At 49.1% G+C, this 57,318-nt stretch carries 63 protein-coding genes, 6 tRNA genes and 1 other RNA gene (1 of these 70 only partly in view); 69 read left to right on the forward strand and 1 reads right to left on the reverse strand.

The window, feature by feature from the left end; translation table 11 throughout:
- Positions 1 to 90 precede the first annotated feature (90 nt).
- The 43 genes from tyrS to DW949_RS03745 all read left to right on the forward strand — a co-directional run bounded on the left by tyrS (position 91) and on the right by DW949_RS03745 (position 31,117).
- Positions 91 to 1,347 carry a tyrosine--tRNA ligase gene (gene tyrS, locus DW949_RS03535; protein ID WP_118021906.1) on the forward strand — a complete coding sequence of 419 codons (1,257 nt, stop codon included), beginning with the start codon at positions 91 to 93 and terminating at the stop codon, positions 1,345 to 1,347.
- Between the two features lie 246 nt (positions 1,348 to 1,593).
- Positions 1,594 to 5,346: a DNA-directed RNA polymerase subunit beta gene (gene rpoB / locus DW949_RS03540; RefSeq protein ID WP_118021907.1), complete on the forward strand. Its 3,753-nt coding sequence runs from the start codon at positions 1,594 to 1,596 to the stop codon at positions 5,344 to 5,346.
- A gap of 29 nt (positions 5,347 to 5,375) precedes the next feature.
- Positions 5,376 to 9,623 (forward strand): DNA-directed RNA polymerase subunit beta', encoded by a 4,248-nt coding sequence (rpoC, locus tag DW949_RS03545; protein WP_118021908.1) that lies wholly within the window; start codon positions 5,376 to 5,378, stop codon positions 9,621 to 9,623.
- Between the two features lie 243 nt (positions 9,624 to 9,866).
- On the forward strand, positions 9,867 to 10,112 hold the full coding sequence (locus DW949_RS03550; RefSeq protein ID WP_118021909.1) for a ribosomal L7Ae/L30e/S12e/Gadd45 family protein: 246 nt from the start codon (positions 9,867 to 9,869) through the stop codon (positions 10,110 to 10,112).
- 80 nt (positions 10,113 to 10,192) lie between these two features.
- Positions 10,193 to 10,564, forward strand: a complete 372-nt coding sequence (rpsL, locus tag DW949_RS03555; protein ID WP_118021910.1) for a 30S ribosomal protein S12 — start codon at positions 10,193 to 10,195, stop codon at positions 10,562 to 10,564.
- A gap of 55 nt (positions 10,565 to 10,619) precedes the next feature.
- A complete protein-coding gene (gene rpsG, locus DW949_RS03560; RefSeq protein WP_059075692.1) occupies positions 10,620 to 11,090 on the forward strand; it encodes a 30S ribosomal protein S7 in 471 nt (156 codons plus the stop codon).
- Between the two features lie 33 nt (positions 11,091 to 11,123).
- Entirely contained in the window at positions 11,124 to 13,196 is a 2,073-nt protein-coding gene (gene fusA / locus DW949_RS03565; RefSeq protein WP_118021911.1) for an elongation factor G, read from the forward strand.
- 31 nt (positions 13,197 to 13,227) lie between these two features.
- Complete coding sequence (tuf, locus tag DW949_RS03570) at positions 13,228 to 14,421, forward strand: elongation factor Tu (protein WP_113855078.1); 1,194 nt, start codon at positions 13,228 to 13,230, stop codon at positions 14,419 to 14,421.
- Positions 14,422 to 14,729: 308 nt separating this feature from the next.
- Positions 14,730 to 15,041, forward strand: a complete 312-nt coding sequence (gene rpsJ / locus DW949_RS03575; protein WP_059076088.1) for a 30S ribosomal protein S10 — start codon at positions 14,730 to 14,732, stop codon at positions 15,039 to 15,041.
- Between the two features lie 14 nt (positions 15,042 to 15,055).
- Positions 15,056 to 15,694, forward strand: a complete 639-nt coding sequence (gene rplC, locus DW949_RS03580; protein WP_118021912.1) for a 50S ribosomal protein L3 — start codon at positions 15,056 to 15,058, stop codon at positions 15,692 to 15,694.
- Between the two features lie 32 nt (positions 15,695 to 15,726).
- On the forward strand, positions 15,727 to 16,350 hold the full coding sequence (rplD, locus tag DW949_RS03585) for a 50S ribosomal protein L4 (RefSeq protein ID WP_118021913.1): 624 nt from the start codon (positions 15,727 to 15,729) through the stop codon (positions 16,348 to 16,350).
- Positions 16,350 to 16,631 (forward strand): 50S ribosomal protein L23, encoded by a 282-nt coding sequence (rplW, locus tag DW949_RS03590; RefSeq protein ID WP_118021914.1) that lies wholly within the window; start codon positions 16,350 to 16,352, stop codon positions 16,629 to 16,631. The genes rplD and rplW overlap by 1 nt, the downstream gene beginning before the upstream one ends.
- 30 nt (positions 16,632 to 16,661) lie before the next feature.
- Complete coding sequence (gene rplB / locus DW949_RS03595; RefSeq protein ID WP_059076092.1) at positions 16,662 to 17,489, forward strand: 50S ribosomal protein L2; 828 nt, start codon at positions 16,662 to 16,664, stop codon at positions 17,487 to 17,489.
- Between the two features lie 22 nt (positions 17,490 to 17,511).
- Positions 17,512 to 17,787 (forward strand): 30S ribosomal protein S19, encoded by a 276-nt coding sequence (rpsS, locus tag DW949_RS03600; RefSeq protein ID WP_059076093.1) that lies wholly within the window; start codon positions 17,512 to 17,514, stop codon positions 17,785 to 17,787.
- Positions 17,788 to 17,801: 14 nt separating this feature from the next.
- On the forward strand, positions 17,802 to 18,137 hold the full coding sequence (rplV, locus tag DW949_RS03605; protein ID WP_059076094.1) for a 50S ribosomal protein L22: 336 nt from the start codon (positions 17,802 to 17,804) through the stop codon (positions 18,135 to 18,137).
- Between the two features lie 13 nt (positions 18,138 to 18,150).
- Positions 18,151 to 18,822: a 30S ribosomal protein S3 gene (gene rpsC / locus DW949_RS03610; RefSeq protein WP_059076095.1), complete on the forward strand. Its 672-nt coding sequence runs from the start codon at positions 18,151 to 18,153 to the stop codon at positions 18,820 to 18,822.
- A complete protein-coding gene (rplP, locus tag DW949_RS03615; RefSeq protein WP_118021915.1) occupies positions 18,822 to 19,247 on the forward strand; it encodes a 50S ribosomal protein L16 in 426 nt (141 codons plus the stop codon). Before rpsC ends, rplP begins: the two co-directional genes overlap by 1 nt.
- Position 19,248: 1 nt before the next feature.
- The gene (gene rpmC, locus DW949_RS03620) at positions 19,249 to 19,449 is read left to right on the forward strand and encodes a 50S ribosomal protein L29 (RefSeq protein WP_014015743.1); all 201 of its coding nucleotides are present in this window, start codon (positions 19,249 to 19,251) and stop codon (positions 19,447 to 19,449) included.
- Between the two features lie 42 nt (positions 19,450 to 19,491).
- A complete protein-coding gene (gene rpsQ / locus DW949_RS03625; RefSeq protein WP_059076097.1) occupies positions 19,492 to 19,746 on the forward strand; it encodes a 30S ribosomal protein S17 in 255 nt (84 codons plus the stop codon).
- Between the two features lie 25 nt (positions 19,747 to 19,771).
- Positions 19,772 to 20,140 (forward strand): 50S ribosomal protein L14, encoded by a 369-nt coding sequence (rplN, locus tag DW949_RS03630; protein WP_059076098.1) that lies wholly within the window; start codon positions 19,772 to 19,774, stop codon positions 20,138 to 20,140.
- A gap of 25 nt (positions 20,141 to 20,165) precedes the next feature.
- Positions 20,166 to 20,474, forward strand: a complete 309-nt coding sequence (gene rplX / locus DW949_RS03635) for a 50S ribosomal protein L24 (protein ID WP_172793335.1) — start codon at positions 20,166 to 20,168, stop codon at positions 20,472 to 20,474.
- A gap of 29 nt (positions 20,475 to 20,503) precedes the next feature.
- Positions 20,504 to 21,043 carry a 50S ribosomal protein L5 gene (gene rplE / locus DW949_RS03640; RefSeq protein WP_118021916.1) on the forward strand — a complete coding sequence of 180 codons (540 nt, stop codon included), beginning with the start codon at positions 20,504 to 20,506 and terminating at the stop codon, positions 21,041 to 21,043.
- An 18-nt stretch (positions 21,044 to 21,061) separates the two neighbouring features.
- Complete coding sequence (gene rpsN, locus DW949_RS03645) at positions 21,062 to 21,331, forward strand: 30S ribosomal protein S14 (protein ID WP_059076101.1); 270 nt, start codon at positions 21,062 to 21,064, stop codon at positions 21,329 to 21,331.
- Positions 21,332 to 21,359: 28 nt separating this feature from the next.
- A complete protein-coding gene (gene rpsH / locus DW949_RS03650) occupies positions 21,360 to 21,752 on the forward strand; it encodes a 30S ribosomal protein S8 (RefSeq protein ID WP_059076102.1) in 393 nt (130 codons plus the stop codon).
- 20 nt (positions 21,753 to 21,772) lie between these two features.
- Positions 21,773 to 22,315, forward strand: coding sequence for a 50S ribosomal protein L6 (gene rplF / locus DW949_RS03655; protein ID WP_118021917.1), 543 nt, complete (start codon positions 21,773 to 21,775; stop codon positions 22,313 to 22,315).
- 34 nt (positions 22,316 to 22,349) lie between these two features.
- The gene (rplR, locus tag DW949_RS03660; RefSeq protein WP_059076104.1) at positions 22,350 to 22,712 is read left to right on the forward strand and encodes a 50S ribosomal protein L18; all 363 of its coding nucleotides are present in this window, start codon (positions 22,350 to 22,352) and stop codon (positions 22,710 to 22,712) included.
- 18 nt (positions 22,713 to 22,730) lie between these two features.
- On the forward strand, positions 22,731 to 23,231 hold the full coding sequence (gene rpsE, locus DW949_RS03665) for a 30S ribosomal protein S5 (protein WP_059076105.1): 501 nt from the start codon (positions 22,731 to 22,733) through the stop codon (positions 23,229 to 23,231).
- 17 nt (positions 23,232 to 23,248) lie between these two features.
- A complete protein-coding gene (gene rpmD / locus DW949_RS03670; protein ID WP_059076106.1) occupies positions 23,249 to 23,428 on the forward strand; it encodes a 50S ribosomal protein L30 in 180 nt (59 codons plus the stop codon).
- A 21-nt stretch (positions 23,429 to 23,449) separates the two neighbouring features.
- Positions 23,450 to 23,914 carry a 50S ribosomal protein L15 gene (rplO, locus tag DW949_RS03675; protein ID WP_118021918.1) on the forward strand — a complete coding sequence of 155 codons (465 nt, stop codon included), beginning with the start codon at positions 23,450 to 23,452 and terminating at the stop codon, positions 23,912 to 23,914.
- A 12-nt stretch (positions 23,915 to 23,926) separates the two neighbouring features.
- Positions 23,927 to 25,189, forward strand: coding sequence for a preprotein translocase subunit SecY (gene secY, locus DW949_RS03680; protein WP_118021919.1), 1,263 nt, complete (start codon positions 23,927 to 23,929; stop codon positions 25,187 to 25,189).
- A 13-nt stretch (positions 25,190 to 25,202) separates the two neighbouring features.
- On the forward strand, positions 25,203 to 25,853 hold the full coding sequence (locus DW949_RS03685; protein WP_118021920.1) for an adenylate kinase: 651 nt from the start codon (positions 25,203 to 25,205) through the stop codon (positions 25,851 to 25,853).
- Between the two features lie 2 nt (positions 25,854 to 25,855).
- Complete coding sequence (gene map / locus DW949_RS03690; protein ID WP_118021921.1) at positions 25,856 to 26,611, forward strand: type I methionyl aminopeptidase; 756 nt, start codon at positions 25,856 to 25,858, stop codon at positions 26,609 to 26,611.
- A complete protein-coding gene (locus DW949_RS03695; RefSeq protein WP_118021922.1) occupies positions 26,604 to 26,894 on the forward strand; it encodes a KOW domain-containing RNA-binding protein in 291 nt (96 codons plus the stop codon). The genes map and DW949_RS03695 overlap by 8 nt, the downstream gene beginning before the upstream one ends.
- Positions 26,887 to 27,105: a translation initiation factor IF-1 gene (gene infA / locus DW949_RS03700; RefSeq protein WP_118021923.1), complete on the forward strand. Its 219-nt coding sequence runs from the start codon at positions 26,887 to 26,889 to the stop codon at positions 27,103 to 27,105. The genes DW949_RS03695 and infA overlap by 8 nt, the downstream gene beginning before the upstream one ends.
- Before the next feature lie 24 nt (positions 27,106 to 27,129).
- Positions 27,130 to 27,243, forward strand: coding sequence for a 50S ribosomal protein L36 (gene rpmJ / locus DW949_RS03705; protein WP_007391661.1), 114 nt, complete (start codon positions 27,130 to 27,132; stop codon positions 27,241 to 27,243).
- A 22-nt stretch (positions 27,244 to 27,265) separates the two neighbouring features.
- Entirely contained in the window at positions 27,266 to 27,634 is a 369-nt protein-coding gene (gene rpsM / locus DW949_RS03710; protein WP_118021924.1) for a 30S ribosomal protein S13, read from the forward strand.
- Positions 27,635 to 27,658: 24 nt separating this feature from the next.
- A complete protein-coding gene (gene rpsK / locus DW949_RS03715; protein ID WP_059076114.1) occupies positions 27,659 to 28,051 on the forward strand; it encodes a 30S ribosomal protein S11 in 393 nt (130 codons plus the stop codon).
- A 54-nt stretch (positions 28,052 to 28,105) separates the two neighbouring features.
- Complete coding sequence (locus DW949_RS03720) at positions 28,106 to 29,086, forward strand: DNA-directed RNA polymerase subunit alpha (protein ID WP_118021925.1); 981 nt, start codon at positions 28,106 to 28,108, stop codon at positions 29,084 to 29,086.
- A gap of 17 nt (positions 29,087 to 29,103) precedes the next feature.
- Positions 29,104 to 29,442: a 50S ribosomal protein L17 gene (rplQ, locus tag DW949_RS03725; protein WP_059076116.1), complete on the forward strand. Its 339-nt coding sequence runs from the start codon at positions 29,104 to 29,106 to the stop codon at positions 29,440 to 29,442.
- Between the two features lie 98 nt (positions 29,443 to 29,540).
- Entirely contained in the window at positions 29,541 to 29,987 is a 447-nt protein-coding gene (locus DW949_RS03730) for a DUF3783 domain-containing protein (protein ID WP_199595733.1), read from the forward strand.
- Between the two features lie 17 nt (positions 29,988 to 30,004).
- Positions 30,005 to 30,508, forward strand: a complete 504-nt coding sequence (locus DW949_RS03735; protein ID WP_118021926.1) for an 8-oxo-dGTP diphosphatase — start codon at positions 30,005 to 30,007, stop codon at positions 30,506 to 30,508.
- Between the two features lie 80 nt (positions 30,509 to 30,588).
- Positions 30,589 to 30,891 (forward strand): MTH1187 family thiamine-binding protein, encoded by a 303-nt coding sequence (locus DW949_RS03740; RefSeq protein WP_118021927.1) that lies wholly within the window; start codon positions 30,589 to 30,591, stop codon positions 30,889 to 30,891.
- A 135-nt stretch (positions 30,892 to 31,026) separates the two neighbouring features.
- Positions 31,027 to 31,117, forward strand: a tRNA-Ser gene (locus DW949_RS03745).
- Between the two features lie 260 nt (positions 31,118 to 31,377).
- Here DW949_RS03745 and DW949_RS03750 read toward each other — a convergent pair.
- Positions 31,378 to 33,114: an IS1634 family transposase gene (locus DW949_RS03750; protein ID WP_118021928.1), complete on the reverse strand. Its 1,737-nt coding sequence runs from the start codon at positions 33,112 to 33,114 to the stop codon at positions 31,378 to 31,380.
- Between the two features lie 385 nt (positions 33,115 to 33,499).
- Here DW949_RS03750 and ssrS point away from each other — a divergent pair.
- The 26 genes from ssrS to plsY form a co-directional block, all read left to right on the forward strand.
- A non-coding RNA gene (gene ssrS / locus DW949_RS03760) (6S RNA) lies at positions 33,500 to 33,678 on the forward strand.
- 79 nt (positions 33,679 to 33,757) lie between these two features.
- Positions 33,758 to 35,080: a replication-associated recombination protein A gene (locus DW949_RS03765; RefSeq protein WP_118021929.1), complete on the forward strand. Its 1,323-nt coding sequence runs from the start codon at positions 33,758 to 33,760 to the stop codon at positions 35,078 to 35,080.
- A 35-nt stretch (positions 35,081 to 35,115) separates the two neighbouring features.
- Positions 35,116 to 37,686, forward strand: coding sequence for a DNA translocase FtsK (locus DW949_RS03770; RefSeq protein WP_118021930.1), 2,571 nt, complete (start codon positions 35,116 to 35,118; stop codon positions 37,684 to 37,686).
- A 73-nt stretch (positions 37,687 to 37,759) separates the two neighbouring features.
- The gene (locus DW949_RS03775; RefSeq protein ID WP_118021931.1) at positions 37,760 to 38,155 is read left to right on the forward strand and encodes a RodZ family helix-turn-helix domain-containing protein; all 396 of its coding nucleotides are present in this window, start codon (positions 37,760 to 37,762) and stop codon (positions 38,153 to 38,155) included.
- A gap of 12 nt (positions 38,156 to 38,167) precedes the next feature.
- The gene (locus DW949_RS03780) at positions 38,168 to 40,075 is read left to right on the forward strand and encodes a YgiQ family radical SAM protein (protein ID WP_118021932.1); all 1,908 of its coding nucleotides are present in this window, start codon (positions 38,168 to 38,170) and stop codon (positions 40,073 to 40,075) included.
- Positions 40,076 to 40,079: 4 nt separating this feature from the next.
- Positions 40,080 to 41,126, forward strand: coding sequence for an ABC transporter substrate-binding protein (locus DW949_RS03785; RefSeq protein ID WP_118022029.1), 1,047 nt, complete (start codon positions 40,080 to 40,082; stop codon positions 41,124 to 41,126).
- Between the two features lie 5 nt (positions 41,127 to 41,131).
- Positions 41,132 to 42,466 (forward strand): 30S ribosomal protein S12 methylthiotransferase RimO, encoded by a 1,335-nt coding sequence (rimO, locus tag DW949_RS03790; RefSeq protein ID WP_118021933.1) that lies wholly within the window; start codon positions 41,132 to 41,134, stop codon positions 42,464 to 42,466.
- A 12-nt stretch (positions 42,467 to 42,478) separates the two neighbouring features.
- The gene (locus tag DW949_RS03795) at positions 42,479 to 43,738 is read left to right on the forward strand and encodes a competence/damage-inducible protein A (protein WP_118021934.1); all 1,260 of its coding nucleotides are present in this window, start codon (positions 42,479 to 42,481) and stop codon (positions 43,736 to 43,738) included.
- A gap of 3 nt (positions 43,739 to 43,741) precedes the next feature.
- The gene (recA, locus tag DW949_RS03800) at positions 43,742 to 44,821 is read left to right on the forward strand and encodes a recombinase RecA (protein ID WP_118021935.1); all 1,080 of its coding nucleotides are present in this window, start codon (positions 43,742 to 43,744) and stop codon (positions 44,819 to 44,821) included.
- A gap of 2 nt (positions 44,822 to 44,823) precedes the next feature.
- Complete coding sequence (locus DW949_RS03805) at positions 44,824 to 45,243, forward strand: regulatory protein RecX (protein ID WP_118021936.1); 420 nt, start codon at positions 44,824 to 44,826, stop codon at positions 45,241 to 45,243.
- A gap of 231 nt (positions 45,244 to 45,474) precedes the next feature.
- On the forward strand, positions 45,475 to 47,010 hold the full coding sequence (gene rny, locus DW949_RS03810; protein ID WP_118021937.1) for a ribonuclease Y: 1,536 nt from the start codon (positions 45,475 to 45,477) through the stop codon (positions 47,008 to 47,010).
- Between the two features lie 163 nt (positions 47,011 to 47,173).
- A tRNA-Asp gene (locus DW949_RS03815) sits at positions 47,174 to 47,250 on the forward strand.
- Positions 47,251 to 47,255: 5 nt separating this feature from the next.
- A tRNA-Phe gene (locus DW949_RS03820) sits at positions 47,256 to 47,331 on the forward strand.
- A gap of 7 nt (positions 47,332 to 47,338) precedes the next feature.
- A tRNA-Gly gene (locus tag DW949_RS03825) sits at positions 47,339 to 47,413 on the forward strand.
- A gap of 6 nt (positions 47,414 to 47,419) precedes the next feature.
- Positions 47,420 to 47,493, forward strand: a tRNA-Cys gene (locus DW949_RS03830).
- Positions 47,494 to 47,522: 29 nt separating this feature from the next.
- Positions 47,523 to 47,611 (forward strand) — tRNA-Leu (locus tag DW949_RS03835).
- A gap of 135 nt (positions 47,612 to 47,746) precedes the next feature.
- Positions 47,747 to 48,472, forward strand: coding sequence for a ScpA family protein (locus DW949_RS03840; protein WP_118022030.1), 726 nt, complete (start codon positions 47,747 to 47,749; stop codon positions 48,470 to 48,472).
- Positions 48,426 to 49,067, forward strand: coding sequence for an SMC-Scp complex subunit ScpB (scpB, locus tag DW949_RS03845; RefSeq protein ID WP_118021938.1), 642 nt, complete (start codon positions 48,426 to 48,428; stop codon positions 49,065 to 49,067). Before DW949_RS03840 ends, scpB begins: the two co-directional genes overlap by 47 nt.
- Positions 49,036 to 49,755, forward strand: a complete 720-nt coding sequence (locus tag DW949_RS03850; protein WP_118021939.1) for a pseudouridine synthase — start codon at positions 49,036 to 49,038, stop codon at positions 49,753 to 49,755. The genes scpB and DW949_RS03850 overlap by 32 nt, the downstream gene beginning before the upstream one ends.
- 13 nt (positions 49,756 to 49,768) lie before the next feature.
- A complete protein-coding gene (locus tag DW949_RS03855; protein ID WP_118021940.1) occupies positions 49,769 to 51,013 on the forward strand; it encodes an NAD(P)/FAD-dependent oxidoreductase in 1,245 nt (414 codons plus the stop codon).
- Positions 51,010 to 51,678, forward strand: coding sequence for a (d)CMP kinase (gene cmk / locus DW949_RS03860; RefSeq protein ID WP_118021941.1), 669 nt, complete (start codon positions 51,010 to 51,012; stop codon positions 51,676 to 51,678). The genes DW949_RS03855 and cmk overlap by 4 nt, the downstream gene beginning before the upstream one ends.
- 12 nt (positions 51,679 to 51,690) lie before the next feature.
- The gene (locus DW949_RS03865) at positions 51,691 to 52,320 is read left to right on the forward strand and encodes a 1-acyl-sn-glycerol-3-phosphate acyltransferase (RefSeq protein WP_118021942.1); all 630 of its coding nucleotides are present in this window, start codon (positions 51,691 to 51,693) and stop codon (positions 52,318 to 52,320) included.
- Positions 52,317 to 54,302, forward strand: a complete 1,986-nt coding sequence (locus DW949_RS03870) for a bifunctional 4-hydroxy-3-methylbut-2-enyl diphosphate reductase/30S ribosomal protein S1 (RefSeq protein ID WP_118021943.1) — start codon at positions 52,317 to 52,319, stop codon at positions 54,300 to 54,302. The genes DW949_RS03865 and DW949_RS03870 overlap by 4 nt, the downstream gene beginning before the upstream one ends.
- Before the next feature lie 92 nt (positions 54,303 to 54,394).
- Positions 54,395 to 55,720 (forward strand): DUF512 domain-containing protein, encoded by a 1,326-nt coding sequence (locus DW949_RS03875; RefSeq protein ID WP_118021944.1) that lies wholly within the window; start codon positions 54,395 to 54,397, stop codon positions 55,718 to 55,720.
- 4 nt (positions 55,721 to 55,724) lie between these two features.
- Positions 55,725 to 57,056, forward strand: coding sequence for a ribosome biogenesis GTPase Der (gene der, locus DW949_RS03880; protein ID WP_118021945.1), 1,332 nt, complete (start codon positions 55,725 to 55,727; stop codon positions 57,054 to 57,056).
- On the forward strand, positions 57,053 to 57,318 hold the 5' portion of the coding sequence (plsY, locus tag DW949_RS03885) for a glycerol-3-phosphate 1-O-acyltransferase PlsY (protein ID WP_118021946.1). It continues 352 nt past the right edge of the window; only the first 266 of its 618 coding nucleotides appear in the window; its start codon is at positions 57,053 to 57,055; its stop codon lies beyond the right edge, outside the window. Before der ends, plsY begins: the two co-directional genes overlap by 4 nt.

The raw sequence follows: 57,318 nt of genomic DNA on the forward strand, positions 1-57,318 counted from the left end.
TTTTCTATTCGATTTGGTTTGACGGACCGGGCCGTGTAGTCTATAATGAATAATTAGAACACAATCCTACGAAGATAAGGAGCCGATTCCATGAATATTATTGACGAACTGACTTGGCGTGGAGCCATCAATCAGATGACAGAAGAAGAAAATCTCCGCAAATTGACTGACGAAAAGAAAATTTCTCTGTATTGCGGCGTCGATCCTACTGGTGACAGTCTTCATATAGGACATCTTATTCCCTTTATGATGCTGAAACGGTTTGCCCTCCAGGGCCATCATCCGTATATCGTCATCGGCGGCGGTACCGGTGCTATCGGCGATCCCAGCGGCCGTAAGACGGAACGCAAGCTGCAGACGATGGAAAAAATCCATGATAATGCCGAAAAATTGAAAGCCCAGTTTACGCATCTTTTTGGCGATGATGAAAACATTACGTTCGTTAATAACTTTGACTGGCTGTCCAAAATCAGCCTTCTTGATTTTCTACGTGATTATGGTAAGCTATTCCCAATTAATGTCATGCTCGCAAAAGAAGTCGTAGCCAGCCGTCTGGAAGCAGGTATTTCGTTTACGGAATTTACCTATCAGATTCTCCAGGCTGTCGATTATGAACATCTGTACAGCAAATATGACGTACAGCTCCAGGTTGGCGGTGCGGATCAGTGGGGCAATATTACGGGCGGTATCGATATGATCCGCAAGATGCATGGCGGCAATACACCGGTATATGCACTGACGATTCCGCTCATGCTCAAATCGGATGGCACAAAGTTCGGCAAGACCGCAGGCGGAGCTATCTGGCTTGATCCGGAAAAGACATCGCCCTTTGAATTCTATCAGTTCTGGCTTAATCAGGACGATGCCGATGTCGTCAAGTACCTCAAATACTTTACATTCCTCGGCAAGGAAGAAATCGATGCTCTGGCGGAAGCCGTGGAAAAGGAACCGGAAAAACGTCTGGCCCAGCGCCGTCTGGCAGAAGAAGTTACCCGGTTCGTACATAGTGAACAGGCTCTCAAAGAAGCCCAGAACATCACAGAAGCCCTGTATCACGGCAGCATTGCAGACCTTACGGAACATGAACTGGAACAGGCCTTCGGCAAGATGCCGACTGTCGATGTGACGAACGAAGAAAAAGATGTTGTCAACTGGCTGGTTGATTCGACGATTTATTCGTCCAAACGGCAGGCCCGTGAAGATATCACCAATGGTGCTGTTACAATCAACGGCGTCAAAGTGACCAGCCTTGATGAAATCGTACGGCCTCACAAAAATTCGAACGGCAAGTATGTCATTGTCCGCAAAGGCAAGAAAAAATACACGCTGGCAAAAATCAGCAAATAAACAGGATGAAAAAAATAAAAATTACATATTGACGGAAGTGACTCCATGTGCTATAATAACTCATTGCAAAATGTTCAATTTGCGAGTATGCTATTTGTGAGATACATGGAGGAACTGCTTCCGGTTAACAAAAATTAAGCAAGGTTCAGTCTATTCTTGATATGGAGCCTTGCTTTTTTGTCGCTTTTCGCAAGTTTCACACACTTTCATTGGTGGTTTAGTTTTTATAAGGGGTGAAGTAACAGCATGTTCAAACCTGTACAAGTTGGGAAAAGGACCCGCTATACGTATGCGAAAATCAACGAAGTCTTGAAGATGCCCCATTTGCTGGATTTACAGATTAAATCCTACGAATGGTTCTTAGAAAAGGGACTCAAAGACATATTCAGGGATATTTCGCCGATTGAAGACGCTGCGGGGAATTTATCCTTATCTTTTGAAGATTTTAAATTAGGGGAACCGAAGTACGATATCCGTGAATGCAAGGAACGGGATACGACATATGCCGCACCGCTCCGCGTCCAGATCCGTCTCGTCAACCATGTGACCGGCGAAATCAAGGACCAGGAAGTATTCATGGGCGACTTCCCGCTGATTACTGATACAGGTACGTTTATTATTAACGGCGCAGAACGTGTTATTGTCAGCCAGCTTGTCCGCTCACCAGGTGTGTACTATGGCCGTGAAATCGACCCCATGGGCATCCGTCTGTACAATTCGACGGTCATCCCGAACCGCGGTGCCTGGATTGAACTGGAAACCGATGCCAATGATATCGTCTATGCCCGTATTGACCGTAACCGTAAGATTCCCGTGACGGTACTTATCCGCGCTCTTGGCTGGTCCACTAACGCCGATATCCTCGATCTTTTCTATGATGATAAACGCCTCAAAGCTACGTTTGAAAAGGATACGACAGAATCTCAGGATGAAGCTCTTGTAGAAATCTACAAGAAACTCCGTCCCGGTGAACCGCCGACAGTAGAAAGTGCCCGCAATCTTTTCGAAGGGTTGTTCTTTGACTCCCGCCGCTATGATATGGCCCGCGTAGGCCGCTATAAAGCCGGTAAGAAACTGGGCTGGGAACGCCGACTTTTTGGCCAGACACTCCACGAACCGATTGTCAATCCGGAAACAGGGGAAATCATTGTCGATGCCCATACGACTATTGGTTCACAGGAAGTTGAAAAAATCCGTGAAAGTGGCGTTTTCCACCGCGAAATTGCGGAAGATGCCCCGGCTGGCGATGGCGGCGGCCTCGTCGAAGCCTTTGTTGAAAAACAGGATGGTTCCGTATATAAGATTATCTGCAACAATAGCAATCTCCCGTATGAACATCGTACGATTACCAGAGAAGATATTATCGCCAATATCGATTATCTCCTCAATCTGATGGATGGGTTCGGCACTGTCGATGATATCGACCATCTGGGCAACCGCCGTCTGCGCTGCGTCGGAGAATTGCTGCAGAACCAGTTCCGTATCGGCCTTACCCGTATGGAACGGGTAGTCCGTGAACGCATGACTATCCAGGATTCGGAACAGATTACGCCGCAAGTATTGATTAATATCCGGCCTGTCGTAGCCGCTATTAAAGAATTCTTTGGTTCCAGCCAGCTGTCCCAGTTCATGGACCAGACGAATCCTCTGGCTGAACTGACACATAAACGCCGTCTGAGCGCCCTTGGCCCTGGCGGTTTGTCCCGTGAACGCGCAGGCTTTGAAGTCCGCGACGTTCATCATTCCCATTACGGCCGTATGTGCCCGGTAGAAACACCAGAAGGTCCGAACATCGGTCTGATTTCCTCACTGGCCTGCTTCGGCAAGGTTAATGAATTTGGTTTCATCGAAGCACCATACCGCCGTGTAGATAAAGAAACACATGTCGTTACCGACGATGTACACTATATTACAGCTGATGAAGAAGAACAGTATATCATTGCACAGGCTAATGAACCGCTGACGGAAGACGGTCATTTCGTACACGAACGTGTTGCCTGCCGTCATGGTGAAGATACTCGTGAATTCCGTGCCGAACGGGTCGATTTCATGGACGTATCGCCTAAGGAAGTTGTATCCGTTGGTACGTCTATGATTCCGTTCCTGGAAAACGATGATGCGAACCGTGCCCTCATGGGTGCCAACATGCAGCGTCAGGCTGTACCGCTCCTCCGTACCCAGGCACCGCTCGTCGGGACGGGGATGGAATATAAAGCCGCCTGCGACTCCGGCGTCTGCATCCTGGCCAAACATGCCGGTGTCATCAAACGGGTTACGGGTGATGAAATCATCGTCAGCACCGACAGCGGTACGGAAGACAAATATCGTCTGATCAAGTTCGTCCGTTCCAACCAGAGTACATGTATCAACCAGCGCCCCCTCGTCTATAAAGGCGAACACGTAGAAGAAGGCCAGGTACTGGCTGATGGCATGGCTACGGATGGCGGCGAACTGGCTCTTGGTTACAATATCCTCGTTGCGTATATGCCCTGGGAAGGCTATAACTACGAAGATGCGGTTCTTCTGAGCGAAGATCTGCCAAAGAACGATTTATATACATCTATCCACATTGAAGAATACGAATGCGATGCCCGCGATACCAAACTGGGTTCCGAAGAAATTACCCGTGAAATACCGAATGTCAGTGAAGACAGCACGAAGAATCTTGATGAAGACGGTATCATCATGGTCGGTGCCGATGTATTCCCGGGAGACGTCCTGGTAGGTAAGGTCACGCCGAAAGGTGAAACCGAACTGACACCGGAAGAACGGCTCCTGCGCGCTATTTTCGGCGACAAGGAACGGGAAGTCCGCGATACGTCGCTGCGTGTACCTCATGGCGAATCTGGTAAGATTGTGGATGTACGGATTTTCTCCCGTGAAAATAACGATGAACTGCCGCCAGGCGTCAACCGCCTCGTCCGCGTATACATTGCCCAGAAACGTAAGATCCATGAAGGGGACAAGATGTCCGGCCGTCACGGCAATAAAGGTGTCGTTTCCCGCGTCATGCGTCAGGAAGATATGCCTTTCCTGCCAGATGGCACACCGGTACAGATCGTACTGAATCCGTTAGGCGTACCGTCCCGAATGAATATCGGACAGGTATTGGAAACTCATCTGGGCTGGGCTATGCATGAACTGGGACTGCAGATTAAAGCCATGGATCCGACACTGGAAGGCAAACTGCGTGCTGCCGGCTATGATTATGATAAATACGGCATGCCGAAACCGGATAAAGCCGGTATCCACATTGCTACGCCGGTATTTGATGGTGCTCATGCAGAAGACGTGTTTGAAGCCCTGAAATTGACCGGTCTTCCTGAAGATGGGAAATCCGTCCTCTATGATGGACGTACAGGGGAACCGATGGACCGCCGCGTTACCGTCGGTTACACATACTTCCTCAAACTGCATCACCTCGTCGATGATAAGATCCATGCCCGTTCGACCGGCCCGTACTCTCTGGTTACCCAGCAGCCTCTTGGTGGTAAAGCACAGTTCGGTGGCCAGCGTTTCGGGGAAATGGAAGTCTGGGCTCTTGAAGCCTATGGTGCTGCCTATACCTTGCAGGAAATGCTGACCGTCAAGTCTGACGATGTCGTTGGCCGTGTCAAGGCTTATGAAAAGATTGTCAAAGGCGAAAACATTCCGGAACCGGGTGTTCCCGAATCATTCAAAGTACTGCTGAAAGAATTGCAGGCTATTGGTCTGGATGTCCAGATCCTCAATGAAGACGGAGATGAAGTCGTCATCAAGGAACTGGATGATGAAGACGATGTCGAACCGGAACAGAATGATGATCTGCGCCGCGTCATGGAAGGGGAACATGAAGGAGAAAATAATGCTCCGACGGAAGCTCCTGCCGATGATGCAGCCGATACCAGCGATGATGAATATGTCAATGCCGGTGAAGAAGATGACATCATGAGTGGCATGACGTATGAAACCGTCCCGGGAGAAGATAGCACGGATGATGAAACTAATGAAGATGAATAATTGTCACTATAGAGAAGGGAGCGGTATTTGTGCTGGATGTGAATGAATTTGATTCAATGCGGATTGGTCTGGCATCACCGGAAAAAATCCTGGAATGGTCTCATGGCGAAGTCAAAAAGCCGGAAACAATCAATTACCGTACGCTGAAACCGGAACGGGACGGCCTGTTTTGCGAACGCATCTTTGGGCCGACCAAGGACTGGGAATGCCATTGCGGCAAATATAAACGTATTCGTTATAAAGGTGTCGTCTGCGACCGTTGCGGCGTTGAAGTAACCCGCGCCAAAGTCCGTCGCGAACGGATGGGTCATATCAAATTGGCTACGCCGGTTTCTCATATTTGGTATTTTAAAGGTATTCCGAGCCGGATGGGCCTGATTCTCGATATCTCGCCCCGTTCTCTGGAAAAAGTACTGTATTTCGCTTCCTTTATCGTTCTCGACCCGGGCGATACGCCGCTGGTCAAGAAACAACTGCTGACTGAAACGGAATATCGCCAGTATCTGGATATGTATGGCGATAAATTCCGCGTTGGCATGGGAGCTGCTGCTGTCAAAGAACTCCTTCAGGAACTGGATCTGGATCAGCTCGATAAGGATTTGCGGGAAGAATTGCGCGATTCGTCCGGTCAGCGCCGTGTCCGTGCTATCCGCCGTCTGGAAGTCGTAGAAGCATTCCGCCATTCCGGAAATAAACCGGAATGGATGATTATGGATGTCATCCCGGTCATTCCGCCGGAACTGCGCCCGATGGTACAGCTCGATGGCGGCCGGTTTGCTACATCGGACCTGAACGATCTTTACCGCCGTGTCATCAACCGTAATAACCGTCTGAGCCGTCTGTTGGAACTGGGGGCGCCGGATATTATCGTCCGTAATGAAAAGCGTATGCTCCAGGAAGCCGTCGATGCGCTTATCGACAATGGCCGCCGCGGCCGTCCTGTTACCGGCCCGGGCAATCGTCCTCTCAAATCTCTTTCGGATATGCTGAAAGGGAAACAGGGCCGTTTCCGTCAGAACCTCCTCGGTAAACGTGTTGACTATTCCGGCCGTTCCGTTATTGTTGTCGGACCGGAACTGAAAATGCATCAGTGCGGTTTGCCGAAGGAAATGGCACTGGAACTGTTCAAGCCTTTCGTCATGAAGAAACTCGTGGAAAAAGGCATTGCTACCAATATCAAAAATGCCAAGAAGAAAGTCGAACGGGTCAGCAACGAAGTATGGGATGTCCTCGAAGATGTCATCAAGGAACATCCGGTTCTCCTCAACCGCGCCCCGACGCTTCATCGTCTGGGTATCCAGGCTTTTGAACCGATTCTCTGGGAAGGACGGGCTATCAAACTGCATCCGCTGGTCTGCACGGCATTCAATGCTGACTTCGATGGGGACCAGATGGCCTGCCACCTGCCCCTTTCTGTGGAAGCCCAGTCGGAAGCCCGTACGCTCATGTTATCGGCACACAACATCCTGGCTCCGAAAGATGGCAAGCCTGTTGCCGTTCCGACACAGGACATGGTTCTTGGTGCTTACTATCTGACTCTGGTCAAACCGGCTGCCAAAGGCGAAGGCAAAATTTTCTCCAATTATGATGAAGTCATGCTGGCTTATGATGCCAAGGCCATTGATATCGAAGCACTCATCAAAGTCCGGATTCCGGGCCATGGCCTGATTGAAACGACGGCTGGTAAACTGTTATACAACTATCAGATTTATGAACCACTGCGTTTGTTCCATACGGACAAAGTCATGGTATTCACCAATCCGGAAGATACGGTATTTGCGTATGAAAATGGCCTCATCGATACGACACATTTTGTCAAGATCAAGGATAGTGAAGGCCGTATCCTGGATTACGGTTTTTCCGCCCTTAAAGAAAAATTTGGCGTCGATCTCCTGAAAACCCGGCCGCTTCCGGCGCGTAAAGTGGATAAAGAAGCTGTTGCGGAATTCAAGAAAGATAAAGAATACGTCGATGTCAACTGCCTCGGCGTTCTCATGAACAAAAAGCAGATAGGCAAACTCGTCGATGCCTGCTTCCATCTCGTAGGTAACACGAAGACAGCCGAACTGCTGGATAACATCAAGGCAATCGGATATCATTATGCACGTCAGGCCGGCATGTCTATCGCTATTTCGGATATTCAGATCCCGGCTGAAAAATGGGATATCCTTGATGCCGCTGACAAGCAGGTACAGAATGTATCCAAGATGTACCTACGCGGTCTTATTACGGAAGACGAACGGTATCGCAAGACCTGCTCCATCTGGGAAAAGGCAACCGACGACGTTACGGAAGTCATGATGGATAACATGGACCCGTTCAATTCTATCTTCATGATGGCTGACTCCGGTGCCCGTGGTAATAAACAGCAGATCCGTCAGGTCGCCGGTATGCGTGGCCTGATGGCTGACCCGTCCGGACGTATCATCGACTTGCCTATTAAGGCGAACTTCCGTGAAGGCTTGTCCGTATTGGATTACTTCACATCATCCCATGGCGCCCGTAAAGGTCTGGCCGATACGGCATTGCGTACAGCTGACTCGGGTTATCTGACCCGTCGTCTTGTCGATGTTTCCCAGGATGTCATCGTCCGTGAAGAAGACTGCGATGTCTTTGGTATCGATCTGGTGCGTGAACGGGCCCGTCTGGCTGGTTCCACCCGTCAGGCTGTCGCCCTCATGGCAGATAAGATTATCGGCCGTGTACTGGCTGCTGATATCATCGATGCTGGTACCGGAGAAGTCATTCTGCCGGAAGGACACGTCCTCACCACAGACGATATGGATGAACTCGTTGCTCATAAAGTACCTAAGTTATCTCTCCATGGCAGCCAGCTCGACATCAATGATGATATGAATCACACCAATGTCATTGAAAATGTCTATCTTGGTGCGCCGGAAGAAAGCATCCGTGCTTCCCTGCGCCAGGCTATGATTGAAAATATGCTCGGCAAATCTGTCGAAGAAGCCGTCATCGACTCCTGTGGCACAGAAATATGCCCGGCTGGCACTCCGCTCACAGAAGATGCAATCGACCGCATCCTGAGCAGTGATGTCACGGAAGTAAAAGTACGTAACAACGATATCCGTGGCGTCTATGTCACAGCCATCGTAGAAGGTAATGGCATTATCGAACCGCTGGAAGACCGGATTGAAGGCCGTACGGCAGCGGAAACACTGATCAACAAAGATACAGGCGAAGTCATCGTGCCGCTTAACGAAGAAATCATGGCAGACCAGGCGAAGGAAATTGCCAAGTATTATGATAAAGTCAAGATCCGCAGCGTCCTGACCTGCCGCAGCCGCTATGGCGTATGCGCTAAATGCTACGGACGCGACCTGGGTACCGGCGGCAAGGTCAACGTCGGCGAATCGGTTGGTACTATCGCAGCCCAATCCATCGGTGAACCGGGCACGCAGCTGACTATGCGTACATTCCATACTGGTGGCGTTGCTTCTGCTGGTGATATCACACAAGGTCTGCCCCGTGTCGAAGAATTGTTTGAAGCCCGTAAGCCGAAAGGCAATGCTATTATTACGGAAATCGACGGCACCGTTTCCATTACGGAAAAAGAAGATCATCATGATATCAACATCGTTCATGTCCTTTCCAAAGATGGGGAAGAACGGAGCTACACGATTCCCTTCGGTTCCCACCTGGTTGTTCATGAAGGAGATGTCATCGAAAAGGGCAGCCGTATTACGTCCGGGTCCATCAATCCTCACGATATCCTGCGTATCCAGGGAGTAGAAGCAACCCAGCGGTACCTCGTATATGAAGTACAGAAAGTTTATAAGTCCCAGGGCGTTGGCATCAACGATAAACACATCGAAGTCATCGTGCGCCAGATGCTGCGCAAGATTAAGATTGAAGATGCTGGCGATGCCGATGTATTGCCGGGCGATTATATCGACGTCAATGTCTTTGAAGACATGAACAAGCGCATCGAAGCAAATGGTGGCAAACCGGCTATGGGCAAGCCTATGCTGCTGGGCATTACCAAAGCAGCTCTGGCTACGGATTCTTTCCTGTCGGCCGCTTCTTTCCAGGAAACGACACGCGTCCTTACCGATGCAGCCATCAAAGGTAAGATCGATCCGCTTCTCGGCCTCAAGGAAAATGTCATCATTGGCAAGTTGATCCCTGCCGGTACAGGCATGAGCCGGTACCGCAAGGTAAAAGTTGTCAAGACGGTTCCTACTGTGGAATACGAAGATGAAGATGGCAATCCCATTGACATCCAGCCAGAAGATACCACACCGGAAGCCGGACATTAAGATCATATAAAAAAACATCACATGAAGAATAATCAACGTCTTCATGTGATGTTTTTTTTACCCCGTTTTACGCAAGCTATATATACCAGATGGCATAATTATTGAACCACACGGCACTGTGTAATAATAGATGGCTTATTTTACGAAAAATACATTGACATCGAAATAGGGGAATGATAAAATATCTAAGTGTCGCAATGCAAGTCGTGCGACCAAATTGTATGTCTTAAGGAGTGATGTTTCGTGAGCTTGGAATCGCTCGGTACAGCCAGAAAGACGGTTGGTGCCAAACAGACGCTGAAAGCAATGAAACGAAACGAAGTCACACAGCTGTATGTTGCCAATGACTGTGACGAACAGGTGGCAGCACCATTGCTTACGCTGGCTGCTGAGATGGGTATTGCCGCAGACCGCAATTATACGATGGCGGAACTGGGGCTTGCCTGCCGGATAAAAGTCGGGGCTGCGGCTGTTGGACTGCTCAGCTGATTCTGGTAACATCATCCTGAAGCTTATGCTTCATTGATGATTACATTATAAATCTAATTGTTTGGAGAGGAGGTGCCCACATGCCAACAATCAACCAATTGGTTCGTAAAGGTCGTCAGGTCGCTATCACAAAATCGACAGCACCGGCTTTGAAAAACTGCCCGCAGAAACGTGGTGTCTGCACCCGTGTATACACGGCTACACCGAAAAAACCTAACTCGGCTCTGCGTAAAGTTGCCCGTGTCCGCCTGACGAACGCTATCGAAGTAACTGCGTACATTCCTGGCATTGGTCACAATTTACAGGAACATAGTGTTGTTTTAATCAGAGGCGGTCGTGTCAAAGACCTTCCTGGTGTACGTTATCACATCGTCCGCGGTGCTCTGGATACAGCTGGTGTATCCGACCGTAAACAGTCCCGTTCCAAATACGGTGCTAAAAAAGGCAAATAAGATTTGCTGACTCAGATGAAAAGATAACCTGCATGATATAAAGGAGGAATTAGACATGCCAAGAAAAGGCCCAGTGCCGAAGCGCGATGTGCTGCCGGATCCGGTGTACCATTCCAAATTGGTAACGCGCTTCATCAACAAAGTAATGCTGGACGGCAAAAAAGGTGTCGCTGAATCCATCGTTTATGATGCATTCGACATCATCCGTTCCAAAATGAATAAAGAACCGTTGGAAGTTTTTGAACAGGCTCTCAACAATGTTATGCCTGTCCTGGAAGTACGTGCCCGCCGTGTTGGTGGTGCCAACTACCAGGTACCTGTCGAAGTACGTGCTGACCGCCGCCTGTCCCTCGGTATCCGCTGGACAGTTGGTTACGCCCGCAAACGTGGCGAACGTACGATGAAAGAAAAACTGGCTGCTGAACTGATGGATGCATTCAACAATACCGGTGCTGCTGTCAAGAAGAAGGAAGATACGCACAAGATGGCCGAAGCCAACAAAGCTTTCGCTCATTATCGCTGGTAATTTAGACTATTTACATGAGGAGTGGAAAAAATCGTGGGTAGAGAATTTCCTTTGGAAAAAACGAGAAATATTGGTATCATGGCTCACATTGATGCCGGTAAAACCACGACAACAGAACGTATCCTTTTCTACACCGGCCGTGTTCACAAAATCGGCGAAGTCCACGATGGCGCTGCTACCATGGACTGGATGGCCCAGGAACAGGAACGTGGTATCACCATCACGTCTGCTGCTACGACGGCCCATTGGAAAGGATATCGTATCAACATCATCGATACTCCGGGGCACGTTGACTTCACTGTGGAAGTTGAACGTTCTCTGCGTGTACTTGACGGTTCTGTTGCTGTTTTCTCTGCTAAAGGCGGCGTAGAACCGCAGTCTGAAACGGTTTGGCGTCAGGCAGAACATTATCATGTTCCCCGTATCGCATTCGTCAATAAGATGGATACGACCGGTGCTGACTTCCTTAACGTTGTTCAGATGATGAAAGATCGTCTCCAGGCCAACGCAGTTGCCGTTCAGCTCCCTATCGGTGCTGAAACAACGTTCCGCGGTATCATCGATCTCATTACCATGAAAGCTGAAGTATATGATGATGCTCTTGGTAAAGAAATTGAAGTCGTCGATATTCCTGAAGATGAATTAGACGAAGCAAAAAAATATCATGATATCATGGTTGAAGCTGTATGCGATACCGATGAAGATCTCATGATGAAATATCTCGAAGGTGAAGAAATCACCATCGATGAACTCAAAGCGGCTATCCGAAAAGCTGTCTGCACGAACAAACTGTTCCCGGTACTTTGCGGATCTGCTTACAAAAATAAGGGTATCCAGATGTTGCTCGACGCTGTCGTAGACTACATGCCGAGCCCGCTCGATATCCCGCCTGTAAAAGGTACAAATCCGGATACGGAAGAAGAAGAAACTCGTGAAGCCTCTGACGACGCTCCGTTCTCGGCTCTGGCATTCAAAATCATGGCCGACCCGTTCGTCGGGAAACTGGCATTCTTCCGTGTATATTCCGGTACTCTCGAAGCAGGTACTTATGTATACAACTCCACGAAGGGCAAAAAAGAACGTGTAGGCCGTATCCTGCGTATGCACGCTAACCATCGTGAAGAAGTATCCATCGCTTATACTGGTGATATCGGCGGTATCGTTGGTCTGAAAGATACGACGACCGGTGATACACTGTGCGATGAAAAACATCCGATTATCCTCGAAAAGATGGAATTCCCTGATCCGGTTATCTCCGTTGCCGTTGAACCGAAGACGAAAGCTGACCAGGAAAAAATGGGTATCGCCCTTGCCCGTCTGGCTGAAGAAGATCCTACCTTCAAGGTCAAAACTGACGCTGAAACAGGCCAGACTATTATTTCTGGTATGGGCGAATTGCATCTGGACATCATTGTTGACCGTATGTCACGCGAATTCAAAGTTGCCTGCAATGTAGGTAAACCGCAGGTTGCTTATCGTGAAACAATCCGCAAAGATGTCAAAGCACGTGGCTTCTTCAAACGTCAGTCCGGTGGCCGTGGTCAGTATGGCGATTGCTGGCTGGAACTGATTCCGCAGGAACAGGGCAAAGGCTACGAATTTGAAAACAAAGTCGTTGGCGGTGCCATTCCTAAAGAATATATCGGTTCTGTCGAAGCTGGTGTCAGAGAAGCAATGGAAACAGGCGTTCTTGCCGGCTTCCCGATGGTAGATATCAAAGTCGTTGTATATGACGGCTCGTATCATGAAGTTGACTCCTCGGAAATGGCCTTCAAGATTGCTGGTTCCATGGGTTTCAAAGATGGTGCTAAAAAGGCTGATCCGGTTCTCCTTGAACCGTATACAAAAGTCGAAGTCGTCGTTCCTGAAGAATACATGGGCGATGTCATCGGCGACCTCAACTCCCGCCGCGGTCGTGTAGAAGGCATGGAAATGCGCTCTGGCGCAGAACATATCAATGCTTTTGTTCCGCTGGCAGAAATGTTTGGCTACGCAACGGATCTGCGTTCCAAGACGCAGGGCCGTGGTGTTTATACGATGACCTTTGACCACTACGAAGAAGTTCCTAAGAACGTAGCGGAAAAAGTTATCAGCGAAAGAGGCTAAAAATTCTAAATACGCATTGGAGGAAATGCAAATGGCTAAAGAACATTACGAAAGAACCAAACCGCATGTTAACATTGGTACCATTGGTCACGTTGACCACGGCAAAACTACGCTGACGGCTGCTATTACGAAGGTCCTTTCCGAAACGGAAGGCTGCAAAGCTCAGTTTGAAGCATATGCTGATATCGATAAGGCTCCGGAAGAACGTGAACGTGGTATTACGATCAACACGGCACACGTCGAATATGAAACTCCGACCCGTCACTATGCACACGTTGACTGCCCGGGGCATGCTGACTATGTCAAGAACATGATCACCGGTGCTGCCCAGATGGACGGCGCTATCCTCGTCGTATCCGCTGCTGACGGCCCGATGCCCCAGACCCGTGAACACATCCTCCTGGCCCGCCAGGTTGGTGTACCGGCTATCGTTGTATACCTCAACAAAGCTGACCAGGTCGATGATCCGGAACTGATTGAACTCGTAGAAATGGAAGTCCGCGATCTTCTCACTTCCTACGATTTCCCTGGCGACGATGTACCTATCGTAGTTGGTTCCGCCCTCAAAGCGCTGGAAGGCGATCCTGAAGCCGTACAGTCCATCAAAGACCTCATGAAAGCCGTTGACGAATACATCCCGACTCCGGACCGTCCGACAGACAAACCGTTCCTGATGCCGGTTGAAGACGTATTCACCATCACCGGCCGTGGCACCGTTGCAACGGGCCGTGTTGAACGTGGCACGATTAAAGTCGGCGACCCCGTAGAAATCGTTGGTCTGGCAGATCAGCCGAAAGATACGGTAGTAACAGGCGTAGAAATGTTCCGTAAGATCCTGGATCTGGCAGAAGCCGGCGATAACATCGGCGCACTGCTCCGTGGTATCGACCGTAAAGAAGTAGAACGTGGCCAGGTACTGGCAAAACCGGGAACGATTCATCCGCACACGAAATTCAAAGCACAGGTATATGTCCTGACGAAAGAAGAAGGCGGCCGTCATACCCCGTTCTTCAACGGCTATCGTCCGCAGTTCTACTTCCGTACAACGGACGTAACGGGCGTAATCCAGCTGCCGGAAGGCACAGAAATGTGCATGCCTGGCGATAACGTCAAAATGGACGTTGAACTGATCACACCGATCGCTATTGAAGCAGGTCTGCGCTTCGCTATCCGCGAAGGCGGCCGTACAGTAGGCGCCGGCGTTGTTTCCGAAATCGAAGGCTAATCCCTTTATATAGGAAGAAACGTAAAAAACATCTGCAGCAAATGCTGCAGATGTTTTTTTATGAATAAAGGAAATAACATCTATGCAGAATCGGTCAGAAAGCGCATAAAACGGGGCTAAAACGCAGGAAAAATCCTTGCATCGCTGCCCGAATTGTAGTATGATAAGTAAGTACGCGACAACAGGGTATCTCTGTCTATCTATGTTGCGACGCGTCGAAAACAATGAAATAGGATGTTGCCCGCACGGCGGGGAAACTCCTATGGAGCAGTCTATTCGACGAAATGGACGTTAGGAGGAATTACGTAATGGCAAAACAGGAAAGAATCAGAATTCGCCTCAAAGCGTATGATCACAAGATCCTGGATCAGAGCGCGGCGAAAATCGTCGATACGGCGAAACGGACAGGTGCAATGGTATCCGGCCCGATTCCGCTGCCGACGGAAAAGAACATCTTCACGATTCTGCGTTCCCCACATGTTAACAAAGACTCTCGTGAACAGTTCGAACTGCGTACGCACAAACGCTTGATCGATATTCTCGAAGCATCGAACAAAACCGTTGATGCACTCATGAGACTCGATCTCCCGGCTGGCGTAGACATTGAAATCAAATTATAGGAGGAGGTGCGATTATGTCTAAAGCTATTTTGGGTAAAAAACTGGGAATGACTCAGATCTTCACTGAAGAAGGCGCAGTCGTCCCTGTTACAGTCGTTGAAGCATCCCCGAACGTAGTTGTCCGTGTAAAGACTGTTGACACAGACGGATACAACTCCATTCAGATCGGCTATGGCGACATCAAAGAAAAACATCTGACGAAACCTGTAAAGGGTCAGTTCGACAAAGCAGGCGTTACACCTGTTAAGTATCTTCGCGAATTACGTCTCGATGATACGCCGGAATATACGGTAGGCCAAACTCTGGCAGCTGATATTTTCGCAAGCGGCGATCTCGTCGACGTAATTGGCACCAGTAAAGGTAAAGGTTTTGCTGGTACGATTGAACGTCACGGTTTCCACCGCGGACCTATGGGTCACGGCTCCAAATCTCACCGTGAACCGGGCTCCCTCGGACCTATGACCAGTGGTGGCGGCGGTAAAGTCGTCAAAGGTAAAAAACTTCCTGGACAATATGGTGGCAATCAGGCTACTGTTCTTCGTCTCTCTGTCGTAAAAGTCGATATGGACAAGAACCTGATCCTGATCAAAGGTGGTATCCCGGGTGCCAAGGGCAGCCTTGTCATGATTCGTGACACCGTAAAACCCCGCTAATAGTTGTCATACAGGAAGGAGGATAAAATAGAATGCCAAAAGTAAGCACGTATAATATTACCGGCGCACAGACCGGTGAAATCGAATTGAACGATAGCGTATTTGGCGTTGAAGTGAACGAAGCTGTCATGAGACAGGCTGTACTTCGTCAGCTCGCCAATGAACGTCAGGGCACACATGCTACCAAAACCCGTGGTCTCGTACGCGGCGGCGGCAGAAAACCCTGGAAACAAAAAGGAACCGGCCGGGCCCGTGTAGGCAGCACCCGCAGCCCATTGTGGGTTGGTGGCGGTACGGTATGGGGTCCCCATCCGCGTTCGTATGAACAGAAGATGCCCCGCAAAGCCCGCCGTCTTGCTGTAAAATCCGCGTTAAGCGATAAAGTCAACACAAATGAATTGTTTGTACTTGACGAAATCAATCTGGCCGCTGCTAAAACTAAAGAAGTAGCACAGATTATCAATAATTTCAAATTTACGGGCGAAAAAGTCCTCTTCGTCACGGATAATGACGAAGTCGTAACACGCTGCGCACGCAACATCGAAGGTGTAAAAGCCGTTTCCACGACGGGCATCAACATTTTCGACCTGCTCCACTACACGAAGCTGTTCGTAACGAAGAGCGCTGTAGCTAAGATTGAGGAGGTGCTCGGATAATGGATATGCATGATCTCTTGTTAAAACCGGTCATCACCGAAAAAACAACGATGATGATGTCTGATGGCAAATATACATTTAAGGTACCGCTCCATGCCAATAAGATTGAAATCCGCAAAGCCGTAGAAAAAGTTTTTAATGTTAAAGTTAAAAGCGTTACGACACTGCGCACGATGGGCAAAATGAAACGCATGGGCAAATATATTGGTAAACGCCCGGATTACAAAAAAGCCATCGTAACCCTTCAGGAAGGCGAAACAATCGAATTCTTTGAAGCATAAGCAATATTGACATAAGGAGGAGGCACCAAAATGGCCATTAAATCTTTTAAACCGTATTCCGCCGGCCGCCGTTTCATGACTGTCTCGACATTCGATGAAATTACCGCGTCCAAACCGGAAAAATCCTTGCTGGTCAAAGTAACGAGCAAGGGCGGTCGTAATAATCAGGGCAGAATGACAGTCCGCCATCAGGGCGGCGGTCATAAACGCCGTTATCGTTTGATTGATTTCAAACGTATCAAAGACAATATCCCGGCAAAAGTAGCAACGATCGAATACGATCCGAACCGCTCTGCTAATATCGCCCTTCTGTTTTATGCAGATGGCGAAAAGAAGTATATTCTGGCTCCGAACGGCCTGAAAGTCGGCGATGTCGTCGTTTCCGGTCCGGAATCGGATATCAAAACTGGGAATGCACTGCCTCTCGGCAAGATTCCTCTTGGTACTCTCGTACACAACGTTGAACTGAAAATCGGCAAAGGCGGCCAGATGGTCCGTTCCGCTGGTTCTTCTGCGCAGATCATCGCTAAAGAAGGAAACTATGCACTGCTTCGTCTTCCTTCCGGTGAATTACGTCAGGTTCATGTAAACTGCCGTGCAACGGTTGGCATCGTCAGCAATCCGGATTATGAAAACCTTACAATCGGTAAAGCCGGCCGTTCCCGCTGGATGGGTATCCGCCCGGGCAACCGTGGTGTTGTCATGAATCCGTGCGATCATCCTCATGGCGGTGGTGAAGGTAAGTCTCCTGTTGGTCGTAAACGTCCGGTTACTCCGTGGGGTAAACCTGCATACGGCGTGAAGACCCGCGAAGCAAAGAAGGCTTCCAATAAGTTTATTGTGAAGAGACGTAAATAGGTCCAGGAAAGGAGATATATAAGTGTCCAGATCCGTAAAAAAAGGCCCGTTTGTTGCTGCTCATCTCGTAAAAAAGATTGACGCCATGAACGAAGCCAATGAAAAAAAAGTAGTCAAAACCTGGTCTCGTGCATCTACCATTCTGCCTAGCTTTGTAGGCCATACGATTGCTGTTCACGACGGCCGCAAACACGTTCCTGTTTATATCACTGAAGATATGGTTGGCCATAAACTGGGCGAATTCGCTCCGACACGTACATTCAAAGGTCATGCTAAATCTGAAAAAGTAACAGGCTAAGGGAGGTACTAACCATGGAAGCAAGAGCAATTGCTAAACATATCCGCATAGCCCCCCGTAAGATCAGAATCGTAGCTGACCTCGTACGGGGCAAAAACGTGAGCGAAGCTTTCGCAATCCTCAAATTTACTCCGAAAGTAGGTTCCCGGGTTGTAGAAAAAGTTCTTCGTTCGGCTGTTGCCAATGCGGAACACAATAATGATATGAACGCAGATTCTTTGTATGTTTCTGAAATCTTCGTTGACCAGGACTCCACGATGAAACGTATTCATCCCCGTAGCCGTGGACAGGCTTTCAAGATCCTGAAACATTCCAGTCATGTGACTGTTGTAGTAAAAGAAAGAGCTTAAGGAGGGAAACGTAGTGGGTCAAAAAGTTAACGCCCATGGATTTCGCGTCGGTGTTTCAAAACCTTGGGATGCAAAATGGTATGCTGAAAAAGATTATGCTGCACTTCTGAACGAAGACGTCAAAATCCGTGATTTCTTAAAGAAACAGTTATTTATTGCAGGCGTTTCTCGTATTGAAATCGAACGTTCTGCCAAACGTATCAAATTAATCATTCATACAGCTAAACCGGGCATGGTCATCGGCCGTGGTGGTGCTGGTATTGAAGATATCAAAAAAGCTCTGAAAGCTTTTACTGATAAAAATGTCGATGTTAACATTGCTGAAATCAAACAGGCTGAAATGGACGCAACTCTCGTTGCTGAAAACGTTGCCAGCCAGCTCGAACGCCGTATTGGTTTCCGTCGTGCTATGAAACAGTGCGTAGGCCGTACGATGCGTATGGGCGCCAAAGGTATCAAAATCATGTGCTCTGGCCGTCTTGGCGGTGCCGAAATCGCCCGTAGCGAAAGTGTCCGCGATGGTTCCATCCCTCTGCATACACTTCGCGCTGATATCGATTATGGCTTTGCAGCAGCGCACACAACTTATGGCTGCATCGGCGTAAAATGCTGGATCTACAAAGGAGAAATCCTGCCGGAAGTAAAAAAAGCTCCGCAGAAAAAACGTGAAGGGAGTGAAGCCTGATGTTAATTCCAAAACGTGTCAAACATCGTAAACAGTTCCGCGGCCGTTTAAAAGGTAAGGCTCAGCGTGGCAATAAAGTAGCTCATGGCGATTTCGGTCTTGTAGCTTTGGAACCTGCCTGGATTACCAACCGTCAGATCGAAGCTTCCCGTATTGCTATGACCCGTTACATCAAACGTGGCGGTAAAGTATGGATTAAAATTTTCCCGGACAAACCGATTACAGCTAAACCGGCTGAAACCCGTATGGGTTCTGGTAAAGGTTCGCCGGAATACTGGGTAGCCGTTGTAAAACCGGGCCGTGTACTCTTCGAAATGGGTGGCGTTAGTGAAGAAGTCGCTCGCGAAGCTATGCGTCTTGCCGGTCATAAGCTGCCGATTAAAACTAAATTTGTTGTTAAAGGTCAGGAATTAGGTGGTGAATAAAATGAAGGTTAAAGAAATCCGTGCTCTTAGCGCTGCCGAAATGGATGAAAAGGTGGTTAGCCTGAAAGAAGAATTGTTTAACCTCCGTTTTCAACATGCGACCGGCCAATTAGAAAATCCCATGCGCATCCGTGAAGTAAAGAAAACTATCGCTCGCATCAAAACGGTACAGCGCGAAGCAGAATTGAAAGCACAGGCGTAAGTCACACAGGATTGGAAAATCTAAAAGGAGGTCACAGCTCAGATGGAAAGAAATGAACGCAAAATCCGCGTAGGCAAAGTAGTCAGCAACAAAATGGATAAGACTGTAGTTGTTGCAGTAGAATATAAAGAACAGCATGAACTCTACAAAAAGCCGCTCGTCAGCACTGTAAAGTTCAAAGCTCATGACGAAAATAACGAATGCGGCGTCGGTGATATCGTACGCATCGAAGAAACCCGCCCCCTGTCCAAGCAGAAACATTGGCGAGTAGTCACCATCGTTGAAAAAGCGAAGTAAGATCGATTAATTAGGAGGTCAAGCCATGATTCAGCAAGAAACTGTGTTGAATGTTGCCGATAACACGGGTGCGAAGAAAGTACTCTGCATCCAGGTCATGGGTGGTTCGTACAGAAAATATGGTAACATCGGTGATATTATCACCTGCACTGTTAAAGATGCAACACCCGGCGGCGTTGTCAAGAAAGGCGACGTTGTAAAAGCTGTTATCGTTCGTTCTAAAAAAGGATTGCGCCGTGCTGATGGTTCCTACATCCGTTTCGATGAAAATGCAGCCGTCGTAATCAATAATGATAAGAGCCCGAAAGGCACTCGTATTTTTGGGCCCGTTGCCAGAGAACTGCGTGAAAAAGATTTCATGAAGATCATCTCCCTGGCTCCGGAAGTATTATAAGGAGGAGGTGTTCTCAATGGGTAAAATGCATATCAAAACCGGTGACAGCGTTATCGTCATCGCCGGCAAAGAAAAAGGCAAAAAAGGCAAAGTCATCGCTTGCTATCCGAAAAAGGACCGCGTAGTCGTTGAAGGCCTTAATAAAGTAAAACGTCACACAAAACCGACACAGAACAATCCTCAAGGCGGCATTATCGAAAAAGAAGCAGCACTGCATGTTTCTAACGTAATGCTCGTAGATCCTGAAAGCGGCAAGCCGACTCGTGTAAAAATGGTACAGCAGGCTGATGGTACAAAAGTACGCACGGCTGTCAAGAGCGGCAAAGCTATCTAACTTAACGTAGAGAAGGGAGGGCCTTGAGAGTGTCCAGATTAAAAGATTTTTACCTTTCGGATGTAGTGAAAGGGTTACAGGAAAAATACAATTATAAAAACGTCATGCAGATTCCAAAGGTGACTAAGGTCGTCATCAACATGGCTGTTGGTGAAGCCGTTACGAATTCCAAAGCCTTGGATGCTGCTGTAAACGATATGACAATCATTTCTGGCCAGAAACCGTTGATTACGAAGGCCAAGAAATCTATCGCAGCTTTTAAAATCCGTGAAGGCATGAACCTCGGCTGCAAAGTTACACTTCGCGGCGAACGGATGTATGAATTCCTCGATAAACTGATGAACCTGACGCTGCCCCGCGTCCGTGACTTCCACGGCGTAAGCGCTACGGGTTTTGATGGCCGTGGCAACTATACTCTGGGTCTGAAGGAACAGCTCATTTTCCCGGAAATCGAATATGATAAAGTCGATAAAGCCCGCGGCATGGACATCACCATCGTTACGACAGCGGAAACGGACGAAGAAGGCCGTTATATGCTGAAACTGATGGGCATGCCTTTTGAAAAGTAATAGAGGAGGATAACATACATGGCAAAGAAATCTATGCTTGAACGTGAAAAGAAACGTGAAAAAATGGTTGCCAAATACGCTAAGCTCCGTGCTGAACTCAAAGCAAAAGGCGACTATGAAGCACTTTCCCAGTTACCTGCCAATGCTTCTCCGGTTCGTCTGCACAACCGTTGCAAGGTAACCGGCCGTCCTCACGGTTATATGCGTAAATTCGGCATCAGCCGTATCACATTCCGTGACCTGGCTTACAAAGGTCAGATTCCTGGCGTCAAAAAAGCCAGCTGGTAACTCATTATATGGAGGGAGGTTTTAGATTATGGTAATGTCCGATCCGATTGCGGATATGCTCACCAGAATCCGTAATGCCAATTCGGCATATCACGAAAAAGTTGAAATGCCCGCTTCCACGATGAAGGCCGCAGTGCTGAACATCCTGAAAGAAGAAGGCTTCGTAAAGAACTATGAAACCGTTGACGAAGGCAAGACGCTGAAAGTCACATTGAAATATGGTTCTAATAAAGAAAAAGTAATTACCGGCATCAAGAGAATTTCTAAACCGGGCCTGCGCGTTTATGCTAGCAAAGAAGAATTACCGCGCGTTCTCGGTGGTTTGGGAATCGCAGTAATTTCCACGTCCCAGGGTGTTATGACTGATAAAAAAGCTCGTAAACTTGGTCTGGGCGGCGAAGTTATCGCTTACGTCTGGTAAATCGTTTTGGAGGTGTCAATATGTCCCGAGTAGGTAGAATGCCTATTGATATCCCGGCAGGCGTAACAGCAACCCTCGATGGCCAGGTGATTACCGTTAAAGGCCCGAAAGGCGAACTTACCCGTACGCTTCACCCGGATATGAAAGTAACAGTACAAGACAATGTTATTACTGTCGAACGTCCGAATGACGAAAAAAATAACCGCGCCCTGCACGGCCTTACCCGTGCTCTCATTGCCAATATGGTAAAAGGCGTAACGGAAGGCTTTAAAAAAGAACTGGAAATCGTTGGTGTTGGTTACAGAGCACAGATGAAAGGCAAGAAACTTGCCCTGACTCTCGGCTTCTCCCATCCCCTCGAACTCGATGCCCCGGAAGGTATTACGATTGAATGCCCGAGTGCTACGCAGATTGTAATTTCCGGTATCAATAACGAACACGTCGGCGAATTTGCTGCCAAGATCCGTGGCTATCGTCTGCCTGAACCGTATAAAGGAAAAGGTATCCGCTATGTTGGTGAACATGTCCGCCGCAAAGCTGGTAAAGCTGGTACGAAGAAATAATAACGTCATTTATATATAGAAAGGAGTGAATTCCTTGAAAAAGAGTAAGAATGCGATTCGCGTAAAACGTCACTGGCGCTTACGTAAGAACATCAACGGCACGGCTGAACGTCCGCGTTTGAACGTTTTCCGCAGCCTTTCCAATATTTATGCACAGGTCATTGATGATGTCAACGGTGTAACCCTGGTTTCCGCCAGCACGCTGGACAAGGAAATCAAAGCTCAGGATGTCAAAGGCGGTAATGCTGAAGCAGCTAAACTGGTTGGCAAACTTGTTGCTGAACGAGCTATCGAAAAAGGCATCACGACAGTAGTATTTGACCGTGGCGGTTATATTTATCATGGCCGTGTAGCAGCACTGGCTGCAGCAGCTCGTGAAGCTGGCTTGAAATTCTAGTCAAGGAGGAAATAACACATGGCAAAAGTTGACCATGCAGGTCTCGAATTACAGGAAAATGTCGTTTTCATCAACCGTGTTGCCAAAGTAGTAAAAGGCGGCCGTCGTTTTTCCTTCAGTGCCCTCGTTGTTGTCGGTGACGGCAATGGCCGTGTAGGTGCAGGCTTAGGTAAAGCTGGCGAAGTTCCTGAAGCTATCCGCAAAGGTGTTGAAGACGCCAAAAAGCATATCATCTCCGTTCCTTTGAAAAACGGTTCTATTCCTCACCAGATCACAGGTATCTTTGGTGCTGGCAAAGTTCTTTTGAAACCGGCTGCTGAAGGTACTGGCGTTATCGCCGGCGGCCCGGTCCGTTCCGTATTGGAACTGGCTGGTGTACGTAACATTCTGACGAAATCCCTGGGTTCTTCCAACCCGAACAACATGGTTCAGGCTACGCTTACTGGCCTTTCCCAGTTGAAAGACGTCAGCAAAGTTGCTGAACTCCGCGGCAAAACAGTAGAAGAAATTTACGGCTGATAAGGAGGATATACGTAATGTCTCAAGTAAAAGTTACCCTTGTAAAGAGCGTTGCCAGCCGTCCTGCCGATCAGCGCGCAACGGTTGTCGCTCTGGGTCTCCACAAGACGAATTCCAGTGTTATCAAAGAAGCTACTCCGCAGATCAAAGGAATGCTTCATAAAGTTGAACACTTAGTTAAAGTAGAAGAAATCTAATATAAAAGGAGGTGCGCTTCATTGAAACTTCATGAAATGAAAATTGTTCCCGGCTCCAAGAAAAAACATTTCCGCGTAGGCCGCGGTACGGGTTCCGGTAACGGAACGACAGCCGGCAGAGGTAATAAAGGTCAGAATTCCCGTAGTGGCGGTGGTACACGTCCTGGCTTCGAAGGTGGCCAGATGCCGCTGTATCGTCTGCTCCCGAAACGTGGATTTAAAAATATCTGGGCTAAAAACTATGCAGAAGTAAACGTTTCTACGCTCAATCGTTTTGAAGATGGTGCTACCGTAGATCCGGTTGCTCTCGTAGAAGCCGGTATCGTCAAGAATGTACGCGATGGTATCCGTATCCTCGGCAATGGCGAATTGGAAAAGAAGCTCACTGTCGTAGCTCAGGGCTTTACAAAATCTGCTAAAGCGAAGATTGAAGCAGCAGGCGGCAAGGCGGTTGTACCGGGTGAAGAACCGGTAGCAGAACAGTAGGGGTGATTTGTGGTGTTAGAAAACATCCAAAATGTACTGAATGTTCCCGAATTCCGGAAGCGCGCAGTCTTCACTCTGATCATGTTCATCATCTTCCGCCTTGGTGTACATATCCCTGTTCCCGGTGTGGATGCATCGGTCATTGAAAATCTGTTTTCCAGTGGTAACCTGTTCGGGCTCCTCGATTTATTCTCTGGTGGTGCCCTGAGCAAGTTTTCCGTACTGGCAATGAGCATCACACCGTACATCAATGCATCTATCATCATGCAGCTTCTTACGTCAGTGGTACCGACCTTTGAGCAATGGGCAAAGGACAATCAGGATGGCCGTGATAAAATCCAGAAAGTAACTCGCTGGGGCACGGTTGTCCTCGGTTTCATCCAGGCTTTTGCCATGAGTTATGCTTTAAAGGTCAACAATGCGCTGATAGATAACAGCTGGGCCATGGTTCTCATGGTTTCCATCATCTTGACTGCCGGAACGTGCTTCCTCATGTGGCTTGGCGATCAGATTACGGCCGGTGGTATTGGCAATGGGATCTCTCTTATCATCTTTGCCGGTATCGTTGCCCGCTTCCCTGATGGAGTGATGACGATTTACAAATACGTACAGGCCGGTACGATTAATATTTTCCAGGCTCTGCTCTTTGCCATCATTGCACTTCTGATGATTGTTGTTGTCATCGAAGTAACGCAGGGGCAGCGTCGCGTATCTGTCCAGTATGCCAAACGTGTTGTTGGCCGTAAGATGTATGGCGGTCACACAACACATATTCCTTTGAAAGTGAATCAGGCAGGCGTTATTCCGATCATCTTTGCTTCTTCTGTATTGATGTTCCCTATTACGATTGCCCAGTTCGTGCAGAATGATACGGTACAGTGGATTGCCAGCTTCTTTGCCTGGGGTACACTGACCAATACTATCATGTATGCACTGCTGATCATGTTCTTCACATATTTCTACACTGCCATTACGCTGAATATTCCCCAGCTCACGGAAAATATGCAGAAATACGGCGGCTTTATCCCGGGCATCCGTCCTGGTCAGCCGACGGCACTGTATATCGACCGCATCATGACGAGAATTACTCTCGCCGGTGCGTTCTTCCTGGCTTTTGTGGCTATCCTGCCTAACTTTATCGGCTGGGTAACGGGTATCCAGGGGGTATACTTTGGCGGTACGGCACTTCTTATCGTCGTCGGTGTTGCTATCGATACGATGAAGCAGGCTGAATCCTTAGTTCTCAACAGACAGTACCAGGGGTTCATGAAATAAGGAGGTAGTTTGAATGTATATTCTGTTAATGGGCCCTCCCGGGGCCGGCAAAGGCACACAGGCCGAACGCCTGATTGACAAGTATGGTATTCCTCAGATCTCCACGGGCGACATGTTCCGTGCAGCTGTAAAGGAACAGACTCCTCTCGGCTTGGAAGCAAAGAAGTACATGGATAACGGACAGCTCGTTCCCGATGCTGTTACAGTAGGCATCGTCAAAGAACGTCTTGCCAAGGATGACTGCAAGAAAGGCTTTATTCTCGACGGATTCCCCCGTACAACCAGTCAGGCTGTCTCCCTCGATGCGATTCTCCGCGATCTGGGAATCAAGCTTGATGGTGTCATTAATATTGCCGTTCCCGATGAAGAACTCATCAAACGGACGACGGGCCGTCAGATCTGCCGTAAATGTGGTGCAACCTATCATATTGTATTCGAACCTTCCAAAGTGAAGAATGTTTGCGATAAATGTGGTGGCGAATTATATCAGCGCGATGACGACAAAGTCGAAACAGTTAAAAAACGCCTCAGCGTCTATGCTGCCCAGACGAAACCGCTCATCGATTACTATAAAAATTCCAATCTCTACATCGAAGTAGATGGAAAACAGAGCATGGAAGATGTATTCCGCGATATTGTAGCCAGCCTTGAAAAGAGTAAATAAGAATGATTATATTAAAATCGAAAAGGGAAATTGAGTATATTCGTGAAGCAGGCCGGATTACCGCCGATGCGCTGGAATTGATGCGAGAACTGGCAAAACCGGGTGTGACTACGGGTGAACTTGACCAGCGCTGTGAAGAATACATTCGCAGTCAGGGGGCCTTCCCGAGCTGCAAAGGCTATTATGGATTCCCGGCTACTATCTGTGCCAGCGTGAATGAAGAAGTCGTTCATGGGATTCCCGGCCACCGCAAGCTTAAAGATGGCGACATAATCAGTATCGATTTGGTAGTAAACAAAAACGGGTATCATGGTGACTCGACGGTTACATTACCTATTGGCCATGTGGACCCGAAAACACTTCAGCTCTTGAAGGTGACAAAAGAATGCCTGTATAAAGGCATCGAACAGGCTGTAGCTGGCAACCATCTCGGTGATATTGGTCACGCCGTTCAGGCCTACGCTGAATCCTTTGGATACGGCGTCGTCCGGGACTATGTCGGACATGGTATCGGATCGGATATGCATGAAGATCCGGAAGTGCCAAATTATGGTCTGGCCGGGCACGGAGAACTGCTCGAACCGGGTATGGTACTGGCTATTGAACCGATGATCTGTATGGGTACAGAAAAGACGCACCAGCTCAAGAATGGCTGGACCGTCGTAACCCGTGACAGCAAACCGGCAGCTCATTTTGAACACACCGTTGCTATCACGGAAAATGGCCCCGATATTCTTACACTTCCGTCACATGGATAAGCCGCTGATTCCTGCCGGTACGGTTGTACTCAGCCTTGCCGGAAAAGATAAGGGCGCTGTGTATGTAGTCACGGGCAGTCTTACTGCTCCCTACGTATGGATTGCAGACGGTCGTAAGTATCATGTGGAGAAGCCGAAGAAAAAGAATTACCGGCATCTTCAGGTTTTAGGAACGAGCGTATCCGGTATGGACGCTGGTTCCGTACGAATCAGCAACGAATGGATACGGTCCGTCCTGAAACGGGCCGGTGTTGAATCTACCAGGGAGGTAACACATGTCTAAGCAAAATGTCATTGAAGTGGAAGGCGTTGTAGTAGAAGCGCTGCCAAATGCCATGTTCAAGGTTAAATTGGAAAATGATCACATCGTGCTGGCCCATGTTTCCGGCAAAATGCGGATGAATTTCATCCGTATCCTGCCAGGCGACCGGGTTACGATGGAACTGACACCGTATGATCTGAATCGTGGCCGTATTACGTATCGCTTCAAATAGGCTTGATTACGCAGGAGGTTAATTATGAAAGTAAAACCGTCGGTTAAGAAAATTTGCGAAAAATGCAAAATCATTAAACGCAAAGGCCGTGTTATGGTTATTTGCGAAAATCCGAAACATAAACAGAAACAAGGTTAATATTCAGGAGGTGAATGAATAGATGGCACGTATAGCCGGTGTAGATTTACCACGTGACAAACGTGTTGAAATTGGTTTAACATATATTTATGGTATTGGCCTGTCTTCCTCTCAGGAAATCCTCGCCAAAACCGGTGTCAATCCCGATACCCGCGTTCGCGATTTGACAGAAGATGAAGTGCAGAAAATCCGTGAAGTCATCGGTTCTGATTACAAAGTAGAAGGTGACCTTCGCCGTGAAACTGCTCTGAACGTAAAACGACTGATTGAAGTCAATTCCTATCGCGGCAAACGTCATCGTGCAGGTCTGCCTGTTCGTGGTCAGCGTACGAAAACCAATGCCCGTACACGTAAAGGCCCGCGCAAAGCAATCGCAGGCAAGAAAAAATAATTTTAGGTAAGGAGGGAAACGATTTTGGCTAAGAATAATGTAAGAAGCAATAAGAAAAAAGAAAAGAAACACGTAGAATCGGGTGCAGCTCATATCCGTTCTACTTTCAATAATACGATTGTCACCATCAGCGATCCTAAGGGTAATGCACTCAGCTGGGCAAGCGCTGGTGAAATGGGTTTCCGTGGTTCCCGCAAGAGCACCCCGTTTGCTGCTCAGATGGCTGCTGAAACTGCTGCCAAAGCTGCTATGGAACACGGCCTTCGCTCTGTTGAAGTATTTGTTAAAGGACCTGGTTCCGGCCGTGAAGCCGCTATCCGTGCTCTGCAGGCTGCTGGCCTGGAAGTCAATTCCATCAAAGACGTAACACCGATTCCTCATAATGGCTGCCGTCCGCCTAAACGTAGACGCGTATAATTGTCCGCGCTTTTGACCAAGTTGTTTTGATTCTGATATAGGAGGATTTTCCTAATGATAGATGACAGCAAGTTCAAGATTGAAATCGCAGAAAAAAGCGATGACGGCAAATACGGAAAATTCGTATGCGAACCTCTGGACAGAGGTTACGGAATCACATTGGGTAATAGTTTGCGGCGCATTCTTCTGGCCTCTTTGGATGGCGTTGCCATCACGTCTATCAAGATTGACGGCGTGCTGCATGAATTTTCGACCATCCCCGGTGTCCGAGAAGATGTAACGGACATCATCCTGAATCTGAAACAGGTTTGCATGAAGTTCACAAATGATGATATCGACGAAGCCGATATCACCATCGATGTTAATGGCGAATGCGAATTTACCGCAAAAGATCTTGACGTAAATACAGACGTAGAAATTTTGAACCCGGAACTTCATATTGCTACTCTCGATACAGATGCCCATATCCACATGCAGTGCCATATTGAACGAGGCAAAGGGTATGTACCGTCTACGAAAAACAAAAAGGATACGGATATGATCGGGGTCATTCCTATTGACTCTATCTTCTCTCCTGTCGTTCGTACGAATTATGAAGTAGGCAATGTCCGGGTTGGCAATGAAATGGATTATGATTCGCTGACTCTTGAGGTGACAACGAATGGCAGCATCACGGCAGAAAATGCCGTAGCCAAAGCTGCATCCATTATGATCAGCTACCTGAATTATTTCCAGGATATCGCAACTGATGATAAAGTTAATGAATCCATGGCCAAGTTTACTGATACAGAAAATTCAGAAGAAGTAGTAGAAGAAGGTCCTGAATTGGATAAAGTTAAAATCGATGTTCTTGACCTCTCCGTACGCGCTTCCAACTGCCTCAAACGGGCCAATATTTATACGCTGGCCGATCTGACGGAACGGACAGAAGACGATCTTGCCAAAATCCGTAACCTGGGCAAGAAGTCTGTCGATGAAATCATCGAAAAGTTGCGTAAAGAAGGTTACGATTTAAAATCAAGTGACGAAGAATAGTTTTAGGAGGATGAACGATGGCTTATAGAAAGTTAGGACGCGACAGCTCTGCGCGTAAAGCATTATTGCGCAGCATTGTTACCTCTTTGTTCCAGCATGAACGCATTGAAACCACGGAAGCAAAGGCAAAAGAACTCCGCAAGATGGCTGAAAAAATGCTTACCCTTGCCAAACGGGGTGACCTTCATGCACGCCGCCAGGTACTCGCTTATCTGATGGACGAAGATGTAGTTAAAAAGCTGTTTGATGAAATTGCACCGAAATATAAAGATCGCCAGGGCGGCTATACCCGCATCATTAAGAAAGGCCCGCGCCAGGGTGATGCAGCTCCGATCGTTATCATCGAATTAGTTTAATCTCAACGGAAAAATCCCCAATGGGATAAACGAATGGGATGCACGGCCGCTGTGGTTTGTTCCACAGCGGCTTTTTTGATAAGAAAGGGGAGAATACGATGGCATTTAAAATGATTCTGGCTGTAAATTTTACTCCGGACCGGTTAAAACAACTCAAACTTCTGGGAATGTTGACTAAATCACAGGTAAAAGCTGTAACGGAAGAGGAAAAAGAGGAGACGGTCGGCAAAGTCCTTGGCCTTACGGAAGAAGAAGTAGCTGAAATTGCTGCGATGAAAGGCGATGCACAAGAACAGACCGTGGAACATACGCCGGAAGAAGACGGCGAATTACCTCCTGTAACCAAAGAAGCCATTGTTCTCTGCGGGTTTACGAACCAGACTGTCAATCTTCTTCTGGATGCTATCCGCCGGGGCAGATTGAAGAATATCCCTCTCAAAGCTATGGTTACGCCAACGAATATTTCCTGGACAATTAATACGATTTTGCAGGAATTAAATAAAGAACACGAATATTTCAAGAATATGAAGAAAAAGGGAAAATAAGGAGGCTGGTTCAGACTATGCGTCCTACTACCTTATGCTTCCCTGTCAACGCAAGGGGACAGATCCTCCTGGGTCGGAAAAAACGGGGATTTGGTGTTTCTAAATGGAATGGATTCGGAGGAAAAATAGAAAAGGGAGAAACATTCCGGACCTGTGCCATACGGGAGCTTTATGAGGAGTGTCATCTGACAGCAGACGAAGCAGCATTGCAACTGGTGGCCTATCTGGATTTCCGCTTTCCTGCTGAGCCTGCGTATGATCATATTGGGTATGTTTACCTTCTTCACGACTGGAAGGGCACCGTAACGGCTTCTGAAGAAATGGAACCGCGCTGGTTTTCTCTCTCTTCGCTTCCTTATGGTGAAATGTGGAAAGCGGACGTTATCTGGATTCCTATGATTCTTTCGGGCCGGACGATTTCCGGTACCATTATATTTGGCGATGACAACGACAGTATTGCCCATACCGCCTTTTCCGATGCGCCTGACCTGATAGAACAAACTATTTCATACCCATTCTAAGCAGTGTATACAGACTGGACAAGTGTGCCGAATCGTTTATAATGAAGACAGAATCATTATTTTATGAGGAGGGTTTTATTATGAATACACTTGTAGCTGTCTGCATTGCTCCCAGTGGTACTGGTGACGAATATGCGCCTTATGTGGCAGAAGTCGTTAAAATTATCCGTAATTCGGGCCTGAAGTGCCATACGTACTCTATGTTTACGGAAATCGAAGGAGAATGGGATGATGTCATGGCCGTCGTCAAAAAGGCGACCCAGTATTTTACTGATAAGGGAATCCGTACCTCTGTTGTGTTGAAAGCCGATATCCGTCCCGGATATACGAATATGATGGATGGGAAGATAGAACGACTGAATAAAGCCATAGAAGGAAAATAGGCAGAATACATCAATGCCGTGAATACTGTCCTGGCAGGAGCGGAGCCGTTTCAATAGGATCCGCCTGCTCTTGTCAGGAAATATCCCTTGACAGATAATACAAAAACGTGTATACTAATCTAGTCAGTTGCATATGGAGTGATACTCAAGAGGCTGAAGAGGACGGTTTGCTAAATCGTTAGAGGTCGTAAGGCCTGCGAGAGTTCGAATCTCTCTCACTCCGCCAGATTACTGGACAGAGAGCACCTAGGAAAATTTCCTGGGTGCTCTTTTTTTGATAACTCCTGTACAAGTGGAATGATTTGATGGAAAAGGCATATACATTGGAGTTGGATTTACATGAAATTTGTTTAAATAACTGTGACATTTCTGTGTTCTTGTATTATACTCCCATCTTTGACACTTAAAAAATAGTAAAAGGCTTGAAACCCTAGTAAATACGGGCTTCGAGCCTTTTTTATTTGGTGTAAATTTTGAGTACTTTTTTTACGGTTTACTGGCCTTTATAATTTTTTTCATTTGAGACGCACTTAAGACTTCGTAATCTGTTCGGAAACCAAATGCTTCATGTAAGGCATCGGTTACATCCGTTCGTGTATAGGTGGGGATATAATCTCCCGTAGGGGTTTCTAAAAAGTTTAAGTTCCGGATTCCTGTGATTAATTCCTTTGTAGTAAAAGCATAGTGCGTTTTCTTTTCCAGATATCGATATATCATCAAAGAAAGAAAACAAATAAGGAAATGAGCCCGGATACGGTCTTCCCGGGATAAATAAACGGGACGGGCCTTAAATTCTGTTTTCATGATTCGGAAGGATTCCTCGATTTCCCATCGTCTCTGGTTCAGCCGGATGATATCCTGCGGTGCATCATCCAGACTGGTACAGACAGCATAGAATCCATCAAATTTTGTTTCCTGTTCAATCCGTTCCTGATCCAAGGTATAGACTTCTTTTTCTGCCACTTCCCCATCAGGGGTGATTCGTGTCTTCTTTATGAACCGTTTAAAGTCATTGGCATGATACTTCTTTAAGGAGGATACATGAGTCTCCATGGCTTGGCAGGCACGCTGTATCTGTTGATTCCGGATATGCTGCTGGTAATGCTTGTATTTTAAGGAAAAGGTTACGATGAGATGCTGTTCTAAATCATCTTCGTTTATCCATCGTTCTTTAAAAAAGGTCTGGGACCGATAGGGATTATCTTCCGGGTCGGCAGCATCACAGGCATTGATATCATCCAGATTGTATTCGTTCCGGTCAGAAGATCCGCAAAGATGCCAGCCTTTGGGGTTCAGAGCCCATTGACGCAGATGTCCCTTTAATTTTTTCAGGGATTGTGTCGTCAGGAACGCCCTTCCACCTTTCGTGTTGAACTGACGGTTAGATAGAGACGACAATCCACTGTCGGTACAAACAACGAACTGGGAGGGAGAAAAATCACGCAGGATTTTTTCTTCCAGCGGCTGCAGTGTAACCTGTTCATTGGTATTCCCGCTATGGATACAGAACGCCAGTGGAATCCCATCCCCATCCAGAAACAATCCCATCTCTACAATCGGATTGGGACGATGCTCTTTAGAAGGGCCATATTGGCGAAATCCGTCTTCCTGTTCAATCTCAAAAAAGAAATTTGTACAATCATAATACAAGATACGGTTATTGTGGTTTCCCAACTCCGTGCCAGTCCGATATAACTGGGCCTGTATAAAGTCGGATTCCTGTGCCAGAATCCCCAGGGCCCGATAGATTTGGTGGAGCTGGAAGTCCGGTGGTTCGAGGAGCATCTGGGAAAACTGGAATGTACTGACTTTGGAAGACGGATAGAGAACACGGGAATAGATAAGGCGGGAAAGAATGGCGTCCAGATTAAACTGAAATTTATGTCGTCTGGCAATGGATTCACATAGCTGAGGAAACCGGAGCTGATGATACAGTTGTTGTAAAAAGAGATATCCCCCGCACATCAGACGGCGACGATCTTTGGGTAATGATTTGGATTGTTTGAATCGAAGAATAACATCGCGGCTTGCTGCTTTTTCCTGTTCATTCAATGATTGGATATATTCTTTTGCCCAGGCAATGGGATCCGGGTGTAATTTCTTTAATTCGTCATAGGTTCCGAGTTTTTCGACCACTTTGGAAGAATGTTTGCCATTGACATAGGTAGAGCGGATAACATATAACGACTGGGCATGTTTGGATTTAGAGATTTTAAGACGCACAGCATCCACCTCCTATCCATATTATAACACATTACTCAAACATTACTCAAGAAAAAGATGGAAAAATTGACAAAAAAATAAGCCATTTTACTGGCTTCGCAGCGTTTTTCTTTTATTGCAAGTGTCAAACTCCCGAGTATACCGTATCTGCCGGGATGATTTGGGAAATATCGAGTCCCAGCGTACGGTCGATATCAAAAAAGAAATATTTTTTTCTCATGACAGAATCCTTTCTATAGAAGAAAAATCAAGTATTATTATACGGAGAAACAGGCGGATATTCAATTGTCAATCTGCAAAATATCCCTGTTTCAGAGGAATATACAGTAAATTATATGTCAAGTCTTGATTTTTTCTATGTATTTGATTATACTAAATGCAAGAGAAAACCCTACTGTGTTCGTAAAATGATCTCGTGTTTTGAACCAACATCTTTTACATTGGGAGTCCGGGCTCTATGGCTGCCAGGCAATGCCTTCACTGGACTGTCGAACTCCATAGGAGGACACCCACCTGCTCAGGCAGGCTCAAAACTTGGTTTATAAACGGCATGGTGGGGCTTCTTTTTCTGTATAATTCATTGCGAAGATTTAGTGCCGCTAAGTTATCTTGGCGGCTTTCTATTTACAGCAGGTGAGAACAAATGAACGGAGACGATTTATTTTCGTTGGCAGCAGAAGAACAGCAGCCTCTTCTGGCCCCTCTTGCCGTACGCATGCGGCCGGAAACGCTGGATGAAATCTGCGGGCAGGATGTCCTGATCGGCCCGGGCAGTTTTCTCCGGGTCATGATCGAAAAGGATACGCTGCCCAGTCTTCTCTTTTATGGACCTTCCGGCGTTGGAAAGACGACGCTGGCCCACGTGATAGCCCATGCGACGCACAGCCGGTTTGTCAAAGTCAATGCCGTGACGGCCGGAACAGCGGAACTGCGCAAGGTCATACAGGAAGCCAGGGATGCCATACAGATGTATCAGAAGCGGACCATCCTTTTTATTGACGAAATACACCGCTTCAATAAAAGCCAGCAGGACGTACTTTTACCATATGTAGAAGACGGCACGGTCATTCTTATCGGGGCTACGACAGAAAACCCGTATTTTGAAGTGAACCGGCCGCTTTTGTCACGTCTGCGTGTCCTTACATTTTCGCCCCTGGGACGGGAGGATATTGCAAAGGTGCTGCAGCGGGCCCTGACAGACACGGAAAAAGGGCTGGGACGCCTGCACATACAGGCTGATACAGAACTATTACAGCTCCTGGCCGACGGGGCGGATTGTGATGCCCGTGCCGGACTGAACCTGCTGGAACAGGCCTGCATGCTCGTACCGGAAGGTGGCAGACTGACAAAAGAAACGGTAGAAAAAGTAATGGGCCATACACTGTACACGTATGATAAACAGGGAGATGCCCACTATGATACAGTCTCCGCCTTTATCAAGAGCATGCGCGGTTCTGATCCCGATGCGGCCCTTCATTATCTGGCCCGTATGATAGAAGCAGGGGAGCAGCCCTCTTTCATTGCCCGGCGGCTGGTCATCTGTGCAGCAGAAGATGTGGGACTGGCAGATCCTCAGGCACTGGTAGTGGCCAACGCGGCGGCACAGGCTGTACAGCTTGTCGGCTGGCCGGAAGGGCGGATTATTTTATCGGAAGCTGTCATTTACGTGTCCTGCGCACCCAAGAGCAATAGTGCCTGCATGGCTATCGATCATGCCCTGCAGGATGTCCGTCATGGCGGCTGTGGAGATATCCCGGCCTGGCTCCGCGATGCCCATTATCAGGGCGCTTCCGCTCTGGGACATGGGAAGGGATATAAGTATCCCCACGATTATCCCGGCGGCTGGGTACAGCAGCAGTATCTGCCAGATCCGCTCAGAGACCGGCAGTACTATGAAGCAACGGATCATGGAAAAGAGAACGCCATGGCGGAAGAATGGCACAAACGCTGCGGTAATGGAAAATAAATCAGAATGTATATGTGGTTTGGAAGGTGAAAGGGTTGGCACAAGGGAAAACAAAACGTACGACGAAATCCCGGCCCCGCAAGGCTTCGGGAAAGGGCGTGCGCCGTACAACGAAGAAAAAAAATACAGAACCATCGCTGCTGAAATATGAGATTTTCGGCATTGTCCTTTTGTGCTGCGGTATTTTCACGACGGTGGGTATTATCGGGATTGATACAGGCAGTGCCGGCCACAGTATTGATGGTATCCTGTCCTATATATTCGGCATGGGCCGGATCGTTTTTACTCTCTCTATGGTCGTCCTGGGCCTAAAATATATTATTTTGCGCAAGGCTTGGCCCCTCACGAAGAACTGGCTGGCAGGCGGCGTGCTCTTTGTGCTGTTTCTGGGTCTTATTCATCTTTTGTTTATACCCCAGGGTGCAGAGTTCATGCCGGCTATGTTGCGTGTCGGAGGCGGTGCCGCCGGCGCTGTCGTGGCCTCCCTGCTGCGCTCCTTTCTCGGCGAGTTTGGCGCCGTTCTGGTCGTTGTGGCCTTAGGAATCGTAACGCTGCTCGTATGGAAAAAATGGTCTATTTCCCGGCCCGTGGCACTGGTTTCGGATAAGGCGTCGGAAGAAGTATCCCGCGTATCCGATAAGGCCGTAGAGGGCCTGCAGGAAGCATCCCGTTCCATGCAGCAGTGGCACGAACATCATCATATCTTTGACCTTGAAAAAGAGGAACAGGAAGAAAAGACAGAATCGGCAGAAGCTTCAGATACGGTGGCTGCCGACAGGGAAGGTGCGGCAGAGACAGAACCGCTGCGGGCAGAAGACCAGCGTGACGGAGACAGCCTGCCCCATGGCCAGCGTGTCGATTTTACGCCTGAAGAAAGAGCGACGCTGACGGAAGAGGAAGAATTCATACCGGGGCTGCCGCAGGAGCTCAATATATCTCCTGTTTCGGCGGCACCGGCCGTACTCCCGCCGGAAGGGACACCGGCTGATGATAGTGATGCAGAACCGGAAGATACATCAGTACAGCAGGATGAACGGCAAAAAGTATGCCAGCCTGTCCGGGATGTCCTGCAGGAAGAACTGGCCGACCTGAAGCCGGTTGAAATCGATGCCCAGTCTACTGCCGTCGATGTGGCACCCCGGGGCCATTCGGCAGTTCCTGCAGCCAAAGGAGAAAATACGTATCGCCTTCCGTCGATAAGCCTGCTCAGACCGGGGAAGCCCCTGGCTGAAGGGCTGAGTGAAGAAGCCCGCCAGAATGCCGTCATTCTGCAGGAAACGCTGAAAAGTTTCAATATTGAAGCTAAAGTGACGAATGCCAGTCAGGGCCCCTCGGTCACCCGTTATGAACTGGAACCGGCAGCGGGGGTACGCGTGAGCCGGATTGTCGGTCTGGCCGATGATATCGCCTTAAATCTGGCGGCGACACAGGTCTTTATTGAAGCACCGATTCCCGGAAAGGCTGCCGTGGGCATTGAAGTACCGAATAAAACACGTACAGGGGTCAACCTGCGCGATGTCCTCGATACAAATGAATTTAAGAATGCCGCTAGCGGCGTACCCGTAAGTCTGGGCAAAGATATTGCCGGGAATCCGGTCATTGCCGATCTGACCAAGATGCCCCACCTCCTCGTCGCCGGTACGACCGGGTCCGGCAAGAGTGTCTGTATTAACACGTTCATTGCCAGTATCCTGTTTAAGCAGCGTCCGGAAGATGTCAAACTCGTGTTGATCGACCCGAAGGTCGTCGAACTGTCTGTATACAATGGCATTCCCCATCTGATGACACCGGTCGTCACGGACCCCAAAAAAGCAGCCAATGCACTGCGCTGGGCTGTCCGGGAAATGGATGACCGCTATAAGCGGTTTTCCCAGGGCTTTGCCCGCGATATCAAGAGTTTCAATGAAAAATATCCCGATGAAGCCATGCCGTATGTGGTCATCATCATCGATGAAATGGCAGACCTCATGATGGCGGCCTCCAGTGACGTGGAAGATTCCATCTGCCGTCTGGCGCAGAAAGCCCGGGCCTGTGGCATGCATCTGGTCCTGGCTACCCAGCGTCCTTCCGTCGATGTCATCACCGGCCTCATCAAGGCCAATATTCCGAGCCGCATCGCGTTCCGCGTCTCCAGCCAGACCGATTCCCGTACTATCCTGGATATGGGCGGCGCTGAAAAACTGATTGGCAACGGCGATATGTTTTACTTCCCGACGGGTGCCCCAAAACCAATCCGGGTGCAGGGAGCATTCATTTCGGATGCAGAAATCGAACAGCTGGTCACGTTCATAAAAAATCAGAACACGGCAGAACCGAAGTACGATGAATCGATCCAGCAGTCCTCCGGTGAAAGCAGCGGGGACACGGCCGGATTTTTTGAAGATGAACTGATGCCCCAGGCCATCGATATGGTCCTTGAGACGGGACAGGCATCTTCTTCCATGCTGCAGCGCCGGTTCCGTGTCGGATTTACCCGGGCGGCCCGCATGATCGATACTATGGAAGCCATGGGAATAGTCGGTCCCAATGAAGGAAATAAGAAGCCCCGGGAAATCATCATGTCACCGGCGGAAGTACAGGAAAAATTCTTCCATAAGGATACGTGATATCATTTTTTCCGGGAATAGTATATAATTAACTATGTATGCGCAGGCATGCTCAGTATAAGGGGGCGGTTCTTTGTCTTCTATCGGCAGAGTGTTACAGCAGGAAAGGGAACAGCAGGGACGTACACTGAAAGAAGTGTCCGATGCTGTCAATATAAAGGAAGCCTATCTCGATGCCCTGGAAAAGGAAAATTTTGATGTCATCCCCGGTGCCGTCTTCGTCAAAGGGTTCATCCGGACCTATGCAGAGTATCTGGGACTGGACGGCGCAGAACTGGTTACAGCCTATAAAAAGGATGTCGTGGCGAGAAAACCGAAACCGGAAGTGCGCCCTGTGGCAGAGAACCCGGAACGGGCAGGAAGGGAAGAACGGCAGAAAGAACGGAACCGGCAGAGCAAATGGCAGGGTATTACCATTTTGTCGGGGATTATTTTGTTTCTGCTGCTCATTATCTGGTTACTTTTATAAAAGAGGAAACATATGAACGAGGAATTTCTGGTGACCAGCCGGGCCGATATGGAACGGCGCGGCTGGGACCAATTGGATTTTGTATATATCAATGGCGATGCCTATGTAGATCATCCCGGCTTTGCGGCGGCTGTAATCGGCAGGGTGCTGGAGAGCCGCGGCTACCGCGTGGGGATTATCTCCCAGCCGGACTGGCATAGCGCGGAACCATTCAAAGCCCTGGGACGGCCCCGTCTGGGGGTTTTGATTACAGCAGGCAATCTCGATTCCATGCTCAATGAAAAAACAGCGGCTAAAAAGTTCCGCAGCACCGATAACTATTCGCCGGGAGGCATAGCGGGGAAACGGCCGGAACGGGCCACCATCGTATATGCCAACCGGATGCGCGAGGCCTATAAGGATGTCCCCATCATCATCGGGGGCATTGAGGCCAGTCTGCGCCGTTTTGCTCATTATGATTACTGGTCCGACAAAGTACGTCATTCCATACTTCTGGACAGCAAGGCAGATATCCTGAGTTATGGTATGGGTGAACATTCTGTTGTGGAAATTGCCGATGCCCTGGCAGAGGGGAAGACCGTAGCAGAAATGTATCACATCCGCGGCATCTGCTATGTGACCAGCCGGCCGCCTATATCGGAAAAAACCGTACTTTGCCCGTCCTATGAAGAAGTGAAGGAAGACAAAAAAGCATTTGCCAGAGCCTTTAAAATACAGTATGAGGAGCAGGACCCTTTCTATGGCCGGACGATCATACAGCCATCGGAAAACCGTTATGTCGTCCAGACTCCGCCGGCTCTGCCCCTTACGACGGAAGAAATGGATGCCGTCTATGAACTGCCTTTTACACGGCGGTGGCATCCCGATTACGATGCCTGCGGCGGCGTACCGGCCCTGCATGAAGTGCAATTCAGTCTGACCAGCCACAGGGGCTGTTTCGGGCACTGCCATTTTTGCGCTATTACCAGTCATCAGGGGCCGATCGTCCAGAACCGCAGTCATGAATCCCTGATCCGGGAAGCCGTGCATATGACCCATCTTCCCGGGTTTAAAGGGTATATCCATGATGTGGGCGGACCGACGGCGAATTTCCGTCATCCGGCCTGTCAGAAACAGCTGACAGCCGGCGTGTGCCGGGACCGTCACTGCATCGGCAGTGAAACCTGTCCCAATCTGGATACGTCCCATGACGATTATCTGAAATTATTGCAGGAAATCCGCCGTGTACCCGGCGTCAAAAAAGTATTTGTCCGTTCCGGACTGCGCTATGATTATCTTCTGGCAGATCATAATAAAAAATTTGTAGAAGAATTGTGCCGGTATCACGTCAGCGGCCAGCTGAAAGTGGCACCGGAACACGTCGTAAAACACGTAACGGACCTGATGGGAAAGGCTGATGTACATGCCTTTCTGACTTTTAAAAACTGGTTTGACGAAGCCAATCGCAAACTGGGAAAGAAACAGTATCTCGTACCGTACTTTATGTCCAGTCACCCGGGCTGTACTCTTGCCGATGCCATCACCCTGGCAGAGTTTTTGCGGGATATGCATATGCAGCCCGAACAGGTACAGGATTTCATCCCCACTCCGGGGAGCCTCTCGACGGCCATGTATTACACGGGCATGAATCCGCTGACCGGTGAAAAAGTCTACGTGGCCCGGCGCCCGGAAGAAAAACAGATGCAGCGTGCTCTTATGCAGTACAAAAATCCTGCTAATTATGATATTGTCTACAAGGCGTTGTGCGTTGCGGGAAGGCGGGATCTGATCGGCTACGGCAGCCATTGTCTGATTCCTCCCCACCGGCCGGGAAAAGCGCGGATGGAAAAGGCTCCGGGAATGACAGGGAAACGCCGGCCCGGAAAGTCAGGCCAAAAGGGCAGAACGCCGCAAAAACGGCAGCGTCATGGATTCAGGTGATTTCATGAAAAAATATTTACCGACACTGGCTATCGTACTGTTTGTACTGGCTGTGCTGGGATTCAGCAATATATTACTGGAAAAGCAGCAGGAAGAAAAAGCGCAGGAAGCGTACCGGGCAGAACGGCACTTAGTCGTATATTCCGACATGCCTGCCGATGTAAACAGTGCCCTGGCCAGGACCTTTTATAAAGATACGGGTCTGCGGGTGCAGATTGAAACGCGGACAGATGACGAACTGCAGGCACTGGCTGACGATGTGGCGTCTGATGCCGGGCCGGATATGGTCATTGCGTCTGAACCAGTATTGAAAGATCTGCAACAGGCCTCTGTATTCGTCCCCTACGCGTCACTGGCTACGGAAAGCGTTCCCTATGCATTTAAAGACGCTGACGGATATTGGACGGGCGCCTGGTATGATCCCATGGTTTTCGTCGTGAGCCGGGCGTATTATGAACGCCGTGGCAATGAACTGGAAACATGGAATGATCTGCTGACCGATCCGGAAATGGTTCTGGCTTTTCCTGATCTGGCAGCGACGGATATGGCAGGCGACTTCCTCTGTTCCTATGTAGAGGTTGCCGGGACAGCCGAAGCCAGCCGGTACTTCAAGGCTCTGCAGCCCCATATTGCATCATATGCCAAGACGATGTCGCCCATCGTGCGCCGCGTCGCGGCCGGTGAAGCCGATATGGGCGTTGCCAGTGCCATGACGGTCCGGCAGTTTTTGCGGGACAAAGCACCGGTTGTCATGCTGTATCCCCAGGACGGGACATCATACTGGCTCTACGGCCGGGGCACGACGAAATGGTGTACCGATTGGGAACTGGCCCCGGTCTTTGCTGACTGGTTGTTGTCGCGGAGCGCTCTTACGCTCCTGCATCAGAATACGCTGTTCCTGACGACAGCCAGTGACGTGCTGCCGAAAGAATTAGATGGACGCAACCGGTATCCTGTGCTTTTCCCAGTCCGCAAACTGTATACGGATCAGGGCAGGAAAAATGTACAGGATTGGTGGATTAAAACTATTCGATTTGGAAAGGAACCATAAGATACATGGAAAAAATTGGGTTTGTCAGTCTGGGCTGTTCAAAAAATCTCATCGATACAGAAGTGATGCTGGGCATTCTGCGGGACCGTCATATGGAAATCACCGATGATCTGGAAGAAGCGGATATCATCATCGTCAATACCTGTACGTTTATTGAAAAAGCAAAACAGGAATCCATCGATACGATTCTTCAGGCGGCCCGGTATAAAACAGAAGGCCGGTGCCGGATACTGATCGTGACAGGATGTCTGAGCCAGCAGTATAAAGAAGAACTGATGAAGGAAATGCCGGAAATCGATGCTCTGCTGGGTACGGGTTCATGGGACCGGATCTGGGATGCCATCGATACCGTAAAGAAAGGCAGAAAAGCCTGTTTCATGGATAATGTCAGCCATTTGTACAATCAAAATACGAGCCGACTGCGTACGACGCCGTCGTACAGTGCCTACGTCAAAATCGGGGAAGGCTGCAATAACGGTTGTTCCTTCTGCATTATCCCCCATGTCCGGGGCCGGTTATACAGCCGCCCTGTCGATTCCGTCGTGGCAGAAGTACAGCAGCTGGCTTCTGAAGGCGTAAAAGAAATCAATCTCATTGCACAGGATACGACCAGCTATGGTGTCGATCTGGCCGGCCATTCCCTGCTGCCGGATCTGCTGCGCCGTCTGGTAACTATCGACGGTATCCGCTGGATCCGACTGTTTTATCTCTATCCTCATTATTTTACGGATGAACTGATGGAACTGATTGTCAAAGAGGATAAAATCTGTCCCTATGTCGATCTGCCGCTGCAGCATATTTCCCAGTCTGTCCTGGAACGCATGAACCGCCGCGATTCGGAAGACGATGTACGGCATCTCATGAAGAAATTATGCAGTCATGGCCGGAAGCTGACCTTGCGGTCTACGTTCATCGTGGGCTTTCCCGGCGAAACAGAAGAAGAATTCCGTGAACTCTGTGACTTTGTCAAAGAAACGGAATTTGATGATGTAGGCGTCTTTACCTACAGCCGGGAAGACGGGACACCGGCAGCCCGTATGAACAATCAGGTTCCGGAAGAAGTCAAAGAAGAACGATATCATCAGCTCATGGCCATTCAGGCCAAAGTATCGGAACATCGCAATCAGGAACTGGAAGGTTCCCTTCATACGATGCTCGTCGAACGGGTAGAAGAGGAACAGGGGGTCTGCCAGGCCGTCGGGCGCATTGAAATCCAGGCCCCCGATGTAGATGGACTGACTTATCTGGAAAATGCAGAAGGCGTACAGCCCGGGGATATGATCCCCGTACGGATTTCCCAGGGATTTGCCTATGATCTGGTTGCAGAACGGGCTGAATGATGAGGTGACACTATGTTTGTCGAAGTGGTGACGACTGGCTCAGAACTGCTTCTGGGTGAAATCGTCAATGAAAATTCCCGGTATCTTTCGCGGGAATTGAATGCTCTCGGGTATTCTGTCATATATCATACGACAGTAGGGGATAATCCGGAACGCATGGAAGGCGTACTTCGTACGGCCCTGCAGCGGGCTGACATCGTGATAACGACAGGGGGCCTCGGCCCGACACAGGGTGACATGACAAAAATCATCGGTGCCAGAGTCATGGGAGTACCCCTCGTGTATCATGAAGAGATTGCCGAAGCAATCGGACAGTGGGTCACGGCTCATCATCCGGAACGGAAACTGACAGAAAATCAGAAGCGGCAGGCCATGATTCCCGAAGGTGCCGTCATTTTTTCCAATGGCGCCGGGACAGCTCCGGGTACGGCACTGAAAAAAGGAGAAAAGCTGCTGGTCCATCTGCCAGGCCCGCCGCTGGAAATGCGCTGGATGTTTGAACACCGTCTGAAACCGTACCTGCTCAGGACGTTTGGTTCCCAGGGATATATTGAATCTCTGTATATCAAAATCTATGATATGGGAGAAGCCTTTATTGAAGACAGGCTGATGGACCTTATTAAGGGGCAGTCCAATCCGACACTGGCCATGTACGCACGGCCCGGTTTTGTGGAGGTCCGCGTAACTGCCAGGGCACAGACGGAAGAAGAGGCGCAGGCACTGATGGAACCAGTACGGCAGGAATTGCAGAAACGGCTCCACCGCACAGCCGTAACCTATAATCAGGAAACGATGTCAGCCCTTCTGGGACGGATCCTGAAGGAAAAGAAACTTACGGTCAGCGCGGCAGAATCCTGTACGGGAGGGCTGGTAGGGTCCCTGATCACGGATGTGGCCGGCAGTTCAGCCTACTTCCTTGGATCGGCCGGCACTTATTGCAATGCCATGAAAGAACACATTCTCGGCGTATCGGCAGATACGCTGGCTGCCTATACAGAAGTCAGTCCCCAGACGGCTGCCGAAATGGCCGATGGCAGCCGCCGCCTGTATGGATCAGATCTGGCCATTAGTACGACAGGGATAGCCGGACCATCCGGCGGCAGTGAAGAAAAACCTGTTGGTCTGGTCTATACGGGGATTGCCGGCCCATGGGGAACGGTAACCCATAAAAACGTGTATCCCGGTGACCGGGAAGAAGTGAAGCGCCGTGCCGCAACACGGGCCGTCTATTATGCCGTTCAGTATCTTTTGGAACATACAGAACAGGAGTAAATTATGGAAGCAAAACAAACAGCACTGGAAAATGCTATGCGTAAAATTGAAAAGGATTTTGGCAAAGGGGCTATTATGCGCCTTGGTGACATAGCCGATAAAATGAATCTGGAAGTCATTTCATCGGGATCTCTTGCCGTCGATCTGGCTGTCGGTGTCGGAGGATATCCCCGTGGCAGGGTCATTGAAATCTACGGACCGGAATCGTCGGGGAAAACGACACTGGCTCTCCACGCCATTGCCTCGGCACAAAAAGGTGGCGGTATCGCCGCTTTTATCGATGCGGAACATGCTCTCGATCCGGTGTATGCCCGCCATCTCGGTGTCGATACGGCCAATCTGCTCGTTTCCCAGCCGGATAACGGGGAACAGGCTCTGGAAATTACGGAAGAACTCGTCCGCAGCGGCGCTGTCGATATTATCGTCGTGGACTCTGTAGCAGCCCTGGTACCGAAAGCGGAAATCGAAGGGGAAATGGGCGATTCCCACGTAGGTCTGCAGGCGCGCCTCATGAGTCAGGCACTGCGTAAACTGACGGGCATCATTTCCAAATCCAAGGCCATCGTCATTTTTATCAACCAGCTCCGCGAAAAAGTCGGCGTCATGTTCGGCAATCCGGAAACGACGACAGGCGGCCGGGCTCTCAAGTTTTATGCCTCAATCCGCATGGAAATCCGCAAGGGAGAAGCTATCAAGCAGGGCGGTGAAGTCATTGGCAACCGGGCACGGGTAAAAGTCGTCAAAAATAAAGTAGCACCGCCATTCCGTAACTGTGAATTCGATATCATGTATGGAACAGGGATTTCGCGGGAAGGGACTATTCTCGATCTGGGATCTTCTATGGATATCATCGAAAAGAGCGGGACCTGGTATTCCTATAAGGGAGAACGGCTGGGACAGGGCAAGGAAAATGTCAAACTGTTCCTGAAAGAACATCCGGAAATTGCCGATGAAGTGGAACATATCATCCGTGATACGCTGGCGGCAGAACCGGAAAAATTTGATGCTGTCGTCGAAGAAGTCCATGAAGCAGAAGAAGCCGGAACAGATGATACACTGACAGAATCTTCCGGAGAAGTTTGATAATGGATTATAATGAAGCTTATGCCAGGGCACTGCGTCTGCTGAATGTCCGCTTTCTCAGCGAAGGAGAACTGCGCCGTAAGCTTAAAGTCCGCCATACCGGTGATGAGGTCATCGATGAAGTCCTGGAGACACTGCGGCAGGAGCATTTTGTCGATGACCAGCGCCTGGCAGAGGCAGTGTATGCCTATTATGCCCGTAAAGGGCAGTATGGGCACCGCTATATCGTCAGCCGGCTGCAGAAGCGGCAGCTCCCGATGCCGGAAGATACGCCCCGCGTCGATGAACCGGCTGTGGCGGAACAACTGGTATCCCGGCGTTTCAAAGACGGGACCGATCCCCGCAAGATAGCCCGGTTTCTCCAGTACCGCGGTTTTTCACCTTCTGTCATCAGGGAAATCCTCAGTGACCGGGGTTGGTAAAACATGGATATTATGCCGTTGGATGGCTTATAATTTGTTCATACGGCCTATGAGTTTAACTTGACATCAGTATAAAAAAAATTTACAATTATAGGAGCCGGTTTTCTATACTGGTCATATATTTTGCATAATTGCAGGTTTTTTGAAAATGATGTAAATGAAATAATTACACATATAAAAAGCCGGACGCATGTTCGGCTTTTTATGGTGAAAAGGGGGTGAAAACTGAATATGTTAGCGATTATTGCTGCAGCCGTAGCCTGTGGAATCATCGGTGTCGGGACGGGCTACTTCTACCGCATGAAGATTGCCGAAGGCAAAATCGGAAAGGCGGAAGTAGAAGCGGAACGCATTATTTCTACGGCACGGCAGAATGCAGAATCACGGAAAAAGGAATTGGTCCTCGAAGGGAAGGAAGAAATCCATAAGCTGCGCAGTGATGCGGAACGGGAAAACAAGGAACGCAGAAACGAACTGCAGCGCATGGAACGGCGCCTGTTGCAAAAAGAGGAACATCTGGATAAGAAATCCGATTCCATGGAAAAACGCGATGAAGCTCTGCAGCGCAAGGAAGAAGAAATTACCAGGACACAGGAAAAAATCGAGTTGCTGCACAGCCAGCAGATGGAAGAACTGGAACGTATTTCCGGTCTTACCTATGATGATGCCAAAGAACTCCTGCTGAACAACGTAAAGACAGAAGTGAAGCACGAAACGGCTATGCTCATCAAGAGCCTGGAAGAAGAAGCCAAAGAAGAAGCGGAAGGAAAAGCCCGTGAAATCATTTCTACGGCTATTCAGCGCTGCGCTGCTGACCACGTGGCGGAAACGACTGTTTCTGTAGTGGCACTGCCCAATGATGAAATGAAAGGCCGTATCATCGGGCGTGAAGGCCGTAATATCCGGGCCATTGAAACACTGACCGGTGTAGATCTGATCATCGACGATACGCCGGAAGCTGTCATCTTGTCTTGTTTTGATCCTATTCGTCGTGAAGTAGCCCGGATTGCACTGGAAAAACTGATTGCTGATGGGCGTATTCATCCGGCACGGATAGAAGAAATGGTAGAAAAAGCCCGTAAGGAAGTCAACCAGAAAATACGCGAAGCCGGTGAACAGGCGACGTATGAAACGGGTGTGCATGGGCTGCATCCGGAACTGGTCAAGATACTGGGCCGTCTCCGGTACCGTACGAGTTATGGCCAGAATGTCCTGCGCCATTCTATCGAAGTATCCCAGCTGGCAGGTGTCATGGCCGCTGAACTGGGTGTAGATGAAAACCTCGCCAAGCGGGCCGGCCTGATTCATGATATCGGCAAAGCGCTGGACCATGAAATGGAAGGGACTCACGTATCCATCGGGACAGAAGTCGCCAAGAAATATGGCGAATCCAAACTGGTGGTCAATTGTATTGCATCGCATCATGGTGATGAAGAACCGAAGAGCGTAGAAGCCGTCCTCGTTTCGGCAGCGGATGCTGTTTCGGCAGCACGGCCGGGAGCAAGACGGGAAACACTGGAAAATTATCTGAAGCGGCTTACAAAACTCGAAGAGATCGCAGAATCCTTCGATGGCGTAGAAGATTGCTTTGCTATACAGGCTGGCCGCGAAATCCGCGTAATGGTTAAGCCTGAAAAACTGGATGAAGCCGATTGTGTCCTCCTCGTCCACAACATTGTGAAACGAATCGAGGCAGAACTGGAATATCCGGGACAAATCAAAGTGGTAGTCATCCGGGAAACACGGATGATTGATTATGCAAAATAAGAGGAAATACAGCCCCTGCCAGTACTGGCAGGGGTATTTTTTAGATGAAACTGAGTAATGTAAAAGTTTAATGTAAAAGTTTTTTGAAAAAAGACTTGCCAAATCATAGTGCACATGGTATAATTGTTTTCGTTCGAGGCACTAAGCCTTGAATATATGAAACGGCCTCGTGGTGTAGCGGTTTAACATGTCGCCCTGTCACGGCGAAGATCGTCGGTTCAAATCCGATCGAGGTCGCCATATTTGCTCAGGTAGCTCAGTCGGTAGAGCAGGGGACTGAAAATCCCCGTGTCGGCGGTTCAATTCCGTCCCTGAGCACCACTCATAAGCGGAAGTAGCTCAGTGGTAGAGCACCACCTTGCCAAGGTGGGGGTCGCGAGTTCGAGCCTCGTTTTCCGCTCCATATTATGGCGGCATAGCCAAGCGGTAAGGCAGAGGTCTGCAAAACCTTCATCCCCAGTTCGATTCTGGGTGCCGCCTCCATAATTTTCTTTAATTTTCTTTTACGTCATGCCGAGGTGGCGGAACTGGCAGACGCAACGGACTTAAAATCCGTCGGATAGAAATATCCGTACCGGTTCGATTCCGGTCCCCGGCACCATTTAAACAACACATTGCACTGAGCATGATGGGTTTCGGCTGATGGCTCTGGCAACTTAAAGGTTTGGATGTAAATCCAAGCCTTTTTTGTAATTATGCTTTATGTACTTCTTTCATGACGGAATTGGCGGTATATATGGAAGAATATCGATACAAAGTATCGGATTTTGAAGGCCCACTGGACCTGCTGCTGTATTTGATTGAAAAAAACAAGGTTGATATTTATAATATCCCTATCGTTACGATTACAGACCAGTTCAATGAATATGTCCGGCAGATCGATACCTTCGATGTCAATTATGCCAGCAAGTTTTTTGTCATGGCGGCTACGCTGCTGCAGATAAAATCCCGGCTCCTGCTCCCTAAACCGCCCAGACTGGAGGAAGAGGAAGAAGATCCCCAGGAACTGCTCATCCGTCAGCTGGTGGAATATAAACGGATGAAGCAGATTGCTTCCGTCGTAGCGGAATTATGGGATAAGAGACAGCTCATGGAAAGCAGGGAACGGACGCCGATGCCGTTCGAAAAACAATTTTCCGGCAGTATTGATAAAAAAGCCCTCTATGCTGCTTTTCAGGCCGTTTACGAGGCGCTTCCTGAAAAGAAGACTGTAGAAATTCATCTACAGCAGGAAATATACAGTGTCAGTGAATGTATGCAGCGCGTAGAATATGCCCTGCATCAGGCGTTGCGGCCTGTCCCGGTGCGGCAGATTTTTCAAAGCTGCCGTACGAGAACGGAACTGGTCGTCGTATTTCTGGCGGTACTGGAATTGCTGAAAATCGGCCGGTGCTGTACACTATCAGAAGGAGAGGATGGAAATGCAGCATCCCTGCGATATATCCCGCACGGAGCATCATGAACCGACGGCGGTACTGGAAGCGTTGCTGTTTCTCAGCGGCCAGCCGCTCAGCCTGCCAGAACTATGCACCCATACCGGCTGGAGCGAGGAGAAAGCAGAGCAGACAGCACATACTCTCGCCGCTATTCTGCGCGATGAAAAACGGGGACTGACTCTCATTCAGGTAGCGGGAGGGTATCAGCTGGTTACACGGCCGGAGCTGCATGATGAACTGCAGTGGGTCCATAAGACGACGGCCGAATTATCTCCTATGGCACTGGAGGTGCTGGCAATCATCGCCTTCCGGCAGCCTGTGACCCGGGCTGATATTGAAAAAATACGGGGCGTTTCTTCAGAACGCCTGATAGCGTCACTGCTGCAGCAGGGGCTGATCCGTGATCTGGGCCGGAAAGATACGCCAGGCCGTCCTATCATATACGGTACCAGCGCATATTTCCTGGAATGTATCGGCATGGATTCTCTGTCCGATCTGGCCCGGCAGGTTCCGGAAGAATTGCTGCAGGAACCTGCAGCAGATGCAGAGACAGTAAAACAAGAAGAGAAGATATCTACGGAGGAAGAACATGAAGGAACGCTTACAAAAGGTAATGAGTAACTGTGGCGTCGCCTCGCGGCGGGCATCAGAACAGATGATCCTCGACGGCCGCGTACGGGTCAATGGCGTCATCATCCGGGAACTGGGAACGAAAGCAGATCCGGAAACTGACATCATACTGGTAGATGGAAAACGTCTGGAAGCAGAAAAAAAGTTATATTACCTGTTCAATAAACCCAAAGGCGTCATTACGACTGCCCATGATGACCAGGGCCGTGAAACGGTCATGGATTATTTTAAGAAAATCACGGAGCGGATTTATCCCGTAGGCCGTCTGGATCAGAATACAGAAGGACTGCTGCTCATGACAAATGACGGGGAACTGGCCAACATCCTCATGCATCCCAGTAAGCTTGTCGATAAGACCTACGAAGTAAAAATCAAAGGCCATATTGCCGATACGGTACTGCAGCAGCTGGCCGACGGCGTGGAACTGGAAGATGGCATGACAGCCCCGGCTATCGTCTGCTATAATGGATACGATAATCATACCGGTATCACCAATGTGGAAATTACCATCCACGAAGGCAGAAACCGGCAGGTACGCCGTATGTTTGAACATTTTGGCTTTAAAGTGCATAATCTGCGGCGTGTACAGTACGCCTTCCTGACTTTGAGCGGTGTCAAGCGGGGGGCTTACCGGCCTCTTACGGCAGAAGAAATAAAGGAATTATACAAATATAAATAAGGTGTTAGTAACGATGAAACAGGTTATAGTCGTCGGTGCAGGTGCTGCAGGCATCTTTGCTGCCCTGGCAGCTTCCTCCAGAGGAGCCAGCGTACAGCTTTTTGAAAAAAATGATATTGTAGGGAAAAAGATGGGTATTACGGGCAAAGGCCGCTGCAATCTGACCAATACGGCGCCTATGACAGAATTCATTGCCCGGACGCCGGGGCACGGAAAGTTTCTCTTCAGCGCCTACCGCGCTTTTAGTAATGAAGACCTCCTCCGGTGTGTACATCAATGGGGCCTGGCTACGAAAGAAGAACGGGGCGGCCGGGTCTTTCCTCAGTCGGACAGTGCCATTGAAGTGCGCAAACTCCTGTATCACCAGCTGCTGAAACAGCATGTGGAACTTCATTTGTGTGAAGGAGTGCTGGATCTGAGCCGTCTTGATACGGGATTCATAGTCCGGACAGACCGGGGAAACTATACGGCAGATGCCTGTATCATTACGACGGGAGGGCTTTCCTATCCCGTTACCGGTTCCAGCGGTGACGGATTCCGCTTTGCCGGAAAGCTGGGCCATACGGTTACTCCGTTAAAACCCTCTCTGATTCCTTTTGCGACAGAAGAAACGTGGGTGAAAGACCTGGCCGGGCTATCGCTGCGGAACGTCGATGTTTCTCTATGGAAGCATGGGAAAAAGCTGGCTTCCCAGTTCGGGGAAATGCTCTTTACTCATACGGGCGTTTCCGGACCGGTTATTCTCATGCTGAGCAGTCAGGCAGCGCATAAACCGAAATGGGAATTTCCCATGCAGCTGCGCATCAACCTGAAACCGGCGCTGACACCGGAAATGCTCGACGCCCGGATACAGCGGGATTTTCAAAAATATCTGCGCAAACAGGCTGGCAATGGGCTGCAGGATCTGCTGCCACGCCATCTGATTCCCTATGTCCTCGGACAGGCAGAAATCCCGGAACAGACGCTGATCAATCAGATTACCCGTACCCAGCGTCAGGATCTCGTAACGGTACTCCAGGCTTTTTCCCTGACTCTGACCGGTACGCGTCCCATTGAAGAAGCCATTGTAACGGCCGGCGGCGTATCCGTGCGGGAAATCAATCCCGGGACGATGGAATCAAAAAAAATCCGGAGCCTTTATTTTGCCGGTGAAGTGATAGACATCGATGCCTTCACGGGAGGCTATAATTTGCAGGCAGCTTTTTCGACAGGCTATGTGGCAGGCTGCGCTGCGGCAGAGGAGGAAGCAGACGAATGAGAAAAATTACGGTTGCTATCGACGGGCCGGCTGGTGCAGGAAAAAGCAGTGTTGCGAAGATGGTGGCAAATCGGTTACACTATTTGTATATCGATACCGGGGCCATGTATCGCGCCTTTACCTGGGCCATGCTGGAACGGCATGTCGATATAGAGGATGAACAGGCCGTACGCCAGCTGACGGATTCCATCCAGATCCGTCTGGAACCCGGGGCAGATATATGCCGCGTCTATGCAGACGGACAGGAAATAACAGAAGAAATACGCACGCCTTTCATCTCTTCTCATGTTTCCCAGGTGGCAGCACTTGCAGTAGTACGTACAAAACTGGTACAATTGCAGAGAGACATGGCAAAAGGCGGAGGCGTCATTCTGGACGGCCGCGATATCGGTACGGTAGTCCTGCCCCGGGCAGATCTTAAAATTTATCTGACGGCATCCGTTGCGGCGCGGGCCAGACGGCGGTTCCTGGAATTAAAGGAAAAAGGCAGTACGGAAACACTGGAAGATATTGAAGCCAGCATTGCTGCCAGAGATGATATGGATTCCCATCGGGCTGTCAGTCCGCTGAAACGGGCTGATGACGCTGTCCTGGTGGATAACAGCAATCTTACGCTGGAAGAAACGGCGGACTGTATCTGCCGGATGATTGAAGAAAAACAGTAAGGAAGCAGAGCCATGAGAAATTTTTTCTACGCTATTATCCGGTTTCTCTTTAATCTGGTTACCTATACCTGGCTGGGCATGCAGGTCGCGGGAGAGGAACATATTCCGGAAAAAGGCGCATTCATTGTTGCCTCCAACCATGCCAGCTATTTTGACCCGCCTCTGATAGGGACGGCAATGCGCCACCACCTGATTCACTTCATGGCAAAAGAGGAGTTATTCCATAACCCTCTTATGGGCTGGTTCCTGCGCTATGTCGGTACCTTTCCGGTGCACCGTGGCCGCGTGGACCGCAAAGCGCTGGTAGAAGCGCTGCGGGTGCTGAAACAAGGCTGCGTACTGGGAATATTCCCGGAAGGGACGAGCCGCGATCAGGGGAAGCTGGGAAAATTCCATGAAGGAATGGCAGCTATCGCCATCCGGGCCCAGGTCCCGGTCCTTCCGACAGCAGTCATCAATTCCCGGCATCTTCCGCACAAACAGGGCCCCGTACGGGTCGTGTTCGGTGAGCCGGTCCTGCCCCCCGTTTTAAGCCGGCAGGATAAAGAAAAAGAACGGGACATCATCCATCAGTTTTCAGAAGATATCCGCAGCCGGATTCTGGATCTGATCAACCAGCACGGAGGAGAAAATATGTCATGAATGTATATGTAGCTGATGCCTGCGGCTTCTGTTATGGTGTGCGCCGGGCTGTGGAAATGGCTTCTTCTGCTGCTAGTGGTACTCATACGCTGGGGCCAATCATCCATAACCCCCAGGTAGTAGCCAGACTGGCTGAACGGGGCGTATCACCGGTAGACTCGCTGGATTCTCTCCAGAGAGGGGATACGATCCTCATCCGTTCCCACGGAGTAGGACCAGATGTATACCGGGAAGCAGAAGAAAAAGGGCTTAACGTTGTCGATGCGACGTGCCCTCATGTGAAAAAAGCACAGCAGGATGCGAAAAAAATCATCGAAAAAGAAAAAAATCTTATAATTATTGGCGAAAAAGCCCATCCAGAAGTAATTAGTATTTCACAATGGGGGGCAAATCGTGCTATTATATTAGATAGGGAAGAAATGGCCCAGGCTCTGCCTCCTATGGAACAGGCCGGGGTGGTCGTACAGACGACCTTTTCCCAGGAGCAATTTAAGCGCATCGAACGCATACTGGCAGATAAAATCGCAGACCTCACGGTGTACATGACTATTTGTACGGCGACGCAGCAGCGTCAGCAGGCAGCGATTGACCTGGCAGGAAAGATGGATGCCATGATCGTCATTGGCGGGAAAAACAGTGCCAATACCGGTCGCCTTGCACAAGTGTGCAGAGAACAGGGTTGCCCGACATACCATATTGAAACAGCAGCTGAATTGGATACGGCCTGGTTCAAAGGTATGAAAAATATAGGCATTACAGCCGGCGCTTCCACGCCGGATTGGATAATACAGGAGGTTGTTAATATTATGGAAAATTTGCAAGCAGAAGCCACAGAAGTAATGAGTGAAGAATTGTTGGACAAGTATGATTATGAAGAAAATCCAAAGAAAGGCGACGTAGTAAAAGGCACGGTTATTTCTGTGAACGATGATGCTGCCTATGTTTCCATCGGCACGAAAGCAGAAGCGATCCTGCCGAAAAAGGAAATGGCTGTACCGGCACCGGAAAAAGCTAGTGATTTTGTCAAAGTCGGTGATGAACTGACCGTTGAAATTGCCAACAACATCAAAGAAGAAGGTGCTATTGTCGTTTCCCTCGTCAAGATGAAGAAGGTTGAAGACTGGAAAGAAGTACGCGAAGCATTTGAAAACGATCAGCTCGTTGAATGTACCGGTAAAGAAACCAATAAAGCCGGCCTTGTCGTATCCATCAAATCTCTGCGCGGGTTCATTCCCCTGTCCCAGGGCGATATCCGGTTCGTTAAATCTCTGGATTATCTCGTAGGACAGACATTCCAGGTAAAAGTCATCGATATTGACGAACATAAAAACCGCCTTGTCCTGTCCCGTAAAGCTGTTCTTGAAGCAGAACGGGAAGCAAAACGCGAAGAAGCCCTTAAACATATTGAAGAAGGCGCTGTCCTCGAAGGAACCGTCGTCAAGATTATGCCCTATGGCGCATTCATCGATCTCGGTGGCGTAGAAGGCCTGCTCCATATTTCTGATATTTCCTGGAAACGGATCAGCTCCGTCGATGCCGTACTCAAGCAGGGCGATAAACTGCAGGTCCTCGTACAGAAATTCGATAAAGAACGCGATCGTATTTCCCTGTCCCTAAAAGCACTGCAGAAGAACCCCTGGATTGCAGCCATCGAAAAATTCGAAGTTGGCGATGTCGTTAAAGGCGAAGTCAAGAAGCTGCTGCCTTTCGGTGCTATCCTCGCTATCGATCCGGAATTGCAGGGTCTTCTCCACATTTCTGAACTGACAGAAAAACGCGGTGCTTCTGTAAAAGACCTCTTGAACATTGGCGATATTCTGAACGTCAAGATCATTGGTATTGATACAGATAAGAAGAAGATTTCCCTCAGCGTCCTCGCTTTGCAGAAAGATGACGAAGAACGGGAAGTCCGCAATTATCTCGAAACAGCAAATCAGCAGGAAGAATCGGCCACAATTGGCGACGCTGTAGAAGATAAATAAGTATTCCTGGAAAAAGGATAGCCGGCGTGAACCGGTTATCCTTTTTTTTGGACAGGAATGTGTTATACAATAGTTCAGGAAAGGATGTATATATGTCGGATACATTACATGCGGTCATAGCCAGTGTACAGGAAGGAAGCCGGGCGCAGAAAGAAGGATTGAAAGCCGGCGACACGATTGTTTCGGTCAATGGCCAGCCCGTAGAAGACCTGATTGATCTGAATTTTGCCCTGGCTGACGAAAAGGTACACCTGGTCGTACAAAACGGGGACAGTGTGCGGGACTGCTATTTTCAGAAGCGGTTTGGCGAAGACGTGGGCATTACTATGGAGAATGCCGTTTTTGACCATATACGCCAGTGCTGGAACAATTGCATATTCTGCTTCATTGCACAGATGCCCCAGGGAATGCGTCCGTCTTTATATGTTAAGGACGACGATTATCGCATGTCTTTCCTGACAGGCAGTTTTATCACCTTATCGAATCTGTCTGAAGAAGATATCCGCAGGATCACACGGTTTCATCTGTCTCCGCTCCATATTTCAGTTCATACGACGAACGGGGAACTCCGGCGGCGGATGATGCGGCAGGAACGGACAGATGATATTATGGACCACCTCCGGATCCTGGTACAGCATGATATTGATATGTACTGTCAGATTGTCCTTGTGCCGGGATATAATGATGGCGAAGAATTCAGCCGCACCGTGCGTGACCTGGAATCGCTCCGGCCCAATGTGCTGGGGATAGCTGTCGTACCACTGGGAATGACGAAATTCCGCTCCGGCTGTATGCATCTGGACCCGGTGACACCAGAACTGGCCCGGGATATCATCAGGCGCGCCCAGCCTTTTGTACAGCGCAGCCGCAAAGAGGGCAGGGGGAGTTTCGTTTATCTGGCCGATGAATTTTATCTGAAAGGCGGCGTACCGCTGCCGGACAATGACTATTACGACAACTACGAACAGATTGAAGACGGCATCGGGATGCTGCGCCTGTTCGAACAGCAATGGCACAGCTGGGACGGACCGCTGCGTACGGCCTATGATCAGCCGAAGCGGCTGGCTCTCCTGACCGGTACGCTGGCAGCACCTTTTATCAGCCAGCTCGTACAGGAAGTACAGGTTGCTAATCTGGAAGTGACCGTTGTCCCCGTGGAAAACACTTATTTTGGCAGGCAAATCAATGTGGCTGGCCTCCTCACAGCCCAGGATATGCTTCATGCCTGGCAGCAGTTGGCCGGCGACTGGGATGGCCTTATTATTCCCGGCACAGCATTACGCAAAGGCGAAAATATCTTTCTCGATGATATGACCCTTACGGAATTTGAAGCCCGGGCCGGTGTGCCTGTCGGCGTCAGTGAATTTGCGCCGGAATTGAAGCAGCTTTTATACCATTGGCAGGAGAATAAGGAGTAAAATCATGTATAAACCATTAGTTGCCGTTGTAGGCCGGCCGAATGTCGGTAAATCGACACTGTTCAATGCAGTCGTAAAGAAACGGATTTCCATTGTCGAAGACATTCCCGGCGTAACGAGAGACCGCATCTATTTTGATGCAGAATGGCTGGGGCAGGAATTTACGATGATTGATACGGGCGGCATCGAGTTTGTCGATCAGGATAACCACTTTTTTACGAGTATGCGTTATCAGGCCGAACTGGCTATCCGCGAAGCCGATGTCATCATTTATGTCGTAGATGGCAAGACAGGTATCCAGCCCCAGGATGAAGAAATCGCACATATTCTGCGTTCCTGTGGCAAACCGGTAATCCTGGCGGTCAATAAAATCGACAGTGTAGAACAGGAAATCAATATTTACGAATTTTATAATCTGGGACTAGGCGACCCTATCGGCATTTCAGCGGTCAACCTCATGAATCTCGGCGACCTTCTCGATGAAGTGCTGAAATATATCAAGAAAGTGCCTGTTGATGAAGAAAGCGAAGACGCCATCCATGTTGCACTCGTAGGCCGGCCAAACGTGGGAAAATCGTCCCTGACCAATGCGCTTCTGGGGCAGGACCGGGTCATCGTCAGTAATATTCCCGGAACGACCCGCGATTCCATTGATACGCACTGGACATATAACGGGAATGAATTCATCCTCATCGATACGGCGGGGATGCGGCGCAAGGGCAAAATCGATTTGCCGGTGGAACGATATAGTGTGGTACGGGCACTGCGGGCTGTCGATCGCTCGGACATTGCGGTCCTCGTGCTGGATGGCGTAGAAGGTGTTACTGAACAGGATAAGAAAATAGCCGGTTATATTCATGAAGCTGGCAAGGGCTGCATCATCGTCGTCAATAAGTGGGATCTGGTGACCAAAGACAGCAAGACCAGCCTGAAATACACCGATGACATCCGCCGGGAACTGGCCTTTATGCAGTATGCCCCGATTTTATACGCTTCGGCTCTGACGAAACAGCGTGTCAACCGTCTGGCCGATCTGGTACAGTACGTATCGGAACAGCAGCATATGCGCGTTTCGACCAGTGTCCTCAACGAGCTCATTGAAGATGCCCAGCTTACCAATCCGGCACCGGCTAAAAATGGACGCCCCTTAAAGATTTATTATATGACACAGGCTTCGGTTGAACCGCCTACATTCGTCTTATTTGTCAATGATCCACAGCTTATCCATTTTTCCTATACCCGTTTCCTGGAAAACAAACTGCGGGAAACATTCGGGTTTGAAGGGACACCTATCCGGCTTATCCTGCGCGGCAAAAAGGGAGATGAAGAAGCGTGATAGAAGGAATACTCTGTCTCTTCCTCGCCTATGCAGGCGGTTCCTTCCCCAGCGGTCTGGTCATTGGACATGTATTTTATCACACTGATATCCGTACGGAAGGAAGCCATAATACGGGTGCGACCAATGCCTATCGCGTTCTGGGGAAAGCCGGTGGACTGGCCGTCCTTATCCTGGATATCGCCAAAGGAATCCTGGGCGTCTGGCTTGGCCAGCAGGCGGGTATGCTCATCGCACCGGATCAGATAGAATTATGTATGAT

The organism is Megasphaera sp. AM44-1BH, from assembly GCF_003467125.1.
Classification (GTDB): Bacteria; Bacillota; Negativicutes; order Veillonellales; family Megasphaeraceae; genus Megasphaera.

Bases quoted from the DNA above. Each gene is read 5' to 3' on its own strand.
- tyrS (WP_118021906.1), top strand. From the start codon at position 91: ATGAATATTATTGACGAACTGACTTGGCGTGGAGCCATCAATCAGATG.
- rpoB (WP_118021907.1), top strand. From the start codon at position 1,594: ATGTTCAAACCTGTACAAGTTGGGAAAAGGACCCGCTATACGTATGCG.
- rpsL (WP_118021910.1), top strand. From the start codon at position 10,193: ATGCCAACAATCAACCAATTGGTTCGTAAAGGTCGTCAGGTCGCTATC.
- rpsG (WP_059075692.1), top strand. From the start codon at position 10,620: ATGCCAAGAAAAGGCCCAGTGCCGAAGCGCGATGTGCTGCCGGATCCG.
- tuf (WP_113855078.1), top strand. From the start codon at position 13,228: ATGGCTAAAGAACATTACGAAAGAACCAAACCGCATGTTAACATTGGT.
- rpsJ (WP_059076088.1), top strand. From the start codon at position 14,730: ATGGCAAAACAGGAAAGAATCAGAATTCGCCTCAAAGCGTATGATCAC.
- rplC (WP_118021912.1), top strand. From the start codon at position 15,056: ATGTCTAAAGCTATTTTGGGTAAAAAACTGGGAATGACTCAGATCTTC.
- rplD (WP_118021913.1), top strand. From the start codon at position 15,727: ATGCCAAAAGTAAGCACGTATAATATTACCGGCGCACAGACCGGTGAA.
- rplW (WP_118021914.1), top strand. From the start codon at position 16,350: ATGGATATGCATGATCTCTTGTTAAAACCGGTCATCACCGAAAAAACA.
- rplB (WP_059076092.1), top strand. From the start codon at position 16,662: ATGGCCATTAAATCTTTTAAACCGTATTCCGCCGGCCGCCGTTTCATG.
- rplV (WP_059076094.1), top strand. From the start codon at position 17,802: ATGGAAGCAAGAGCAATTGCTAAACATATCCGCATAGCCCCCCGTAAG.
- rplP (WP_118021915.1), top strand. From the start codon at position 18,822: ATGTTAATTCCAAAACGTGTCAAACATCGTAAACAGTTCCGCGGCCGT.
- rpmC (WP_014015743.1), top strand. From the start codon at position 19,249: ATGAAGGTTAAAGAAATCCGTGCTCTTAGCGCTGCCGAAATGGATGAA.
- rpsQ (WP_059076097.1), top strand. From the start codon at position 19,492: ATGGAAAGAAATGAACGCAAAATCCGCGTAGGCAAAGTAGTCAGCAAC.
- rplN (WP_059076098.1), top strand. From the start codon at position 19,772: ATGATTCAGCAAGAAACTGTGTTGAATGTTGCCGATAACACGGGTGCG.
- rplX (WP_172793335.1), top strand. From the start codon at position 20,166: ATGCATATCAAAACCGGTGACAGCGTTATCGTCATCGCCGGCAAAGAA.
- rpsN (WP_059076101.1), top strand. From the start codon at position 21,062: ATGGCAAAGAAATCTATGCTTGAACGTGAAAAGAAACGTGAAAAAATG.
- rpsH (WP_059076102.1), top strand. From the start codon at position 21,360: ATGGTAATGTCCGATCCGATTGCGGATATGCTCACCAGAATCCGTAAT.
- rplF (WP_118021917.1), top strand. From the start codon at position 21,773: ATGTCCCGAGTAGGTAGAATGCCTATTGATATCCCGGCAGGCGTAACA.
- rpsE (WP_059076105.1), top strand. From the start codon at position 22,731: ATGGCAAAAGTTGACCATGCAGGTCTCGAATTACAGGAAAATGTCGTT.
- rpmD (WP_059076106.1), top strand. From the start codon at position 23,249: ATGTCTCAAGTAAAAGTTACCCTTGTAAAGAGCGTTGCCAGCCGTCCT.
- DW949_RS03685 (WP_118021920.1), top strand. From the start codon at position 25,203: ATGTATATTCTGTTAATGGGCCCTCCCGGGGCCGGCAAAGGCACACAG.
- map (WP_118021921.1), top strand. From the start codon at position 25,856: ATGATTATATTAAAATCGAAAAGGGAAATTGAGTATATTCGTGAAGCA.
- DW949_RS03695 (WP_118021922.1), top strand. From the start codon at position 26,604: ATGGATAAGCCGCTGATTCCTGCCGGTACGGTTGTACTCAGCCTTGCC.
- infA (WP_118021923.1), top strand. From the start codon at position 26,887: ATGTCTAAGCAAAATGTCATTGAAGTGGAAGGCGTTGTAGTAGAAGCG.
- rpmJ (WP_007391661.1), top strand. From the start codon at position 27,130: ATGAAAGTAAAACCGTCGGTTAAGAAAATTTGCGAAAAATGCAAAATC.
- rpsM (WP_118021924.1), top strand. From the start codon at position 27,266: ATGGCACGTATAGCCGGTGTAGATTTACCACGTGACAAACGTGTTGAA.
- DW949_RS03720 (WP_118021925.1), top strand. From the start codon at position 28,106: ATGATAGATGACAGCAAGTTCAAGATTGAAATCGCAGAAAAAAGCGAT.
- rplQ (WP_059076116.1), top strand. From the start codon at position 29,104: ATGGCTTATAGAAAGTTAGGACGCGACAGCTCTGCGCGTAAAGCATTA.
- DW949_RS03730 (WP_199595733.1), top strand. From the start codon at position 29,541: ATGGCATTTAAAATGATTCTGGCTGTAAATTTTACTCCGGACCGGTTA.
- DW949_RS03735 (WP_118021926.1), top strand. From the start codon at position 30,005: ATGCGTCCTACTACCTTATGCTTCCCTGTCAACGCAAGGGGACAGATC.
- DW949_RS03740 (WP_118021927.1), top strand. From the start codon at position 30,589: ATGAATACACTTGTAGCTGTCTGCATTGCTCCCAGTGGTACTGGTGAC.
- DW949_RS03765 (WP_118021929.1), top strand. From the start codon at position 33,758: ATGAACGGAGACGATTTATTTTCGTTGGCAGCAGAAGAACAGCAGCCT.
- DW949_RS03780 (WP_118021932.1), top strand. From the start codon at position 38,168: ATGAACGAGGAATTTCTGGTGACCAGCCGGGCCGATATGGAACGGCGC.
- DW949_RS03785 (WP_118022029.1), top strand. From the start codon at position 40,080: ATGAAAAAATATTTACCGACACTGGCTATCGTACTGTTTGTACTGGCT.
- rimO (WP_118021933.1), top strand. From the start codon at position 41,132: ATGGAAAAAATTGGGTTTGTCAGTCTGGGCTGTTCAAAAAATCTCATC.
- DW949_RS03795 (WP_118021934.1), top strand. From the start codon at position 42,479: ATGTTTGTCGAAGTGGTGACGACTGGCTCAGAACTGCTTCTGGGTGAA.
- recA (WP_118021935.1), top strand. From the start codon at position 43,742: ATGGAAGCAAAACAAACAGCACTGGAAAATGCTATGCGTAAAATTGAA.
- DW949_RS03805 (WP_118021936.1), top strand. From the start codon at position 44,824: ATGGATTATAATGAAGCTTATGCCAGGGCACTGCGTCTGCTGAATGTC.
- rny (WP_118021937.1), top strand. From the start codon at position 45,475: ATGTTAGCGATTATTGCTGCAGCCGTAGCCTGTGGAATCATCGGTGTC.
- DW949_RS03840 (WP_118022030.1), top strand. From the start codon at position 47,747: ATGGAAGAATATCGATACAAAGTATCGGATTTTGAAGGCCCACTGGAC.
- scpB (WP_118021938.1), top strand. From the start codon at position 48,426: ATGGAAATGCAGCATCCCTGCGATATATCCCGCACGGAGCATCATGAA.
- DW949_RS03850 (WP_118021939.1), top strand. From the start codon at position 49,036: ATGAAGGAACGCTTACAAAAGGTAATGAGTAACTGTGGCGTCGCCTCG.
- DW949_RS03855 (WP_118021940.1), top strand. From the start codon at position 49,769: ATGAAACAGGTTATAGTCGTCGGTGCAGGTGCTGCAGGCATCTTTGCT.
- cmk (WP_118021941.1), top strand. From the start codon at position 51,010: ATGAGAAAAATTACGGTTGCTATCGACGGGCCGGCTGGTGCAGGAAAA.
- DW949_RS03865 (WP_118021942.1), top strand. From the start codon at position 51,691: ATGAGAAATTTTTTCTACGCTATTATCCGGTTTCTCTTTAATCTGGTT.
- DW949_RS03870 (WP_118021943.1), top strand. From the start codon at position 52,317: ATGAATGTATATGTAGCTGATGCCTGCGGCTTCTGTTATGGTGTGCGC.
- DW949_RS03875 (WP_118021944.1), top strand. From the start codon at position 54,395: ATGTCGGATACATTACATGCGGTCATAGCCAGTGTACAGGAAGGAAGC.
- der (WP_118021945.1), top strand. From the start codon at position 55,725: ATGTATAAACCATTAGTTGCCGTTGTAGGCCGGCCGAATGTCGGTAAA.